Source organism: Pedobacter sp. NEAU-ZC8 (genome assembly GCF_059278965.1).
In genome coordinates this window covers 55,821-113,491 of the sequence record NZ_JCAJXC010000014.1, presented here as the reverse complement: position 1 = coordinate 113,491, position 57,671 = coordinate 55,821, and the positions used below count along the sequence as shown (strand labels likewise).

Annotated in this window: 39 protein-coding genes, 1 tRNA gene and 1 riboswitch (2 of these 41 cut by a window edge); of the genes, 30 read left to right on the top strand and 10 right to left on the bottom strand. The window is 45.9% G+C overall.

Going from position 1 to position 57,671, the window contains the following annotated elements:
- The 14 genes from AC5WJX_RS12565 to ltrA all read left to right on the top strand — a co-directional run.
- Positions 1-557: the 3' portion of a YpdA family putative bacillithiol disulfide reductase gene (locus AC5WJX_RS12565; protein ID WP_494484780.1), read on the top strand. Its footprint begins 415 nt before the window's first position; the window shows 557 of its 972 coding nt (coding positions 416-972); the start codon falls outside the window, past its left edge; it ends in the stop codon at positions 555-557.
- Positions 558-623: 66 nt separating this feature from the next.
- Positions 624-1,595 carry a polyprenyl synthetase family protein gene (locus AC5WJX_RS12560; protein ID WP_440428122.1) on the top strand — a complete coding sequence of 324 codons (972 nt, stop codon included), beginning with the start codon at positions 624-626 and terminating at the stop codon, positions 1,593-1,595.
- 15 nt (positions 1,596-1,610) lie between these two features.
- Complete coding sequence (locus AC5WJX_RS12555) at positions 1,611-2,621, top strand: LacI family DNA-binding transcriptional regulator (RefSeq protein WP_440428121.1); 1,011 nt, start codon at positions 1,611-1,613, stop codon at positions 2,619-2,621.
- Between the two features lie 432 nt (positions 2,622-3,053).
- Entirely contained in the window at positions 3,054-6,002 is a 2,949-nt protein-coding gene (locus AC5WJX_RS12550) for a SusC/RagA family TonB-linked outer membrane protein (RefSeq protein ID WP_494484779.1), read from the top strand.
- Positions 6,003-6,015: 13 nt separating this feature from the next.
- Positions 6,016-7,596, top strand: coding sequence for a RagB/SusD family nutrient uptake outer membrane protein (locus tag AC5WJX_RS12545; protein WP_494484778.1), 1,581 nt, complete (start codon positions 6,016-6,018; stop codon positions 7,594-7,596).
- A gap of 18 nt (positions 7,597-7,614) precedes the next feature.
- Positions 7,615-8,625 (top strand): SusE domain-containing protein, encoded by a 1,011-nt coding sequence (locus AC5WJX_RS12540; protein ID WP_494484777.1) that lies wholly within the window; start codon positions 7,615-7,617, stop codon positions 8,623-8,625.
- A 101-nt stretch (positions 8,626-8,726) separates the two neighbouring features.
- On the top strand, positions 8,727-10,577 hold the full coding sequence (locus tag AC5WJX_RS12535; RefSeq protein ID WP_494484776.1) for a glycoside hydrolase family 13 protein: 1,851 nt from the start codon (positions 8,727-8,729) through the stop codon (positions 10,575-10,577).
- Positions 10,577-11,251 (top strand): beta-phosphoglucomutase, encoded by a 675-nt coding sequence (pgmB, locus tag AC5WJX_RS12530; RefSeq protein WP_494484775.1) that lies wholly within the window; start codon positions 10,577-10,579, stop codon positions 11,249-11,251. The genes AC5WJX_RS12535 and pgmB overlap by 1 nt, the downstream gene beginning before the upstream one ends.
- Positions 11,252-11,253: 2 nt before the next feature.
- On the top strand, positions 11,254-13,572 hold the full coding sequence (locus tag AC5WJX_RS12525) for a glycoside hydrolase family 65 protein (protein ID WP_494484774.1): 2,319 nt from the start codon (positions 11,254-11,256) through the stop codon (positions 13,570-13,572).
- On the top strand, positions 13,569-15,311 hold the full coding sequence (locus AC5WJX_RS12520) for an alpha-amylase family glycosyl hydrolase (protein WP_494484773.1): 1,743 nt from the start codon (positions 13,569-13,571) through the stop codon (positions 15,309-15,311). Before AC5WJX_RS12525 ends, AC5WJX_RS12520 begins: the two co-directional genes overlap by 4 nt.
- Before the next feature lie 9 nt (positions 15,312-15,320).
- Positions 15,321-16,676, top strand: a complete 1,356-nt coding sequence (locus AC5WJX_RS12515; RefSeq protein WP_440428113.1) for an MFS transporter — start codon at positions 15,321-15,323, stop codon at positions 16,674-16,676.
- Positions 16,676-19,276 (top strand): alpha-amylase family glycosyl hydrolase, encoded by a 2,601-nt coding sequence (locus AC5WJX_RS12510; protein ID WP_494484772.1) that lies wholly within the window; start codon positions 16,676-16,678, stop codon positions 19,274-19,276. Before AC5WJX_RS12515 ends, AC5WJX_RS12510 begins: the two co-directional genes overlap by 1 nt.
- Before the next feature lie 64 nt (positions 19,277-19,340).
- Positions 19,341-20,306, top strand: coding sequence for an acetyl-CoA carboxylase carboxyltransferase subunit alpha (locus tag AC5WJX_RS12505; protein ID WP_494484771.1), 966 nt, complete (start codon positions 19,341-19,343; stop codon positions 20,304-20,306).
- 624 nt (positions 20,307-20,930) lie between these two features.
- Positions 20,931-22,193: a group II intron reverse transcriptase/maturase gene (gene ltrA / locus AC5WJX_RS12500; RefSeq protein ID WP_494484770.1), complete on the top strand. Its 1,263-nt coding sequence runs from the start codon at positions 20,931-20,933 to the stop codon at positions 22,191-22,193.
- 338 nt (positions 22,194-22,531) lie between these two features.
- Here the strand turns inward: ltrA and AC5WJX_RS12495 are convergent, their stop codons facing one another.
- Positions 22,532-25,558, bottom strand: coding sequence for a glycosyltransferase family 117 protein (locus tag AC5WJX_RS12495; protein WP_494484769.1), 3,027 nt, complete (start codon positions 25,556-25,558; stop codon positions 22,532-22,534).
- Between the two features lie 225 nt (positions 25,559-25,783).
- On the opposite strand from AC5WJX_RS12495, the gene AC5WJX_RS12490 reads away from it, so the two are divergent.
- The 4 genes from AC5WJX_RS12490 (at position 25,784) to pth (ending at position 28,164) form a co-directional block, all read left to right on the top strand.
- A tRNA-Gln gene (locus tag AC5WJX_RS12490) sits at positions 25,784-25,854 on the top strand.
- A 70-nt stretch (positions 25,855-25,924) separates the two neighbouring features.
- The gene (locus tag AC5WJX_RS12485) at positions 25,925-26,866 is read left to right on the top strand and encodes a ribose-phosphate pyrophosphokinase (RefSeq protein ID WP_494484768.1); all 942 of its coding nucleotides are present in this window, start codon (positions 25,925-25,927) and stop codon (positions 26,864-26,866) included.
- A gap of 64 nt (positions 26,867-26,930) precedes the next feature.
- Positions 26,931-27,509, top strand: coding sequence for a 50S ribosomal protein L25/general stress protein Ctc (locus tag AC5WJX_RS12480; RefSeq protein WP_494484767.1), 579 nt, complete (start codon positions 26,931-26,933; stop codon positions 27,507-27,509).
- Positions 27,510-27,603: 94 nt separating this feature from the next.
- Complete coding sequence (gene pth / locus AC5WJX_RS12475; protein ID WP_440428107.1) at positions 27,604-28,164, top strand: aminoacyl-tRNA hydrolase; 561 nt, start codon at positions 27,604-27,606, stop codon at positions 28,162-28,164.
- 2 nt (positions 28,165-28,166) lie between these two features.
- Here pth and AC5WJX_RS12470 read toward each other — a convergent pair whose 3' ends face one another.
- Genes AC5WJX_RS12470 through AC5WJX_RS12460 form a run of 3 tightly spaced genes read right to left on the bottom strand, consistent with a single transcriptional unit; the run spans position 28,167 to position 34,049 of the window.
- Entirely contained in the window at positions 28,167-29,759 is a 1,593-nt protein-coding gene (locus AC5WJX_RS12470; protein WP_494484766.1) for a response regulator, read from the bottom strand.
- A gap of 15 nt (positions 29,760-29,774) precedes the next feature.
- Positions 29,775-30,590: a CheR family methyltransferase gene (locus AC5WJX_RS12465; protein ID WP_494484765.1), complete on the bottom strand. Its 816-nt coding sequence runs from the start codon at positions 30,588-30,590 to the stop codon at positions 29,775-29,777.
- A gap of 12 nt (positions 30,591-30,602) precedes the next feature.
- Positions 30,603-34,049, bottom strand: a complete 3,447-nt coding sequence (locus tag AC5WJX_RS12460) for a response regulator (protein WP_494484764.1) — start codon at positions 34,047-34,049, stop codon at positions 30,603-30,605.
- Between the two features lie 157 nt (positions 34,050-34,206).
- Here AC5WJX_RS12460 and AC5WJX_RS12455 point away from each other — a divergent pair, with 157 nt between their 5' ends.
- From AC5WJX_RS12455 to AC5WJX_RS12440, 4 genes are all read left to right on the top strand, one after another.
- Entirely contained in the window at positions 34,207-36,660 is a 2,454-nt protein-coding gene (locus AC5WJX_RS12455) for an outer membrane beta-barrel family protein (RefSeq protein WP_494484763.1), read from the top strand.
- Positions 36,661-36,665: 5 nt separating this feature from the next.
- Complete coding sequence (locus tag AC5WJX_RS12450) at positions 36,666-37,016, top strand: ArsC family reductase (protein WP_494484762.1); 351 nt, start codon at positions 36,666-36,668, stop codon at positions 37,014-37,016.
- A gap of 66 nt (positions 37,017-37,082) precedes the next feature.
- Positions 37,083-37,808, top strand: a complete 726-nt coding sequence (locus AC5WJX_RS12445) for a peptidase associated/transthyretin-like domain-containing protein (protein ID WP_494484761.1) — start codon at positions 37,083-37,085, stop codon at positions 37,806-37,808.
- A 5-nt stretch (positions 37,809-37,813) separates the two neighbouring features.
- Positions 37,814-39,793 carry a M1 family metallopeptidase gene (locus tag AC5WJX_RS12440; protein WP_440428100.1) on the top strand — a complete coding sequence of 660 codons (1,980 nt, stop codon included), beginning with the start codon at positions 37,814-37,816 and terminating at the stop codon, positions 39,791-39,793.
- Between the two features lie 68 nt (positions 39,794-39,861).
- Here AC5WJX_RS12440 and AC5WJX_RS12435 read toward each other — a convergent pair whose 3' ends face one another.
- The 4 genes from AC5WJX_RS12435 to AC5WJX_RS12420 form a co-directional block, all read right to left on the bottom strand.
- Positions 39,862-40,704, bottom strand: a complete 843-nt coding sequence (locus tag AC5WJX_RS12435; protein WP_494484760.1) for an endonuclease/exonuclease/phosphatase family protein — start codon at positions 40,702-40,704, stop codon at positions 39,862-39,864.
- Positions 40,705-40,734: 30 nt separating this feature from the next.
- The gene (locus tag AC5WJX_RS12430) at positions 40,735-42,507 is read right to left on the bottom strand and encodes a RagB/SusD family nutrient uptake outer membrane protein (protein WP_494484759.1); all 1,773 of its coding nucleotides are present in this window, start codon (positions 42,505-42,507) and stop codon (positions 40,735-40,737) included.
- A 39-nt stretch (positions 42,508-42,546) separates the two neighbouring features.
- Entirely contained in the window at positions 42,547-45,822 is a 3,276-nt protein-coding gene (locus AC5WJX_RS12425) for a SusC/RagA family TonB-linked outer membrane protein (protein ID WP_494484758.1), read from the bottom strand.
- Positions 45,823-46,266: 444 nt separating this feature from the next.
- Entirely contained in the window at positions 46,267-46,488 is a 222-nt protein-coding gene (locus AC5WJX_RS12420; protein WP_440428096.1) for a VF530 family protein, read from the bottom strand.
- 35 nt (positions 46,489-46,523) lie between these two features.
- Between AC5WJX_RS12420 and AC5WJX_RS12415 the strand changes: the two genes are divergently transcribed.
- Positions 46,524-47,159, top strand: coding sequence for a DUF8465 domain-containing protein (locus tag AC5WJX_RS12415; protein ID WP_494484757.1), 636 nt, complete (start codon positions 46,524-46,526; stop codon positions 47,157-47,159).
- A 51-nt stretch (positions 47,160-47,210) separates the two neighbouring features.
- Here AC5WJX_RS12415 and AC5WJX_RS12410 read toward each other — a convergent pair whose 3' ends face one another.
- Positions 47,211-48,062 (bottom strand): alpha/beta hydrolase, encoded by an 852-nt coding sequence (locus tag AC5WJX_RS12410; RefSeq protein ID WP_494484756.1) that lies wholly within the window; start codon positions 48,060-48,062, stop codon positions 47,211-47,213.
- 16 nt (positions 48,063-48,078) lie between these two features.
- Between AC5WJX_RS12410 and AC5WJX_RS12405 the strand changes: the two genes are divergently transcribed.
- Positions 48,079-48,240 (top strand): hypothetical protein, encoded by a 162-nt coding sequence (locus AC5WJX_RS12405; protein ID WP_494484755.1) that lies wholly within the window; start codon positions 48,079-48,081, stop codon positions 48,238-48,240.
- 46 nt (positions 48,241-48,286) lie between these two features.
- Here AC5WJX_RS12405 and thiC read toward each other — a convergent pair whose 3' ends face one another.
- Complete coding sequence (gene thiC, locus AC5WJX_RS12400) at positions 48,287-50,170, bottom strand: phosphomethylpyrimidine synthase ThiC (protein ID WP_494484754.1); 1,884 nt, start codon at positions 50,168-50,170, stop codon at positions 48,287-48,289.
- A 57-nt stretch (positions 50,171-50,227) separates the two neighbouring features.
- Positions 50,228-50,315, bottom strand: a riboswitch (TPP riboswitch).
- A 112-nt stretch (positions 50,316-50,427) separates the two neighbouring features.
- Between thiC and AC5WJX_RS12395 the strand changes: the two genes are divergently transcribed.
- The 6 genes from AC5WJX_RS12395 to AC5WJX_RS12370 all read left to right on the top strand — a co-directional run.
- Positions 50,428-50,829, top strand: a complete 402-nt coding sequence (locus tag AC5WJX_RS12395; protein WP_494484753.1) for an HYC_CC_PP family protein — start codon at positions 50,428-50,430, stop codon at positions 50,827-50,829.
- A gap of 155 nt (positions 50,830-50,984) precedes the next feature.
- Positions 50,985-52,283: an efflux RND transporter permease subunit gene (locus AC5WJX_RS12390; protein WP_494484752.1), complete on the top strand. Its 1,299-nt coding sequence runs from the start codon at positions 50,985-50,987 to the stop codon at positions 52,281-52,283.
- Positions 52,280-54,217, top strand: coding sequence for an efflux RND transporter permease subunit (locus AC5WJX_RS12385; protein ID WP_494484751.1), 1,938 nt, complete (start codon positions 52,280-52,282; stop codon positions 54,215-54,217). The genes AC5WJX_RS12390 and AC5WJX_RS12385 overlap by 4 nt, the downstream gene beginning before the upstream one ends.
- Positions 54,204-55,448, top strand: a complete 1,245-nt coding sequence (locus AC5WJX_RS12380; protein WP_494484750.1) for a TolC family protein — start codon at positions 54,204-54,206, stop codon at positions 55,446-55,448. Before AC5WJX_RS12385 ends, AC5WJX_RS12380 begins: the two co-directional genes overlap by 14 nt.
- Positions 55,426-56,646 (top strand): efflux RND transporter periplasmic adaptor subunit, encoded by a 1,221-nt coding sequence (locus AC5WJX_RS12375; protein ID WP_494484749.1) that lies wholly within the window; start codon positions 55,426-55,428, stop codon positions 56,644-56,646. Before AC5WJX_RS12380 ends, AC5WJX_RS12375 begins: the two co-directional genes overlap by 23 nt.
- 2 nt (positions 56,647-56,648) lie before the next feature.
- Positions 56,649-57,671: the 5' portion of an efflux RND transporter periplasmic adaptor subunit gene (locus AC5WJX_RS12370; RefSeq protein WP_494484748.1), read on the top strand. It continues 183 nt past the right edge of the window; 1,023 of the gene's 1,206 nt are visible here — the first part of the coding sequence; its start codon is at positions 56,649-56,651; the stop codon falls past the right edge of the window.

The following is a 57,671-nucleotide window of genomic DNA, read 5'->3' as shown; positions in this document are numbered from 1 at the left end:
GTGAGGATCTGCCGAAGGTTACCCACTACTATAAAGATCCACACCAATACGCTTTTCAGCGCGTGGTGGTGGTTGGAGCCAACAACTCCGCCATAGATGCGGCACTGGAAACCTACCGGAAGGGCGCGCAGGTGACCTTGGTGATCCGTGGCCAGGAGATAGGTTCTTATGTGAAATACTGGGTACGCCCGGACATTGAGAACCGGATCAAGGAAGGTGCCATTAAGGTTTATTACGGCTCTACCCTGAGTTCCATTGAGCCCGATACCGTGCATATTCAAACGCCGGAGGGCGAAGTTGTGCTGGAGAATGACTTCGTGATTGCCACAACAGGCTACACGCCGGATTTCAAGTTGCTAAAGAACCTGGGGTTGGAGCTATCGGGCGATGTGGCAAACTGTCCAGTGTACAATCCGGAGACCATGGAGAGCAGTACGCCTGGGTTTTACCTGGCTGGGGTGGTCTGTGGCGGTATGGATACCCATAAGTGGTTTATAGAAAATTCGCGGGTACATGCGGTTCAGATATTTGACCACATCAAAAGCCTGCAATCCTGATATCTCTAATTAAAGCCGGCATATAAAGGATTTTAGTTAAGTTTGCACAAACATTTCAAAACCTGAATGCCAGGAATAAATCAAATTAAACAACCCATAGCTGCGGACATCAGTGCCTTTGAAGAGAAATTCAAGGCTTCAATGCACAGTGACGCCCCGCTTTTAGATCGGATTACCCATTACATTGTTAAGCGCAAAGGGAAGCAGATCAGGCCTATGTTTGTTTTTTTTGCTGCCAAACTCTGTGGTGGTATTCTGGAATCCACCCATCGCGGCGCTGCTCTGGTGGAGCTGCTGCACACCGCTACGCTGGTGCATGATGATGTGGTAGATAACGCCTATGAACGTAGAGGTTTCTTTTCGATCAATGCTTTATGGAAGAACAAGATTGCCGTACTGGTGGGTGATTACCTGCTGGCGAAGGGACTGTTGCTTTCGGTGAACAACAATGAATTCCGTTTACTTCAGATCGTTTCAGAAGCGGTAAAGCAAATGAGCGAGGGGGAGTTGCTGCAGATTGAGAAGGTCAGGAAAATGGATATCAGCGAAAGTTTGTACTTCGACGTGATCCGTCAGAAGACAGCATCGCTCATTGCCTCATGCTGTGCCTGTGGTGCAGCTTCAGCTGGTGCTGATGAGGCGACAATTGAAAAAATGCGGTTATTTGGTGAAAAAGTGGGTATTGCCTTTCAGATAAAAGATGATACTTTTGACTTCGGAACCGACGATGTAGGGAAACCTCTGGGCATTGACATCAAAGAAAAGAAAGTGACACTTCCGCTGATCTATGCTCTGAACCGTGCAGATCGTTCAGAAAAGAAAAGGATCATCAACCTGGTGAAAAACCATCAGGAAGATCCCAAGAAGATTGCGGAGATCATTGACTTTGTGAATGCCAAAGAAGGGGTGCATTATGCGAATCAGAAAATGCTGGAATACCAGCAGGAAGCCTTCGATATCTTATACACCTTTGAAGAAGGTGAGGCCCGTACCGGCCTGGAGCAGTTGGTTCGCTATACTACAGAGCGAAAAAAATAACAGCCTTTATGGACCATGCATAACATCAATATAAAAGAACTTGCTAAGTCGTTAAATCTTTCCACTTCTACAGTTTCAAGGGCGTTCAGAGATAACAGCGATATTAACAAGGCCACTAAAGAACGCATTCTGGCAAAGGCAAAAGAGTTGAACTATCAGCCCAACCACTATGCCAGCAATCTGCGGGAACAGCGCAGCAAGACCATCGCCGTAATTGTTCCGGAACTTGCCAACAACTTCTTCTCGCAGGCGATCCATGGCATTGAACGTATTGCAAGGGAAAAGGGCTACCATATCCTGATCTTCGCCACCGAAGACAACTATGAAAAAGAGGTTTCATTTATTCGTCACTTGCACAACGGCAGGGCAGATGGCATCATCATGTCGGTATCGGGCGAAGCAAATGATCATACCTATCTGGATGAGCTTGCAGAAAAACGCCTGCCCCTGGTTTTTTTCGATAGGGTGTATGAAGACATCATTACCCCAAGGGTAATTACCAATGATTACAACAGCAGCTTTACCGCTACACGGCACCTGATTAAACAGGGTTGTGAACGGATCGCGTACCTGGTAATCAACAAAAACCTATCTATCGGTAAAACCAGGATGCAAGGCTACCTGGATGCCCTGGAGGAATTTAACATCCCTTATGATGAAAAGCTGGTGATCGATTGTACGAACAGCTACCGGAAGAATAATACCATTCTGAAGAACATGCTCACCAAGATTAAACCTGATGGGGTATTTACCTCGGTGGAGCGTCTGGCCTTTGCAACCTACTACGCCTGTTACGACCTGAACATTTCCATTCCAAAGGATCTGAAAGTGATCGGCTTCTCCAGTCTGGAGATTGCGCCCCTGCTGAACCCGTCCCTTACCACCATTACCCAGCCTGCTACGAAGATCGGAATCGAAGCTGCAGCATTGCTGTTCAAAATGCTGGAAGCGCCAGAAACGGTAGACCTTAAATGCAAGGTTGTGCTCGACTCTAAACTCATGAAAAGAGCCTCTACAGCAAGTTAAATTTTCATTAAGAAATCAGACCTTTTTAGGTTAACAAAATTCAAAATCTTTCCGCTGAAATCTCCAAAACGCGCAGAATTCTGAGGCTTGATTTTGGAATTTGCAGCAGGTCCTTCATTTTCTTCGGGAACGATCCCGGTAACGTTCCCGAAATTTCACGCCTGTCTACCTTAGTGTATCTTTCACACCATGTTCTGTGGTTTTATTTAGTAAAATATTGATTTATAATATTTTGCAATATTGTTTGTACGATTTTAAAATTTGACAAAAAGTATATTTGATCAAAAATTCACGGTTTTAGCGTATAAAATATTGCTGAGAAATAAATAGTAGTATAAAATTTTGAATTATAAAGCTGGATTGTAAATTTACCCCGATTGTATACACACTAAGTGTTAACTAAATATATCACCATAAAAACGAGTTCGGAATATGAAAGTATTTTACGTAATGAAGTCTTGCTTACTGTTGCTGTTTCTTTTTGCAGCGGTTACAGTACAAGCACAAACCGGGGTCCTTTCCGGTAAAGTTTTAGATGAAACCGGTCAGGGTTTACCCGGTGCCTCGGTTCAGATCAAAAGTCTGAACAAAAGCACTTCGACCGATGTTGAAGGAAACTTCAGAATCACCGGCCTGGCAAATGGCGCGGTTACTGTAACGGTAAGCTACATCGGCTATACGCCGTATGATCAGGCAGTAACCATCTCCGGCAACACGACTACAAACATCAGCATGAAGCCAGATGCACAAAACCTTACCGAGGTTGTGGTAATCGGTTACGGTACTGCAGAAAAAAAGAACCTTACCGGTTCCATTACAACGGTAGGTGCAAAGGATTTCCAGAAAGGTACCGTTACTACACCTGAGCAATTGATCCAGGGTAAAGTAGCTGGTGTAAACATTGTGAATAACGGTGGTACTCCAGGTGGTGGTGGTGTGATCCGCATCCGTGGTGGTGCATCCTTAAATGCAAGCAACGATCCTTTGATCGTTATTGACGGGGTGCCATTGAGTGGTAACTCGATCGGTAATGCGGCAAACCCATTGGCCCTGATCAACCCGAACGACATTGAAACTTTCACCGTATTAAAAGATGCGAATGCAACTGCAATCTACGGCTCAAGAGCTTCAAACGGCGTAATCTTGATTACCACAAAAAAAGGTGGCGCAGGTACACCGGAGATCAATTTTGTAACTAACAACTCTATTGCAACCGTTGCGAAGAAAGTAGATGTTTTATCTGCTGCGCAGATTCGTGAATATGTTAATGCAAATGGAACTGCTTCTCGTCAGGCCTTATTGGGTGCTGAAAATACCGATTGGCAAGATGAAATATATCAAAATGCCTTTACTACAGATAATAACTTAAGTATTGCTGGTAAATTCCAAGGTGTGCCTTACCGCGTATCTGGTGGTTACCTGGATCAGCAAGGAACAATTATCACAGACCGTTTAAAACGTGCAACAGGTGCTATTACTGTTAGTCCCACTTTATTCGATAATCACTTAAAAATTGATTTGAATTTAAAAGGATCTTTAACGGATAGCCATTTTGCAAATGCAGGAGCTATTGCATCTGCAATTCAGTTTGATCCGACGCAGTCCGTCTATGCTGATAATGCATTTGGCAACTACTTCGAATGGACCCAAGGTGCCGTTCCTAACCCAAATGCTCCTAGAAACCCGGTTTCACTAATTAGGCTGAATAATAACAATGGAAAAACGGAAAGAAGCATCGGTAACATCCGCTTGGATTATTCTTTTCATTTTTTACCTGAATTACATGCCAACTTGAATTTAGCTTATGATGTATCTAAAGGTTATGGAAGAATCAGTATTCCAGCTTTTGCAGCACAATCATTCGCTACTGAAGGTTCAAGATCACAGTCATTAAATCAAGAAACGAATAAAATCTCTGAGTTCTATTTGAACTATGCAAAAAATATCGGGATTCACCGTGTTGATGCGACAGCTGGTTACGGGTATTATGATAATGCAGTTACTGGTTTCAACTTCCCGACTTACCGTGCAACCGGTGCGGTACAAACCACACCAACTTTTCCATTCGGCATAGAACAGAACAAACTACTTTCTTACTACGGAAGGTTAGTCTATACCCTAAATGATAAATATATTCTGTCGGGTACCATGAGGGCTGATGCTTCTTCGAAATTCGCAGAAGATAACCGCTGGGGATACTTCCCATCTGTAGGTTTAACCTGGAGAGTAATTGGTGAAGACTTCCTTAAAGACAGCAAAGTACTTTCTGACTTGAAATTGAGATTGAGTTATGGTGAAACTGGAAATAAGGACGGAATTGGTAACTACGATTATTTATCCAAGTATTATGCAAACAGTCCGACAGGCCAGTATCAGGTAGGTGACCAATTTTACGACTACTTTACTCCAGCAGCATATGATCCGGATTTGAGATGGGAATCGACCACGACGTATAACGCTGGTATTGACTACGGTTTCGCTGGCGGAAGAATTTCCGGTACTTTGGATGCGTACTACAAAAAAACGAAAGATTTGTTAAGTACCATTAACATTCCAGTTGGTACAAACTTTAACAACTTGTTAACGACCAACGTAGGTAATATGGAGGTTCGAGGATTTGAAGCTAGCATCAATTTCGCTGCCATTCAAAGTGATAATGTGAACTGGGATTTCGGTTTTAACTTGGCATACAACAAAAGAAAAGTAACCAATTTGACCTTAAACCCTGATCCAGCCTCTAAGGTTGGTGCTGGTAATATCACCGGTGCAACAGGAACGACTTTGAAATATAATGCTGTAAATCAAATTCCAGGTGCATTCTTTGTTTACCAACAAGTTTATAATTCTGATGGACTACCTTTAGAAGGTGTTTATGTAGACAGAAATGAAGACGGCATCATTAATACTAGCGATCAATATTTTTACAAATCACCTGATCCAAATATTACGGTTGGCTTTAATACTGCTTTTAGCTATAAGAAATGGACGCTAAGCACAGTGCTTAGAGCAAACTTTGGTAATTACGTGTATGACAACGTAAGCTCCAATTTCGGCATCAAAAGTAATATCTTAAGTCCGAACGGCCCAATCAACAACGCTGCCGTTGATTTCCTTAATACCAATTTTACCAATTATCAATACTTAAGTGATTACTACATTAAAAACGCTTCCTTCCTAAAAATGGATAATGTTGGTTTATCCTACAATCTAGGTAAGCTGTCTGCAAATGGAAATACGACAGTGAGAATTTCCGGAAACGTGCAAAATGTATTTGTAATCAGTGATTACAAAGGACTAGATCCTGAGTTGGCATCTGGTATCGATTACAATTTATATCCAAGACCAAGAACATACACACTAGGTCTAAATGTTGGGTTTTAATTCAAAAAGAAAAATGAAAAATTTACATAAAATAGCACTGGTATCTGGAATGTTCCTGATGTCTTTTAGTGCCTGCAAAAAGGAAGACTTAAATCTAAGGCCTACCAACGATGTAACAGCTACAGAGGTTTATGCCACACCAAAAGGATATTCTGATGCTTTGATTAAACTTTATGCGTCATTTGGATTAACAAGTGCTAGCGGTTCTAGCGCAAGTGAAATCGGTGGCATTGATCCAGGTTTTGCAGATTTTCTAAGGTTATTCTGGACCAGTCAGGAGTTAACAACTGATGAAGCAGTATGTGCCTGGAATGATATTGGTATTCCCGAGTTAAACAGGTCTACCTGGGCTACTGATAACGTATTTTTAAGAGGATTGTATTCTAGAAGTATGATTCAGATTACGTTCGTGAACGAATTCCTTCGTGAAAGTACTCCAGAGAAACTCGCTGAACGAGGGATCACTGGCAATGATGCCGCTGATATCCAGAAATACCGTGCTGAAGCACGTTTCCTACGAGCTTATCAATATTGGGTACTTATGGATGGATTTGGAAACCCACCTTTTGTTACAGAAGAGAATACTATTGGTAAAGTAGCGCCAAAGCAGATAACAAGAGCTGAGTTATTTAAATATGTTGAGTCTGAATTATTGGCAATTGAAGCAGATCTAGCGGAACCGCGTAGCGTGTATGGAAGAGCTGATAAAGGTGCAGACTGGGCATTGTTGGCTCGCCTTTACCTGAATGCAGAAGTGTACACCGGTACACCTAAGTACACCGAGGCTGTTACCTACTCCAGTAAAGTAATCAATGCTGGTTATGCTTTGAAATCAAATTACCAGGATTTGTTCAACACCTCTAATACGGAAAATAATCAAGAAGCCATTCTAACCATTAATTACGATGGTATGAAAGGGTCGAATTTTGGAGGAACCACTTTTTTAATCAATGCAGCATTAAATCCTGACATGAATCCAGCATCATATGGTGTACCAAATGGTGCATGGGTTGGAAACAGAACTCGTCAAAATCTTCCTGCGCTGTTTCCAGATACTAAAGGTAACCTAGACAAACGAGGTGTGTTTTTTGGGAACAAACCTACAGTAGATGATGTGAATACCTTCACGGATGGTTTGGCTGTGACTAAATTTAAAAATGTAAATGCTCAGGGTGTACCAGCACCATCATTAGACGGTACTTTGAGTTCGCTTGACTTTCCAATTTTCAGACTTGCTGAACAATATTTAATTTATGGTGAGGCTGTTACACGAGGTGGTGCAGGTGGTACTACGGCGCAAGCAATTGCATATGTAAATGCCTTACGTACCCGCGCCTATGGAAATGCCTCAGGCAATGTAAGTAGCATTTCTACCAACTTTTTTATAGACGAACGTGCGAGAGAACTATACTGGGAAGGTCATCGTCGTACCGATTTAATCCGTTATGGCAGATTTACCGGTGGCAATTACTTATGGCCATTTAAAGGTGGTGAACAAGCTGGAAAAGCAATTGACGAGACTCGCAACATCTTCCCGATCCCGGCAGCCGATTTAATTGCGAATCCAAATTTAGTTCAGAATCCAGGTTATTAATCATAAGATCTTAAAAACATGAAATCAAATATCTTAAAAACTGTAGCAATGGGCATGATGATGCTCTCGCTATGGTCTTGTAAAAAGGATGAAGATAAAGTTCTATCTGACGCCAGCCCTGCAGGTACGCTTGCTGCATCTGCGACAAGCGTAAACCTAAACATCGCAGCTGGTGATGCAACTGCAGTTACCTTTACCTTTCCTATAGCAACCGTTACCGGCTACCAGGTTCCTGTAACCAGTACTTTGCAGTTTGATCTTAAAGGAAATAACTTTAGAACTGCGAAAGAAACTGTAGTAACAACTACTACTTATAGTGCAACTGTTGCAGAATTAAACAAAATGATGTTAAGCCTAGGGGCAACAATTGGCGTACCTGCAGAAATGGAAGTTCGTTTGAAATCTGCACCAGCACCAAACGCGCCGACGTACTCTAATGTTATCACCATCAGCGGAACCCCTTACCTTGCATCTGCATGGGTTTATGTTCCAGGTGCATACCATGGCTGGGGCTTTGACACCGTAGACAGCTTGGTGTCCTTAACCGGAAATGGTGTTTATGAAGGTTTGATCAACATGCCAGCAGATAAGCTAACCTTCAAGATTACGCCTAAAAAGGCATGGGATCTTGCTTACGGTGACGGCGGTGGCGATGCCCTTAGCACTTCTGGAGGGGATATCAATGCTGGAACCCCAGGATTAAAGAAAATCACAGTAGACTTGAACAAAAGCACCTATAAAATTGCAACCGCAGATTCATGGGGTTTGATTGGTGATGCTACACCAGGTGGCTGGGATAAGGACACAGACTTGAAGCTCATCAATGATGGAAAAGGCATGTGGACAATGACCGTAGCGCTGACCGCGGGTGAAATCAAGTTCAGGATGAATGACGCCTGGGATGTTAACCTTGGTGGCTCAGATGGAAAGCTGACTGACGGTGGCGACAATATTAAAGTTGCTACAGCTGGAAACTATACCATCACCCTTGATCCGGTAGAAAAAACATACACCATCGTTAAAAACTAAAATAATACCTGCCCTGCAAATGAAACCATTTGCAGGGCTTCTTTTCATCAATGCTCTTCAACGCTCATTACACAAGAATTTACAACCAATAAAACTGCTAAATGAGAAATCTTTTTACCTCCTTACTTTTAGTCGCTTCGCTCCAGGTATTCTCCCAAATTCCTAAACTGGAAAGGGTAGAGCCAATGTCATGGTGGGTTGGCATGCACAATCCAAAACTACAACTGCTGGTACATGGCGATCAGATTGCCAATGCAACTGTGCAGCTTAACTATGGCGGTGTGTCGCTGGTTAAAGTAAACAAAGTAGAAAACCCGAATTACCTGTTCCTTGATCTGGAGATCAGCCCTGAAGCAAAAGCAGGAAAGTTCCCCATCACTTTTGTGCAAAAAGGAAAGAAAAACCTCAGCTATACCTACGAACTGAAAAACCGGGATAAGACCGCTGGAAGAATACAGCCAGTCACCTCCAAAGATGTTATTTACCTGCTTATGCCAGACCGTTTCGCCAATGGCGATCCATCTAATGATGTGGTTAAAGGCCTGGCAGAAACCGCACTGAACCGCGATTCCATGTACTACCGTCATGGGGGAGATATCCAGGGTGTGATGAATCACCTGGATTACTTCAAAGAACTTGGCGTAACTGCCATCTGGATGACTCCGGAAATTGAAAACAACATGAAGCAAGCCTCTTACCATGGCTATGCTGCTACCGATAACTACAAGATTGATCCGCGTTATGGTACAAACGAATTGTACAAAGCCTATGTGGAAAAAGCACATGCAAAGGGATTAAAAGTTATCAAAGATATCGTACACAACCACATTGGTACCGGTCATTATACCTATAAGGATATGCCGATGAAGGACTGGTTAAACCAATGGCCAACATATACTCAAACCAACTACCGCGATCAGCCGGTGATGGATATTCACGCTTCTGAAGCAGATAAAAAACGCATGCTGGACGGCTGGTTCGTGCCATCTATGCCCGACTTAAATCACAGAAATCCCTACGTACAGAACTACCTGACGCAAAATCACATCTGGTGGATCGAGTATGCTGGTATCGACGGACTACGATTAGATACCTATCCATACAACGAAGGCACCTACATGGCCGACTGGGCACTGAAGCTGAAAGCAGAGTTCCCGACGCTTTCAATTTTCGGTGAGACACTGGTAAACTCCGCAGCAGCACAATCTTACTTCACTGGTGGTAATACCACCAACAGGGGTATGGACACCAACCTTCCGGGTATTACAGACGCCGTATTAAAAGATGCGATCTATGAAGCTTTAAACGGCAAACCAGGGTGGACAGACGGCATCTTCCGCCTATATGCAACACTTGCGCAAGACTTCTTATATAAAGACCCAAGCAGCAATGTTGTCTTTATGGATAACCATGACATGAGCAGATTTTACTCTATGGTAAATGAAGACTTCAACAAATACAAAAGCGGTATGGCGATCCTGTTAACCGTACGTGGTATTCCACAAATCTATTACGGAACAGAGATCCTGATGAAGAACTACTCTAACCCGGATGGGCTGGTTAGATCTGATTTCCCGGGTGGCTGGAAAGGCGACAAGGTAAACAAGTTTAGCAAAGCTGGAAGAACCGATCAGGAGAACCAGGCTTTTGATTTTGTAAGTACACTGGCGAACTACCGTAAAAACAGTGCAGCGCTAACCAGCGGCAAGATGATGCAGTTTGTTCCCGAAGATGGCTTATTCGTTTATTTCAGATATGCCGAAGACAACAAGAAAACGGTCATGGTCATTGTGAATTCTGAAGACAAAGCGAAAGAGTTAAAGACCGCCCGCTTTGCAGAACGTATCCTGCAGGCAACAACAGCGACCAATATCATTACCGGAGCTAAAATCAATAACATTAACACCATAAATATTCCTGCCAGCACTACACTGGTATTAGAACTTAATTAATGAATATCAATACTGATAAAATAGGATGCCTGTTCGATCTTGACGGCGTCCTGGTAGATACCGCTGTATACCACTACAAAGCCTGGAAGGCACTTGCAAACCGCTTGGGATTTGACTTTACAGAAGCACAAAATGAACACCTGAAAGGTGTAAACCGGATGCGTTCACTCGAGATGATCCTGGACTGGGGCAAGGTTTCCAAGACTGAAGCTGAGATGCTGGAGCTGGCTGCAGGCAAAAATGCGGAATACGTGGAGATGATCAGCAAGATGACAGCTGAAGAGGTGCTGCCGGGAACCTTGCAACTGCTGGAACAACTGAAGGCTTCAGGTATTAAGATCGCCCTAGGTTCGGCAAGCAAGAACTCCGGAATGATCCTGGAAAGAACAAACCTTGCACACTACTTTGATGCCATCATTGATGGAAATCATGTAAATGCTTCCAAGCCTGACCCCGAAGTATTCCTGAAGGGTGCCGAAGCACTAGGCCTTGAGCCTGCAAACTGCATCGTGTTTGAAGATGCACAGGCCGGCGTACAGGCGGCCATCAATGGCGGAATGAAAGTGATCGGTGTCGGTCAGCAGAACAACCTTCAGGGTGCGAATATGGTGATCAAAGATCTTTCTGAAATCTCCGTATCTCAAATTATTGACCTGGTAAACGACAAAGCATAAGAATGAAAAACTATATCAAACCAAGCGAGTGGAACATCGTAGAGGAAGGTTTTGATCCTCATTTAAATAAAATCTCTGAAAGCTTATTCAGTATCGGAAACGGCCGGGTGGGCCAACGGGCGAATTTCGAAGAAGCCTATACTGGCGATACGCTGCAGGGCAATTATGTGGCAGGTGTATATTACCCGGACAAGACCCGCGTAGGCTGGTGGAAGAACGGCTATCCGGACTACTTCGCAAAAGTGCTGAATGCTGCGAACTGGATTGGTATCGACATCAAAGCTGATGGCGAAACACTAGACCTGAACACCGCCAAAGTAAGTGAGTTCCAGCGTGTGCTCAACATGAAAGAAGGTTATCTTCAACGTTCATTCTCTGCAGAACTACCCTCCGGGAAACTACTAAGTGTGGTAGCCAAAAGATTCTGCAGCATCGCTGATGATGAGCTTGCAGCGATCCAATACCAGGTTGTAGCAAAGAACTTCAGCGGTGTGCTGCGCATCACTTCATCCATTGATGGTGATGTGAAGAACCAGGATTCCAACTACGATGAAAAATTCTGGGAAGAGGTAAACAAAGGTTTTGAGGCAGATACTGCTTTCATCACCTTAAGAACCAAAAAGACAAACTTCGAAGTTTGTACTGCTACAAACACGCAGGTTTACCTGAACAACGAATTGGTAGCAACGAAAGCTACACCTCTGGAAAAAGAGAAATACATTGCTTCGAGTCTTGAAGTAAATGTTAAGGAAGGCGACAACGTCACCATTTATAAATATGCTGCTAACGTTTCTTCACAGAACTACGATAAAGCAGAACTACAAAAAGCAGCAACTGCTGCGGGAGATCGTGCAGTAGCGGCAGGTTTTGACAAGCTGTTCGAAGCACAAGTTGCGGCATGGGCTAACAAGTGGGAAGAAGGTGACATCCTGATTGAAGGTGATGTTGCTGCACAACAAGCTATCCGCTTTAATATTTTCCAACTGAACCAAACCTATACTGGTAAAGATGCAAGATTAAACATCGGTCCGAAAGGTTTCACCGGCGAGAAATACGGGGGTTCGACCTATTGGGATACCGAAGCATATTGCATCCCTTTCTACCTGGCAACAGCGCCACAGGAAGTTGCGAAAAACCTCTTGGTTTATCGCCACAATCAACTGCAGAAAGCAATCGAAAATGCAGAGAAGTTAGGCTTCAAAGATGGCGCGGCACTGTATCCAATGGTGACCATGAACGGTGAGGAGTGCCACAATGAGTGGGAGATCACTTTCGAGGAGATCCACCGGAACGGTGCGATTGCTTTCGCTATTTACAACTACATCCGCTATACCGGAGATGCAAGTTACCTGGCATCACACGGACTGGAAGTGCTGATCGGCATTGCGAGGTTCTGGAAACAACGGGTAAACTGGAGCACTGAAAAGAACAAGTATGTAATCCTTGGCGTAACCGGTCCGAATGAATACGAGAACAACATCAATAACAACTGGTACACCAATAAATTGGCTGCATGGTGCCTGCGTTACGCACAGGAAGCTGCTGAAGCAGTTAAAGAGCAGGATGCAGCAAAATATGAAGCTATCCTGTCAAAAGTAAACTTCAACACCAAAGAGTTCGAAGACTGGAGCAGCATCGCTGATCAGATGTACTATCCTTACGATGAGAAACAAGGTGTGTTCTTGCAGCAAGACGGTTATATGGACAAAGAGCAGATGCTTGTGGTTGACCTTCCGGCAGCGGAACGCCCCTTAAACCAGAAGTGGAGCTGGGACAGGATCCTTCGTTCATGTTTCATCAAACAGGCGGATGTGCTGCAAGGCATGTACTTCTTCGAAGATGAGTTTGACATCGAAACGCTGAAACGCAACTTCAAATTTTATGAGTCGCGCACGGTACACGAAAGTTCATTATCTCCATGTGTACACAGCATCCTTGCTGCACGTTTAAGCGATGAAGAAAAAGCATACGAGTTTTACCTGCGCACCGCACGCCTGGACCTGGATGATTATAACAACGATACCGAAGATGGATTACACATCACTTCAATGGCAGGTACCTGGATGAGTATTGTGGAAGGTTTTGCCGGCATGAAAGTTCGTGATAATAAGCTTCAGTTTAATCCATTCTTGCCTAGTCAGTGGAAATCCTTCTCCTTTAATATTGGTTTCAGAGGTACACAGTTGAAGATCAAGATCAGTGCAGATGAGCTTTCCATCGTAAACAACAGCGCGGAAACAATTGCAGTAAGCGTATTTAATAAGACATTTGACATCGCGCGGGGCGAGAAAAAGATATCTTTAAAAACATTGAGCCTGTGAGAAAACTAAAATATCTGGTACTTATGACAATGATGTCTGCAACTGGTCTGGAAAGTGCTGTAGCACAACAGAAGGACAAACTAATGATCTATCAGATGTTGCCGAGGTTATTCGGCAACACCAAATCGCAGAATATTCCTTTTGGCACCATTGAACAGAATGGCAGTGGGAAATTCAACGACATCAACCAGAAAGCGATCGATGGGATCAAGGAACTGGGTATCACCCACGTTTGGTACACTGGCGTGATTGCCCATGCAAGTCTTACGGACTACAGCAAGTATGGTATTCCAACGGCGGACGCTGATGTAGTAAAAGGTCGTGCGGGATCTCCATACGCCATCCGCGACTATTATGACGTGGATCCGGATCTTGCCGTAGATGTCAAAAACCGCATGAAGGAATTTGAGGCACTGCTGGAACGTACGCACAAGAACGGCTTGAAGGTGATCATCGACTTCGTGCCAAACCATGTTGCCAGAAGTTATGAATCGAAAGCGAAACCTGCAAAGGTGATCGACTTCGGTGCACAGGATGATAAAACCGTAGCTTACCACCCGCGTAATGACTATTACTATGTGCCCGGAAAAGATTTCGTAGCACCTGTAGATACCAACGTTAACGACGGATTAGCTTCCCTGAAAGACGGCAGGTTTTCTGAAAGCCCGGCGAAAGCTACCGGCAATAACGTTTTCTCTGAAGCACCAAGTAAAAACGACTGGTACGAAACGGTCAAGCTAAACTATGGTGTAGACTACCAGAACAATAACCAGACGCACTTCGATCCAATTCCACCGGTATGGACCAAAATGCGCGACATTCTGGTTTACTGGAGCAACAAAGGTGTTGACGGCTTCCGTTGTGATGTTGCAGAAATGGTGCCTGTAGAGTTTTGGAACTGGGTTATCCCAGAACTGAAGAAGGTTAAGCCTTCGCTGGTGTTTATTGGTGAAGCCTATGATCCCACCGCTTATGAAACCTATTTAACTAAAGGCAAGTTCGACTATCTGTACGACAAAGTGGGTCTTTATGATGGCTTAAAGCGTTTGATACGCAATGAAGAACATGCAAAAACCGCCGATATCGATCATGTATGGCAAGTGGAGAGTGCAACTTTTGGGAACAAGATGTTGCGTTTCCTGGAGAACCATGATGAAGAGCGTATTGCTTCAAAAGCTTTCGCTGCTAACCCCTGGTTAGCTGTGCCGGCGATGGTCGTTTCGGCTACACTCTCCGGCGGTCCGGTAATGTTATACTCCGGACAGGAAGTGGGTGAAAAAGCAGAAGGTGTTTCTGGCTTCAGCGGTGATGATGGCCGCAGCACGATCTTCGATTACTGGGGTGTCCCTGCTTTACAGCAATGGGTTAACAACGGTAAATATGATGGTGCACTACTTAGCGATGAGCAAAAGGCATTAAGGGCTTTCTATACTAAGCTATTCCATATCGCTGGTCAATCTGATGCCATCGTCAGTGGTAAACATTATAATTTGCCTTTAGAAAACAACAATCGCGCTTATGCCTACTTCAGGTACACGGCGAAAGAACGGATGCTTATCGTGGTAAACTTCAACCGCGAACAAACCTTCGAGGCTGCGCTTAACATCCCTGCCGAGGTATTATCCGGAGCAACAGCGGCTGCAGCAAAGGATCTACTAAATGATTCTGAAGTTCAAATTAACGGTCAATCTATTCGCGTGAAGGTAGCGCCTTCCGCGGCACAAATTATTAAATTCTAAATACACGATATGGAACAGGTCAGCCAAAAACAAGTAGCCTCCAAACCTCGCCTGAGTAAGCTTCAGATCTTTAACATGAGCATGGGTTTCTTTGGAATACAGTTCGGTTTTGCTTTGCAAAACGGAAACGCGTCCAGAATCCTGCAGACCTTCGGCGCAGATGTAGAGCATCTATCTTTGTTTTGGCTGGCCGCCCCATTAACGGGTATGATCGTGCAACCGATCATCGGACATTACAGCGACCGCACCTGGAACAGGTTCGGCAGAAGAAGACCTTATTTTATGATTGGTGCGTTGCTCACTGCCATGGCTTTGATTCTGATGCCGAATTCGGCAGTATTGGCCGGATTGTTACCACCCATTATCATTGGTGCAGGTATGCTGATGATCATGGATGCTTCCATAAACGTTGCGATGGAGCCTTTCCGTGCCTTAGTAGGTGATAAGCTGCCTGAAAGTCAGCGGAGCTTTGGTTTCTCCACGCAAACCTTCCTGATCGGTTCGGGTGCCATTGTCGGTTCCTGGCTGCCATACATCCTCTCCGAGTATGTTGGCGTGTCCAAAGTCGCAGTAGAAGGCCAGATTCCTAATAACGTGATTTATTCCTTTTACGTAGGTGCTGCGGTGCTTATCGCCACCATCTTGTGGACGGTCATCACCACTAAAGAATATTCACCGGAAGAAATGGAAAGCCATCATACTACGCCTATACAGGAAGAGCAACATGGCCTGATGACCATTTTTAAGGATTTCAAGAACATGCCATTAACCATGAAACAACTTGGTGTGGTGCAGTTCTTCTCCTGGTTCGCCTTATTCTCCATGTGGGTTTTTACTACACCGGCAGTGGCACAGCACATCTATAAAGTAACACCCGGAGATACCACGTCTGCGCAGTTTGCGGATGCGGCAAATTGGGTGGCATTCTTATTTGGGATCTACAATGGTATTTCAGCTGCATATGCGCTGATCTTACCCTGGATTGCCGACAAAACCAGTCGCAAGATTGCGCACGCTTTCTCTCTGGTTTGCGGCGGCGCCGGATTGCTTTCTATTTACTTCATCACCAATCCGGATTATCTAATCTTTTCCATGATCGGAATAGGACTTGCCTGGGGTAGTATCCTCTCCATGCCTTACGCGATCCTTTCCAGCTCCATCCCGGCGCGTAAAATGGGCGTTTACATGGGGATATTTAATTTCTTCATCACGATGCCGCAGATCGTTAATGGATTCTTCGGTGGCATGATCGTGAAGCAGTTCTACAATGGAGAGGCCATCTATGCAATTGTACTGGCCGGGATCTTCATGATCTTAGGCGCTATTTCTGTCTTGTACATCCAAAACAATAAAGAGAAAATTTAGTGAAAAAACTTTCCTGTCTGCTGCTTATCCTATGGGTAACGGCCTCCGCATGCCGTAAAAGTAATCCTGAAGAACAGGTTACCGGCCCTGAAACACTGCCAGTTAGCACGGCAACAGGTTTAATTTCTACTTCAAAAGAGTTTCCTACAGCTGATGATACCTTCGAGCTGGAATTTGATGCCGCTAAAGGTGATAAAGGCCTGCAAGGCATAAACAAGGATATCTACATCTATGCGGGCCTGATCACGGATAAGAGTACCGGCCCCAGCGATTGGAAATATGTTAAAAGTGCTTCCTTTAATACCGCAGATGCTGCGGCGAAAATGACGGCAAGCGGTCCGGATAAGTACAAGATCAGCATCAATCCAAGAACATTCTTCGGCGTTCCGGCTACGGAGCAAGTGCTGAAGCTGGTCATGCTTTTTAGAACCTCTGATGGGCAGGCCGTAGCCCGGAATACGGACGGATCCGATATCTACCTGCCGCTTTACGAAACGGGCAAGCTTGGCCTAAAGATCACCTCGCCGGAGTTAAACTTCAATTATCAACCTTCAGCAGTGGTTAACGTGGCTCTTGTTGGATCAGAGGTCTATATCTCGGCAGCGGCTTCTGTAGCGGCTGACCTGAAGTTAACACTTAACGGTGAAAGCTTTGCAACTGCTGCAAATGTCACAAGCATCGCTGGAAAAGTTAAAATTACTAAGCCTGGTCTGCAGCAGATTGTGGTTGAAGGCACTGCTGCAGGGCTGAAGACAACTGCTTCTATTCAGCTACTTGCAACAGCTGAAGCACAGGTTGCGGAACTGCCTGCACAGGCCAAAGAGGGTGTGGTATATATAAACGGTGGCAGCTCGGCAATCCTGACCTTAACTGCACCGGAAAAAAACAGTGTTTACCTGATTGGAAGTTTCAATAACTGGAGCGCTGATGCTGCGCAGCAGATGAAAAAGACGCCGGATGGGAAGAAATGGTGGATCCAGATCGATCAGCTGGATGCCAACAAGCCCTATACTTACCAGTATCTGTTTGATGGTACCCTGAAGGTAGCGGACCCATACGCAGAACTGGTACTGGATCCTGATAACGACCAATACCTGTCGGCTGGCCAGCTTGCCGCAGTGCCCGCTTATCCGGCAGGTCAGACTGGCGTTGTGAGTGTCATGCAAGCCAATAAACCGGCTTATACCTTTAAGAACAATACGTTTAGAAGACCGGAAAAGAACAAGCTGGTGATCTATGAGCTGCATCTTAGAGATTTCCTGAAGAGCAATAACTACAATACCCTAACAGATACCTTGAACTACCTCAGCCGCCTTGGCGTGAATGCCATAGAGCTGATGCCGGTAAATGAATTTGAAGGTAATTCCAGCTGGGGTTATAACCCTTCTTTTTATTTTGCCCCTGATAAATACTACGGCAGCAAGGTAATGTTGCAGCGATTTATAGATGAGTGCCACGGCAGAGGCATCGCAGTTATACTGGATATGGTGTTAAACCATTCTTTCGGGCAATCGCCGATGGTACAGCTATACTTCGACAAGTCTACCAATAAACCTGCGGCAAATAGCCCTTGGTTTAACCCAGATCCAACACATCCATACAACGTAGGTTACGATTTCAACCACGAAAGTGCGGCAACGAAAAGCTTTGTCAAAAACGTGCTGCGCTTCTGGATGGAAGAATATAAAATCGATGGCTACCGCTTTGACTTGTCTAAAGGATTTACCCAAAGGAACTCGGGAAGCTCAGATGCCGCGGTTAATGCCTGGAGCGACTATGATGCGGGCAGGATCGCGATCTGGAACGAATATAACAAATACATCAAGAGTGTCGATGCGAACAACTTCTACGTCATTCTGGAACATTTTGCTGCGGACAACGAGGAAAAAGAACTGGCGGATAAGGGCATGATGTTATGGAACAACCTCAATGGAAGTTTGAATGAGGCAACAATGGGTTATCTGGATAGATCTGATTTTTCAAGAGGTTTTTTTGGTACCCATGGCTTCAGCAAATCAGACAACCTGATCAGCTATATGCAGAGCCATGATGAAGAAAGGACCATGTTCAAGAACCTTTCCTATGGAAATGTTTCTGGTAGTTACTCGGTGAAAGACCTGAACACTGCTTTAAAACGGGAAGAGCTTGCTGCTGCATTTTTCTTCGCCATTCCAGGTCCGAAGATGCTCTGGCAGTTTCAGGAGCTCGGTTATGACGTTAGTATTGATGCAAACGGACGAACCGGGGAGAGGCCTGTTTACTGGAACTACTACCAGCAGCCGGCACGAAAATCTTTGTATAATGCCTACGCGAGATTCATCAATTTGAAAAAGAAGAATACGATATTTAATACCAGCAATGTGCAGTTTGGCGTAGCAGGTGGTGTTAAGTACATCAAACTTATGGATGCCGACAATGTTGTGGTTGTTGTCGGGAACTTCGATGTAAGCAGCAGGCAGGCTAATGTGGACTTTGGCGCATCAGGCTTGTGGTACGAAGCAGGTAGTACAGAAACCTTGAATTTAAGTGGCAGTAATTATACACAGACGCTTGCAGCGGGTGAGTACCATATTTATAGCAAACGTGCTTTAAGCAACTAAAAATTAGCTAATCAGCATGTCACTGTTATGTTTTAAATAAAATGTCTATTTTTACAGTCCGCTTATGGAACAGATAAAAACGTCATTTGATTTCGAAAAACCCATTGCTGAACTGGTTCAGCAAATCGAAAAAGTAAAACAGGTTTCTGAAAAAACGAAGGTAGACATGTCTGCTACGCTCAGAGAACTGGAGGAGAAGCTGGATGTTACCACAAAAGCTACCTACAGCAATCTATCCGGTTGGCAGAAAGTGCAGATGTCCCGCCATGCAGAACGGCCCCAAACCCTCGATTATATAAAAATGATCTGTGAAGATTTTATAGAACTTCATGGAGATCGTACCGTGAAAGATGATAAAGCCATCATTGGAGGCTTTGCTACCATCGCCGGACAAACGGTAATGGTCATCGGACACCAGAAGGGGAAGAACACCAAAGAGCGCCAGTACAGGAACTTCGGTATGGCCAACCCTGAAGGGTACCGCAAAGCGCTACGTTTGATGCGCCTCGCTGAAAAGTTCAACAAACCCGTAATTTCTTTTATTGATACCATGGGTGCTTACCCGGGCCTTGAAGCAGAAGAACGCGGACAAGGTGAAGCAATTGCGAGAAACTTACTTGAGATGTCAATCCTGAAAGTGCCGATCTTATGTTTCATCGTAGGAGAAGGTGCATCTGGTGGTGCATTGGGTATCGGTATCGGAGACCGCGTGTACATGTTGGAGCATACCTGGTATTCAGTGATCTCTCCGGAATCCTGCTCGTCCATCCTATGGAGAAGCTGGGATTACAAGGAACGTGCTGCAGAATGCTTAAAATTAACCTCAGAAGACATGTTCCAGAACAAGTTGATCGACGGGATTGTGCGGGAACCATTGGGTGGCGCACATCAGAACCCAGAGGCAATGGCACAAAATGTTAAAGAACAAATCTTAAAGGATCTGCAGGAGCTTATACCTGTACCTACAGACGAACTGATCGCTAAAAGGATCGACAAGTTCTGTGCGATGGGTGTTGTTGTGGAAGACTAAGAAAAAATATACGCTTATACGAAGGCTGTTCATGATCCATGAACAGCCTTTTTTTGTGTGCGCCCGGCACGGGCGCAAACTCTAGGGTGAAAGTCCCGAACGCGCCTTGATAGTGGGAAGCGTTAACCTATGGCAAGGGTGTCCTTCGCGAGGAGGAATCTGAAGGAAGCCGGCGGTAAATCTCTGGCCTGACGAACAGGAAGCGAATCAGGCAGTTGGATGTGGGTGAGTTTGCACAACAAAACAAAGCCCAAAACTATCCGAAACATCCCGCTGTACATTCGACAGGTATATGGAGAGAAAGTTTGCGTTCTTACCCGGGGAGATCTGATAAACTGCTGCCGGAGGGAGACGCGCTTCCTGAAGGAGCAAAGAGGCATAGTGATATACCTCCGGTTTTTCAGAAGTCAGCAGAGGCCATAGTACCTTTTTTTTTTAAGGGAAGGGCTGAACATTAAACGTCCGGGGAGTACTACTGGAAATGGGACTATCGTAAAGAAAGCAGAAAACTCTGAATTGAGAGCTGCCCTGTGAGAGATAATGCTGGAAGCAGAAAGGTAATAGGGAGCGCTGAACGAAGTCTTGAAAGAAAGCAAGGAAACAAGGAAACAGAGAAAAAAAAAAATGCAATTCGACAAGTTACTCGAAGAAATTACTAGTAAAAGCAACATGCGCTCGGCTTACGAGCAGGTAACGTCCAACAAAGGTGCCGCTGGCGTAGATGGTGTTGGAGTATCCGACTTCCATGAACAACTCAACAAAGAATGGCCATTGATCAAAACCCGGCTGGAGAAAGGCGAATATCGCCCTAAAGCAGTTAAACGGGTAAGGATACCCAAGGCAAACGGCGGCGTCCGTCTCTTAGGTATTCCCACCTATATGGACAGGCTGATCCAGCAGGCTATCTCACAGGTACTTGTTAAAATCTATGATCCCGAATTCTCAGAAAACAGTTATGGCTTTCGTGCGGAGAAGAATGCATACCAGGCTTTGGAAAAAGCAAAAGAGTACATCAATGCGGGTTACAGCCACGTTGTAGACCTCGATCTGGAGCAGTTCTTTGACCGGGTAAACCATGATTACCTGATGAACGAGCTGAGCAAGAAAATACAGGATAAGAAACTATTAAAGCTTATTCATAATATCTTGCGGGCAGAAATTCAGGATCAGGATAAACAAGAGCCGTGTAAACAAGGTGTGCCACAAGGAGGTCCGCTCAGTCCATTGCTTTCCAATATCATTCTGGATAAACTGGATAAAGAATTGGAGAAACGAGGTCACCGCTTTGTACGCTATGCTGATGATTGCAGTATCTATGTAAAGAGCAAACGAGCAGGAGAACGTGTAATGGAAAGTATCAGTACCTACATAGAAAAGGAACTGAAACTGAAAGTAAACGTGGAAAAGAGCGTGGTTACCCGTCCATGGCAAACCAGACTACTGGGCTTTACCTTTTATCACAAGAAAGGTAGCAAAGGCATTACGGTACACCGTAAAAGCATTAGCACTTACAAGGATAAAATCAGGGGGATTACCTGCCGCAGAAAACCTTACCCGATCGAGGATCGGATGATGCAAATCAGGCAGCTGAACCAGGGTTGGGGGAACTACTTCAAGCTGAGCGAAGCTCATACTGTATTCAGAGAACTTGATGAATGGGTCCGCAGTCGAGTTAGGCTATGTTATTGGATACAATGGAAGCAGGTAAAGACCCGCGTTAAGCAACTCGAGAAACTTGGGGTTCACCCTGATCAGGCTTATCAATGGGGAAATACCCGAAAAGGCCATTGGCGAGCCGTACACAGCCCGATACTGACCCGGACTCTTAACAATGCATTTCTAAAGAAACAGGGGCTACTATGTCTAAAAGAAATAGTAACCCCCTAAAGCTGTTTATGTTTAATGAACCGCCGTATGCCGAACGGCACGTACGGTGGTGTGAGGGGACAGGTATTCAAATAATGATTACCTTCCTACTCGATGCTGTGGCGCCCTAAACGGTTACCAGGTTCACAGCTGACCTAGGCTTAGCGCGCTGTTGACAAGGGGTTCACACGTCGCTGGCCAGGTCAAGGCCTTGTCAACCCCTTGTTAACCCCTTGTCAAGGCCCCGACAATCATAGCGACAATATCCGCTTGGGCGCATAATAAATCCGCCAAAACAAGGGACAAAAAAAAGTCCCGCCAGTAACACTGGCGGGACTGCATTTCTAAAATATGATCTATTATTCCTGACCGAGGTAAGGGCCGAAGCGTGCTTCAAGCGCTTTAAATTGATTGTTGATTTTCTCTGCCACTGGCATTTGTTTGTACTGTGCGGTGGTATTTGCCATCTGGTTCAGGAAGGACATGCCTAAGCGCACATTTTGCATCCCCACAAGCCTGTTTTTGCTTTCAGAAACATCTGCAAGGTAGGTTAGCTCTTTCTGGATATAATCCGCGCAGCGGGTTACAATTTCATTGGCTTTTGCGGTTTCACCCAGCATGTAGAAGTTCTCTGCCATGAAGTAAGTTCCCATCATTGAGCGCATGCCGTAGAACTTGTCTGGCATCACTTCCAGGTATTTGTTAGCGGCTTTTTTAGCTTCAGCAACTTTACCTTCTTTCAGCATACCAGTTACGGTGTTGTTCCAAACGTTCGCGAAGATCGAGATATCATCTGCGGACTGCGGATCAAGATATTTAGCGTGTTTGATGTTACCCCACTTAAATTTGTTCATCACGTTGTTGTACAATACCGGCGCATTCAGTTGCTCGGTTCTGCTGGCAGCTGTATCCGGTGTTAGTGGCAATAAACGTAATGCCAGGCCTTCGTTGTACAGGTAATTGTCCAGTCCGTTGTATTGTTCTGAAGGTACCGTGCTGGCGAAGTAAATAGGTCTTTTCCAGTTGTTGTGTGCCAGGATATCAAACATGGCCAGTGTACCCTTGGTTACGTAACCTTTGTTGAAGGTCCACTGCATGATTGGTGCAATTTTATTGGCATCCGCAGGACTCACGGTTCCGGTTTTCAGTACATCTTCCGGGTTGATGGTGATGTGGAAGTTCTTAGTCGGGATGAAGTTCTCCTTGGTGGTTTCAGTAACCTGGATCTTGTCCTCGTCGTTATCAGACAGCAATACTTCAAGGATGCTTTTCAGCTCCACAGAACCTGCAATCTTATAATCCTGGTAATACATCACATCACGAACACCTTGCACGTACTGAGACTCCTTCATGGTAATTGGCAGTGGCTCAGATTCGTTCATCTTACGCTTCATACCGTTGATGTACCAGTCGGTATCGAATAGACTCAGGTTCACCAGGCGGATATCCGGACGGATACCTTCCACTTCCTGTGCATACCACAGCGGATAAGTATCATTATCACCGTAGGTGAACAGGATGGCGTTCGGCGCACAGGATTCCAGGTAATCTACCGCGATATCGTGGGCAACCATTTTGGTTGAACGGTCATGGTCATCCCAGCCTTGCGCAGCCATAATGATCGGCGCTGCGAATAGTGATAATACCGTTGCACCAATAGCGGCATTCTTTGGGGTAACTTTTTTCGCCAGCCATTCGCGGATAGCAAGCACACCAAAGCCGATCCATATGGCGAAGGCATAGAAGGACCCTGCGTAGGCGTAATCACGCTCACGCGGCTCTAATGGCTTCTGATTTAGATATAATACGATGGCAAGACCCGTAAAGAAAAACAGCAAGGCAACAATACCTGCATCTTTCTGGTTGCGTTTGAAATGCCACACTGCACCCAGCACACCGATGATCAATGGTAAAAAGAAGAATCTGTTGTAAGATTTGCTGTCTACAATGCTCGGTGGCAGGTTGCTCTGGTTGCCCAGAAGGATGGCATCAACAGGTTTAATACCACTTAACCACTGACCTTCGTAAAGGCTACCCTGACCCTGGTCATCATTTTGGCGGCCGACAAAGTTCCACATGAAGTAACGCATATACATGTTCCCGATCTGGTACTTGAACAGGAAGCTGATGTTGTCGAACAGGGTAGGGAACTGGCTTTCATCCAGTCCGGTCATGTCTTTGTAGTACTCTACGTGACGTGGATCGTCACTGTACATACGAGGGAAAGGTGTAGTTCTGTCGTATTCGTAGTCGGTCTTTTTACCGGCAACTTCATACTTATCTGCGCCTTTGCGGTATAGGTTTTTACCTTCTTTTACCGCAACTCGTTGGGAGTTATAGTTAGGTCCGAAAAGCAATGGACGGTCGCCGTATTGCTCCCGGTTCAGGTATCCAAGTAGCGCAAAAGCATTGTCCGGGTCACTGTTGTTCAGGTTTGGATCTGCTTTGGCGCGAATCACGATCATGGCGTAAGAGCCATAACCAAAGATGATCAGCGCGGTAGAAAGCAGTGCAAGGTTCAGCACGCGTTTACGGTGTTTGATGGAGTAACGGATACCGTATACCAATCCTCCGATTAACAGCAATGCGAAGAAAAGCACGCCTGAACCGAAGCCAAGGCCGAGTGTATTTACAAAGAAAAGGTCGAAATAAGCACCGAAAGAGATCAGGTACTGGATAATGCCATACTGCACAACGGCAAGGATCAACACCCCAACAATGAAGGTCTTGAACACGCCACCAGTAGTTGGATTAGGTGTTTTCTTGAAGTAATATACGAAGGCGATTGCCGGGATAGTTAATAAGTTCAGTAAGTGAATACCAATGGAAAGTCCCATGATATAGGCGATGAACAGCAACCAGCGGTCTGATTGCGGCTCCTCTGCATGTGCTTCCCATTTAAGGATACCCCAGAATACAATAGCAGTAAACAAGGAGGATAGTGCATATACTTCAGCCTCTACTGCCGAGAACCAGAAGCTGTCGGAGAAGGTATAAGCTAGTGCACCCACAACGCCGGCACCCATGATGCTGATCATTTTGGAAGTGCTGATCTCCTCATCCGCCTTTACCAGCATTTTCTTGGCCAAAGCGGTGATGGTCCAGAACAGGAACAGGATGGTCGCTGCACTGGCAATGGCAGAACCCAGGTTCATGAAATACGCGACTTTAGTCACATCGCCGAAAGCGAATATGGAAAAGAAGCGTTCGATCATAAGGAATAGCGGGGCACCAGGCTGGTGTACGACTTGCATTTTGAATGCAGAAGCGATGAATTCGCCGCAATCCCAGAAGCTAACATTGGGTTCAAGCGTCAGGATGTAGGTTAAAGCAGCAACTAAAAAGCATATCCAGCCGGTTAAGTTGTTTATTTTATTATACTTCATTTTTAAATTGGGTATAGGTTTTGGGCATATAAATGCTGCCGAAATTAAAGATAAAGATTGAGAATAGGGTAGAAGAAAAAAACACTTTAACAATTTTTAACTCGCGCTCAGCACGTTACCTGGTAGGGGAGAAATTATTTTCAATTTTTTTAGAGGAAGATTTGCAGAATTAAAAAATGTGCGTAGATTTGCAATCCCAATTCAAAGCAACCCTTTGACGGAGATTGCCCGATAGTATAAAGGTAGTACGACGGTTTTTGGTACCGTTTGTCTAGGTTCGAATCCTGGTCGGGCAACAAAACATATTCGGATTGCGAATAAACCCGCAATCCGATTTTTTTTAACCAGCATTGATACCCGCCAATCATGCCATTGCAATTTAACCCAGTTAAACTCTTTGCCGGAACCGGCAGTAAAGCATTAGCTCACAAAATTGCCGCCAGTTACGGCAAACCTCTTGGTAACGTTACACTAAGCCGATTCAGTGACGGGGAATTCCAGCCTTCTTATGATGAAACTGTTCGTGGATGTGATGTATTTCTAATCCAGTCCACTTGTCAGCCAAACGATAACCTTATGGAACTGCTGTTAATGATCGATGCCGCTAAGCGTGCATCTGCGCATTATATAACCGCAATTGTTCCTTATTATGGTTTCTCTAGACAGGATCGTAAAGATAAACCACGGGTAGCCATTGGTGCTAAACTGGTTGCGAACCTGTTACAGGCAGCGGGCATCAGCAGGATCATGACCATGGACTTACACGCGGCCCAGATACAGGCGTTTTTTGACGTACCTGTAGATCACCTGGATGCCTCGGTAATTTTTGTGCCTTACATCAAAAGTTTAGGTCTTAGTGATTTGATCATTGCATCGCCAGATATGGGTGGTTCTTACCGTGCACGTACCTTCGCCAAGTTCTTTAATGCAGAGGTAGTGATTTGTGATAAGCGACGTAAACGTGCGAACGAGATCGAGTCCATGTCGATTATTGGTGATGTTAAAGGGATGGATGTGGTTTTGATTGATGATGTTTGTGATACCGCAGGCACGTTATCAAAAGCAGCCGGCTTGATCATGGAAAAAGGTGCTAAAAGTGTAAGAGCAGTATGTACCCATCCGGTTTTATCAGGCAAGGCATACGAAACGATTGAGCATTCGGCTTTGACGGAGCTGATCGTGACCGATACCATTCCTTTGAAAAGGGAAAGCGAAAAGATCAGGGTATTGAGTACTGCTGACTTATTTGCCAAGGCCATTGCGAATGTAAATGAGCATGGCTCTATCAGTGACTTATTTAAAGTATAACAATAATAAATAACCGAAGCCAGTACATTGGGTAGGACGCTTCAAATTAATCAAAATCAATAAAATGAAAACAATCGCAATTAGCGGTTCTCCAAGAGAGAACGTAGGGAAACGCGATGCTAAAGAGCTTCGCTATGAAGGCAAGGTTCCTGCAGTATTGTATGGTGGTCAAGAGCAAATCCATTTTGCTGTAGTTGCAACTGATTTAAAGGAAGCTATCTACACACCAGAAGCAAACTTCTTAGAAATTGACATTAATGGTACTAAAAATAAAGCGATCATTAAAGAGCTTCAATTTCACCCACTAACTGACCTTTTATTACACGTAGATTTTCTACAGTTGTTTGACGATAAAGAAATCCTTATGGAGATCCCTGTTAAATTAACCGGAACTTCTCCAGGTGTTAAAATGGGTGGTAAACTGGTTCAAAAATTACGTAAACTTCGTGTTAAAGCCTTGCCTGCAAACATGCCACAAGTGGTAGAAGTAAGCATTGCTAAATTAGAAGTTGGTAACTTGTTCCGTGTACGTGATATTGCTAAAGGCGATTACGTAATCACCAACACTCCTGAAGATACTATCGTATCTGTAGGTATGTCAAGAGCTTTAAAACAAGCTGAACAACAAGCTGGTAAAAAATAAGCTTTATGCTTTGCAAGGAAAAGGCCGCCATTGTGCGGCCTTTTTTTGTGCCCGCTTTCCCGCAGCTAAATCCTAAGCCCTATATTTGCGCTGCATGAAATACTTGATCGTAGGTTTAGGAAACATCGGGCCCGAATATGCCCACACCCGTCACAATATTGGTTTTGATATCGCAGATGAGCTGGTGAAGTCGCTGGAAGGCAGCTTTAAGAACATTCGCCTGGCCTACTACTCGGAGGTTTCCTTTAAAGGCCGTAAACTGCACGTGATAAAGCCTACCACCTATATGAACCTCAGCGGCAAAGCAGTGAACTACTACATGCAGGAACTAAAGATCCCTTTGGAAAACGTATTGGTGCTGGTGGATGATCTGGCTTTACCATTAGGGAAACTCCGCCTGAAGTTGCAGGGCAGCAGTGCAGGCCATAACGGACTGAAAAGCATCGAAGCACTTTGTGGTGGGCAGCAATACCCGCGGTTACGGTTCGGCATCAGCGATAATTATCCGAAAGGCCGGCAGGCAGATTATGTGCTGGCGCCCTTCGACAAGGATGAACAGCTGGAATTACCCGCGTTGATCGACAAGAGTGTCGAGTTGATCAAGAGCTTTGTAACGGTTGGCCCGGCAAAGACCATGACCGCTTTTAATTCCTGATCTTAATAGACCATACATAAACTGGCTATTTTGCTGTGCAGCAATTTAACATCGAAAGGCTTGCTCAGGATGTCGTTGGCACCCGCCTCAATCGCAATCTGGCGGTCGGTTTCCATTACCGCTGCAGAGAAGGTGATTATCGGTGTATTTTCCTTTCCCGGAACAGCGCCCTGGCGGATGAGCTTTATGGCTTCCAGACCATTCAGTACCGGCATAAAGGTGTCCATCAGGATCATATTGTAATCCTCAGCTGCCAGGCGATCTAAAGCCTCCTGTCCATTCTCTACGACATCGGCTTGTATTTTCCATGATTTCAGGATCCGCAGGATCAGGAACTGGTTAATGGCATTATCTTCTGCCACCAGGATCTTTAAGCCCTCTAATGCTTTTAAATCATTGGCTGCAGGCACAACGACCGGACTGATCTTAACTTCGGGCAGTTCATATCGGTTGCTGAAGCTGAAGGTACTACCTTTAAATTCTTCACTGGTTACTTCCAACACGCCATTTTTCAGTGCAGCAAGTTGTTTTACAATGGAGAGGCCTAAGCCCGTGCCACCGTACTTTAAGGTTGTAGAATCCTCTGCCTGTTCAAAAGTTTCGAAGATCTTGTCGATGTTCTCTTTCGCGATGCCGATGCCAGTATCTATCACGGAAAACTTTAAAAGGCACTCCGTCTCTGTCCGCTCTTCGCTGGTCACTTTCAAGGTTACGCTGCCTTCAATGGTGAATTTAATGGCATTGCTGACCAGGTTCATCAGAATTTGGTTTAGCCGCAAAGAATCCGCAATCACGGTATCAGGTACGTCATCGCCGATCTCCAGCAGGAGCGAAATGCCCTTGTCCTTCGCCTTAATCTTCAGGATATTCACCACGTCATTACAGATTGCACGCACCTGGGTGGCCACGCGGACGATCTTAAACTTGCCGGATTCAATCTTGGAGAGATCAAGGATGTCGTTGATCACACCCAGCAATGCATTTGAACTTACATCCAGCAGGCTGACCATTTCTTTCTGCTCCTGGTCCAGTTCCGTGAGCTGCAACAGCCTGGTGATGCCAATGATGCCGTTGATGGGGGTACGGATCTCGTGGCTCATGTTGGCAAGGAAGTTCTCCTTGATGCGCTTTCCTTGCTCAGCAAGTTCTTTGGCCTTGATCAGCTCGTCCTGGTACTCCAGCAGTTCCTGGTTCTTGTTCTTCAGGTCCCGCTGGGTCCGGGTAAAGCGGATGAAAGCATCCACTTTGGCAGCAGTTACAAAGGGGTTAAGGGGTTTGAACAGGTAATCTACGGCACCTGATTGATAACCCTGAAGGGCAAACTCGGTATCTGTGGAAATGGCAGTGACGAAGATGACCAGGATGTCTTTCGTTTTAGGATTGCTCTTGAGGAGCTTTACCAGTTCGAAGCCATCCATTTCCGGCATTTGCACGTCTACAAGTGCTATAGCAATATCGTTTTCCCAGGCAATGCGTAGTGCATCGTTAGGACGTGTTGTTGTTAGTATGTTGATATCATCGCGCTCTAGGAGCGCTTCAAGTGCGATGATATTTTCTGGCCTGTCATCAACAATTAATATGTTAATCTTCTCCATGTTCCATCTGGTCCCTTATGTGATTTTCTGATAGATGTTGTTTTTTCTGTCAATGACCTTAAAGCGCCTGGCCACATTACCTTTCAGACTTTCCTTACTTCCTAAGCAAAGAAAGCCAAAATTAGCCAAACTGTCGTAAAATAACTGAAGGACTTTTTCCTGCAGCACCGGATTGAAGTAGATCAAAACGTTACGGCAGGAGATGAGATGGAACTCATTGAATACACCGTCGGACACCAGGTTATGAATGGAAAATAAGGTTCTTTGTTTTAGCGCAGGGATGATACAGGCCGTTCCATGGCTGCTCTGATAGTAGTCTTCGAGGGTTCTTATACCAGCAGCCTGCTGATAATTTTCGGCGTAGAGCTTCATCAGCTTCAGCGGGTATTGACCGTTCCTTGCCTGGTCTATGACGAGGGCATTGATGTCTGTGCCATACATGAAGGAGCGTTGATACAGCCCTTCTTCCTCGAAGGTGATGGCAAATGAATACAGCTCTTCGCCGCTGGAGCAGCCGGCATTCCATACTTTGATGTGCTGGTAAGACCTGAGGTAGGGGATGACATGACTTTTGAGTGCCTGAAAGAATTCGGGGTCTCTGAACATCTCGGTAACGTTCACGGTAATTTCCGTGAGGAAATGTTCAAAATAATCCGCGTTATTGGTAAGCAGGTTTTTAAGCTCAAAAAGGCTTAGGTTCTGCAGCTGGGCAATACGTGCTACCCGTCTTTTTAGGGAGGCAGATGAATAGTTGCTAAAATCAAAACCATGTACATTTCTGATCAGCTGAACCAGATGGTCCATTTCTTCAAAGGAGATGTTTGTAGGCATATAATGTATTCTTTAGCTAAGCCAAACCCTCATCAATGACAGCAACTTATCAATATCCACAGGTTTGGAGATGTAATCGCTTGCACCTGCATCCAGACATTTCTGCCTGTCGTTTTTCATCGCCTTAGCCGTTAGCGCAATGATCGGCGTTTTACCGTAATGCTCATCTTTCCGGATCCTGCCTATGGCTTCATAGCCGTCCATCTCCGGCATCATAATATCCATTAGGATCAGGTCAATATGCGGTGTGGAGGACAGCTTTTCAATGGCTTCTCGACCATTGTTGGCGATCACGATTTCCATGTCATACTCGTGCAGGGCTGTTGACAGTGCAAAGATATTGCGCATGTCATCATCTGTGATGAGAATGGTTTTTCCTTTTAATACTTTTTCCTGGTTTGTAGGCTTCGGTTTGCGTGGGGGCTCTGCAGGGGCCGTGGCTTTGCTTTGCTGCTGCAATTTGTTGATGAACAAACTTACTTCATCCATCAGTCGTTCGTTAGACTTATTAGACTTCAGTACCATCGCTTCCGAATACCTCATGATCTTTGTCATCTTGTCCTGATCCAACTCCATAGCAGTGTTGATGACCACTGGGATGTGTGCCAGCTCGGGGATGTTTTTGATCTTGTCCAGCAGCTCCATACCCGAGATATCCGGCAGGTTAAGGTCGAGGATGATGCAGTCGAAACTTTGCTGCTGCAGCAGGGCCATGGCCTGCTGACCATCGAAAGCCTGACTTACTTCAATACCTCTGGAAGTTAATTGTGCCTTCACGATCTCGCTTTGCAGTTCCTGGTCCTCAATGATGAGCACGGACTTGAAGTTATTGAGCTGTGCATGTTCCAGCAGTTCAAAGGCCTCATTGAGGGCGGTACGTTCAATAGGCTTTTTCAAGAATCCAATAGCACCTTCCTTTTGAGCGCGATCGGGATTGTTTTCGCCGGAAGACATCATGTGTACCGGGATGTCGCGCGTAACCGAATCCGCTTTCAAGGTTTTCAGAATTGCCCAGCCATCGGTGTCGGGAAGAAAGATATCGAGTATGATGGCATGTGGAAGTTCGGCTCTGGCAATGCTTAAGGCTGTTTTTCCATCATGTGCGAGCAAGGGTTGATAACCTTTCTGGATGGCATATTGCTCCAGCAGTTTTGCAAACATCAGGTCGTCTTCAACAATCAGCAGGGTATGGGCGCTACTATGCATTGGTGCGGGCTGTGTGCCCTGTATTTGCGTGATGTTTACAGCTGCGTTATTTGAGCTGCTAACCGCGGTTGCATGCGCTGGAAGGTAAAGGGTAAAGCGGCTTCCTTTACCGGCTTCGCTCGACAGCTGAATTTCGCCACCCAACAAGGCGGCAAGCTCCTTGCTGATGGATAAACCCAGGCCGGTGCCGCCGTACTTGCGGCTTGTAGAGCCGTCGGCCTGCTGGAAAGCTTCAAAGATCAACTTCTGTTTTTCATCGGGAATACCAATGCCTGTGTCGGAGATGGAGAAAGCCAATATCGGTGACTCGCTGCCGCTCAGTTTGGCCGAGTAAAAGCCCTGTGCAGCTGAAGCTAGTTCTACCTGCAGGTTTATGCTGCCATCTTCGGGTGTAAATTTAAAGGCATTTGAGAGTAGGTTTTTGATGATCTGTTCAACCCTTCCAGCATCTGATTGAAAGGCTTCGGGAACATCAGGACCTATCGTGGTGTTGAAGTGGATGTGTTTAGAGTTTGCAATTTCCGAAAATAACAGTTCCATGTTCCGGCAAACCGAGGCAGGGCTTACGTTTTCCTGGATCAGCTCAACCTTACCCGATTCTATTTTGGATAGATCCAGGATGTCGTTGATGAGGTTTAGCAGATCTGCACCTGCATTGTGGATGACGCCGGCATATTTGATCTGATCCTCAGTAAGGTTTGATGGTTTATTCTCCTTCAGAATTCTTGCCAGGATCAAGATGCTGTTTAGTGGTGTACGCAGTTCATGGCTCATGTTGGCCAGGAATTCTGATTTATACCTGCTGGATGCTTCCAGTTCCTCGGCTTTCATGCTCACCGCTTCCTTGGCCTGGTTGATGGCCAGGTTCTTTTCTTCCAGCTGCTGGGCCTTTTCTTCCAGTTCAGCATTTGTCTGTTGCAGTTCTTCCTGTTGGATCTTCAGCTCTTCCTCGGAGGCCTGTAGCTGTTCAGATTTGTAAACCAACTCTTCATTAGTGGTAAGCAGTTCTTCCTGTTGACTCTCCAGTTCTTCCCTTTGGGCCTGCAGTCTGTCATACAGCTGACGTAACATCACTTGAGACATGGCACTGTTTAGGCCTACGCCGATGCTCGCTGCCAGGCTTTCCAGAAACAACATGCTGTCTTCATCAGGCTCATTGATAAAACCTAACTCGAATATGGCAATGGTATCCTGATTGTGTCGAACCGGAATCAGGTACAGCTGGGTAGGTTTGCTTTCGCCAATTCCAGAGCGAACCTTCAGATAGTGGTCTGGCAGGTTCCGTATAATGCTCAGCTGACCATCCTTTGCTGCCTGGCCCACCAACCCTTCACCCAACTTTATCTTAGGGTTGCTGTGGTTATTTGGGGCTGCGAAACTTGCTTTAATCGACAGTTCATGGTTCTCATCGCTGAAATACATCAAACCTACGGTTGCTTTCGTGTACCTGCATACCTCTTGCAGGATATTACTCGCCAGATTGTCCAGCTCCTGAGTGCCAAACATCAGCTCGTTAACCTTTCGCAAGGCTTGCATAAGCTTGTTCTTCTGTTCGTTGTCGAAAGATAGCTGCGCAAGCCGTTCATTACGTTCTTTTACCTGCTCTTCAACACGCTTCTGGAAGTCGAAGGTCTTGCGGATGAGCGTTAATAAATAGAGTACCAGTCCGAAGATGGTCAAAGAACTCACGATTACAATGGCAATCGTTCGTTTGGAATTCATCTCAGATGCCTGAGCACGCTCCTGCAATAAACGGCGCTCTTCAGCAACAAGCCTTTCGATATCTGCCAGAATCTTTTCCTTGTAGATCCTGCCTTTTTCGGCGGTGCCTAAAAGTTCGGGTGTGATCTTTTGCTTTTCCCGGTATAGATCAAGATTGGCTTGCATTGCACCGACTTTCAGCCTTACAGTTGCTGCAAGTGTGTCCATGCTGCGGGACTGCTTCAGGTTGTCTGACACCAGGTCACGCAGGCTGTCGACTGCCGGAATGATCTTCGAGGCATGCTGATGATAAGGATTCAGAAATTTTTCGGACCCCGTAAGCATGTAACCGCGCATGGCCGTTTCGGCGGTTACGATCCTCAGGTCAAGTGCCTGTATTTTGTTGATGACTTCATAGGTATGACTCTCCCAGGCATCGCTTTTTCTGGTAGACAAAACACTAAGACAGGAGGTAATAGCTGAGATGAGTGCAAAGATCAGGGTAATGGTGAAGCCCACCAGCACCTGCCTTTTGAATGCAGTATTAAGCATATTATAGGAATGTAAACGAATTTTTACGCAATAGTAACTAATATAAAGAGGAGAACAAAAATTTAACAGTATTTAACAGATAGTTGAAATAAAATTTCCTTAGACTTGTAACTAACAAATTAGTTTTACGTCTTATCATCCACTTAAACCATTTTAAATGAGAGCGCTCTCTATCATGCTATTCCTAACATGTGTCTGTTTCTACAATGTTAAAGCCCAGGTTTCACCGGAAACCTCCTCCATCAAAGGTATTGTCATCGACTCGGCTTCCAATAAAGGCCAGGATTACATTACCGCCGCATTAAAAAAAGATAATGCGACAATTAAAACTGCTTTGTCGAAGAGCGATGGTTCTTTTCAGATCGACAAGGTTGCACCGGGAAATTATACCCTCGTTATTGTTGCCATGGGTTTTAACCCCAGGTCAATTCCTGTGGTAGTAAAAGATGTGAAAACCTACGACCTGGGTAAGATCAAGATCTCCGGTACGGCCAAGAACCTTGCGGAGGTCAATGTTACCGCTGCCCGACCGATCATCAAACAGGATATCGATAGGATTACCTACGACATTCAGGCGGATCCAGAGAGTAAGGTGAATACTGTGTTGGACATGATGCGGAAAATTCCTTTACTTTCTGTGGATGCGGAGGATAACATTCAGCTTAAGGGAAGTGGCAGTTACAAGATCCTGATCAATGGAAAGCCTTCCTCATTGGTGGCACGTAATCCCTCTGATGTGTTCAAGAGTATGCCTGCGGCAAACATTGAAAAAATTGAGGTGATCACTACACCACCGGCTAAGTATGACAGTGAGGGTTTGGCGGGTATCATCAACATCATTACGAAGAAGAATATTGACGCGGGTTATAATGGTAACCTGAACATCAGACATTCCTTTCCGGCAGGTGGACCTGGTGGATCTGGCTCCTTAACAGTTAAGCAAGGTAAACTGGGTATTTCTGGTTTTGGTATGCTCAACCAGTTTGAGAATCCGGGAACGATGTTCCGCAGTGAAAGAACAACCACAGGCAATCCCTTACTGGGTATTCCCGCAACTGCTTTGAACCAGAACGGGACAAACGGTAACGATGGTAATTCGGGGTACATGAGTGTTGAGCTTAGCTATGAGATCGACACCTTGAATCTGCTTTCCGGTGATCTGTCGTTCAATAGATATACTTATGATGGAACATCAAATCTTACCTCAGCCTTGCTGCAGGCCAACAATCCTTACCAGTCATACCGTTCTGTCAGCAACTCGGGTAATCTAGGTGATGGTTACGACTTCAGTGTGAATTATCAAAAGGGTTTTAGAAGCAACAAGAACCGCTTGCTTACTTTGTCCTACCGCTCCAGCACTTACGGTGGCAACACGGAATCCGCTTACAACATATTTGACCGGATCAACTACGATGCGCAGACCTTTCCCAACTATAGTCAGTTTAATGATGAAGAACAAAAGGAGCAAACCATTCAGGCCGATTACGTGCATCCTGTAGGTAAGTGGAACATAGAAGGAGGGCTAAAGGCAATTCTTCGTGATAACAACAGTATGTTCGAGTACCAGGGCCAAAATGCAAGTGGCGATTACGTCGTTGATTCAACGAGAACCAACAACTTTAATAACAATCAGAATGTGTATGGTATCTACAACTCTTACCAGTATAATCTGAGCAACTGGGGCTTCAAAGCTGGCTTGAGGGTGGAGTTGACGACGATAGACGCAGATTTCATTTCTCAGTCTTCTAATCTGGATGAGAGCTTTTTTAACATCATCCCCTCGGTTTCGGTAAACAGGAAGTTTAAAAATATGAGTAGCCTGAATTTCGGCTATACACAGCGTATCGAGCGTCCAGGTATCTGGCAGCTGAACCCTTTTGTACAGCGTCAGCCGAACTTCGAGTCTAGTGGAAATCCGGATCTTGAACCAGTTTTAAATAACAGCTTTGAGTTAAACTACAGTAAATTTAAAAAGGGTTCGATCAATATAGGCCTAAACTATTCGTTTGCGAATAACACCATCCAGCGTGTGAGTAGCTATATTCCTGAAACGGAGATTACCAGATCTACTTTTGTAAATACCGGTAAGGACCGGAAGCTAGGTACGAACTTTAACATCAACTATCCAATATTACCGACCCTAAATCTTTCATTGGGGGGTAATATGAATTACATCTGGTTGGAAGGCTTTGTAAATGATGAGACCGTTAGCAATGATGGTTTAACGGGATACATGTATGGGTACCTGAACTACAGGCTCAAATCAGGATGGCGATTGGGTGGTAATTTCTCTTACAGCAGTGCATGGATCACCCTGCAAGGCAGCTCCAGGTCAAGATGGAATACTGCTCTTTCTTTAGGCAAGGACATTATTAAAGACAAATTAACCTTCTCGGGCAGTGTAAGTAATCCTTTCCAGAAATTCCAGCCCTTTGAAAATGAGGTGGAAGGTCCTAACTTTAGCCAGCGTACCTACAGCGAAAACTATTACAGACGTTTCAACATGAGTTTGAACTGGCGTTTTGGTAAGCTAAAAGAATCTATTAAAAAGAACAAAAGAGGAATCAGCAACGACGATGTTAAATCGGGTGGCGGTTCAGGATCAAATTAAAAGAAATGATTAAAGTATACGGAATCCCGAATTGTAATTCAGTAAAGAAAGCCATCACCTGGCTTAAGGATCATAATTTGGAATATGAATTCCACGACTTCAAGAAAGAAGGCGTAAACGCAGACCAGCTGAAAAGCTGGTCTGCTGTGTTTGGTTGGGAGCAGGTGCTGAATAAAAAAGGCACTACCTGGCGTAAGTTGGATCCTGCGCAGCAGCAGGCAGTCAAAGATGAAAACTCCGCCATTAAAGTAATGCTGGCTACACCAAGTGCCATCAAACGCCCGGTTATTTTACTGGATGAACAGCCGGTACTGCTTGGCTTCAACGAAGATTTGTACCCCCAAAAACTTAAATAATAAACCCTCGCTGTTGTTTGTTGTTATGCTAAAACCAATGCAGACTAAGCTGTGTTGGAACACACTATGATTAGAAAGCTTCTGTTATTATCACTATTTGTGCTTCCACTTAAGCTGGCTGCACAAACCTCCATAAGCGGCCGTGTTTATGATTTTGAGAATAAATTGCCGCTGGCACAAGTTGAAGTGCAGAACCTGAACAACAAGCAAGTGGTGAAAACGGCTGCGGCGGGTCAGTTTTCCTTAAGTGCCAAGCAGGGTGATGTGCTCACCTTTACGCTCAAAGGTTATCATGCAGATACGCTGTATTTAACCAGTATGCGTCCGGTGGCCGTCTATCTTCCAAATTCTTCCATCAATCTGAATGAGGTAAGGATTCAAAGTGCCAAGTTATCACCCTACCTGGAACTGGAGACTATTAATGCCGGTATTAAGCCAACCAAACGTATCGAAGGTGATGATCTGGCTGGTAAGAAGAACAACGACCGTGCAGGAGGAGTAATCCTTAATCTTGGCTTTGATAAAATGAAAGCCCAGCGGGAGAAAGAACAACGTCTGACAGAAAATGAGGGGGTGGAAAATGAGATCCGTCTTAACTTCAATGAAACCACCGTTGGTAATGTGACTAAGCTTAAGGGTGATGAACTTAAGGCCTTTCTTTCCATTTATCAGCCCAGTGTAGACCGTGTAAAAAGTGAAGCACCTTTCAATTACACTTTGTACATTGCACAAGCATACCAGGCATGGCTTAAATTGCCGCCTGCACAACGAAAAGTACCTAAATTTAAATAACGATTATGATTAAAAACTGCAGTAAATCACTTCTGCTTTTTCTTGGTCTCCTCGCTGCTGGAAGTACCCTCCAGGCGCAGGAAAGTGCTAGTCCACAGACCAGCAAATACAATTCACATGAGGCATTCAGCCCATTGTTCTACACTTCAAACGGCAATGAGTACCGCTCTGCAAGTGGCTATCCAGGACCTAAATATTGGCAAAACCGTGCGGATTACAACATTACCGCAAATCTGGATGAACAGACGCACAACATCACCGGTACGGTAACGATCACCTATAAAAACAACAGCCCGGATCAGCTGCCTTTCCTTTGGCTGCAGCTGGATCAAAACCTTTTTTCCAAACAGTCGCGCGGTAACGCCTTAATCCCGAAAGGTAGCCGTTATGGTGCCCGTGGCGAGCAGATTGATGGTGGTTACAAGATCACTAACCTGAGTGTGACGCAGAAAGCGAAAGCGGTTAAGTTTAACTCGCTGATCGAAGACACCAGAATGCAGATCCAACTGGATCAGCCAATGGCTGCAAATGGTGATCTGATCACCATTAAAATGGATTATTCCTTTCCGATTCCGGTGAATGGATCTGACCGTTTGGGTCACCTGACCACTAAAAACGGAGAGATCTACAGTATTGCGCAGTGGTTTCCAAGGATGAGCGTTTATGATGACGTGACTGGGTGGAACACGTTACCTTACTGGGGTGCAGGAGAGTTTTACCTGGAATATGGCGACATTACCTATTCCATTACGGCAGCAGCTAATCAGGTGGTTTTAGGCTCTGGTGAGCTGTTAAATCCACAGGAAGTATTTACGGCAGAAGAGCTTAAGCGCTGGAATGCAGCAAAGAACAGCGACAAAACGGTAATCATCCGTTCCGAAGCTGATGTGCTAAACCCGGCTTCAAGACCTTCCAAATCTAAGCTGACCTGGAAATACAGGATGAATAATACCAGGGATGCTGCATGGGCATCTTCCAAAGCTTTTGTGGTTTCCGGTGCAAGGATCAATTTGCCAAGTGGTAAGAAGTCCTTCGCTGTAGAAGCACATCCTGTAGAAAGTAATACCCCTGATGGGTATGCACGCGGCGCAGAATACGTGAAAGGCAGTATTGAGCACTATTCAGAGAAGTGGTTTGAATATCCATATCCGATGGCGGTAAACATTGCATCCAACATCAGTGGTATGGAATATCCTGGTATCGTTTTTTGCGGCTGGGAAGCCAAAGGTGAAGACGCATGGGGTGTAATTGACCATGAGTTCGGACACACCTGGTTCCCGATGATTGTGGGTAGCAATGAGCGTAAATATGGCTGGATGGATGAAGGATTCAATACTTTTATCAATAACATTTCCAAGACCGTGTTTAACAATGGTGAGTTCAACAAAGGCCGCATGGATTACCAGGGTATAGCTAAGTATATGGCCAGACCAACCAATGAGATTGTGATGCTTGAACCAGATGCCATGCGCGAAGCAAACATTGGTATCAACCTTTACTACAAGCCGGCAATTGGACTAGAGATCCTGCGTAAGCAGATCCTTGGTGAGCAACGCTTTGATTATGCTTTCCGCAACTACATCAAACACTGGGCTTATAAACATCCGACACCTACAGACTTCTTCCGTTCTATGGAAAATGCTGCGGGTGAAGATCTGTCCTGGTTCTGGAGAGGCTGGTTTATGGAAGACTGGACCATGGATCAGGCGATCAGCGGCGTAAAAGAAGCGAAGAATAAAGCTGGTGCGCGTGAAGGTTACGACATTGTTGTTGATAACCTTGGCAAATTACCGATGCCAATTATTCTTGGCGTAGAAACAGCAAGCGGTAAAAAAGATATCGTTAGAATCCCAGTGGATGTCTGGATGCGTAATAGCAGCTGGACGGTTCGTTTCCCGACAACGGAAGAAGTTGTTGCGGTTACCATTGATCCGGATCATGAATTGCCGGAGGTTAACGCGGCAAACAATACCTGGAAAAAGTAAGGGGTATTTATAATGCAAAAAGGGCTGCTATAAACCATATAGCAGCCTTTTTGCATTATTGTGTTTACTTATTTCATCGTAACTTCCGCCAGAATAGGGAAGTGGTCTGATACAAATTTACCCCGGTAGGTATCCGTAAGAATTCCCCAGCGTTTAGCGGTAAAATGTTTAGTTACAAAGATGTGGTCAATAACGCCAGTATTATCCAGCTGTTTGCCCCAGCCATTAAAAGAGGCGTTGTTTACATAAGGTTTTTCTACCTGGTTGTAAGTGTCATTTAAAAAACCCGAGTTTTTCAGCTCCAGGTACCATTCACTCTGGTGGTCACCGTTTAAGTCGCCAGTAAATACGGCCGGTGCATTACCTGCAATTTCCTTGATCTTTTTGATCATCAGCTTGCTGCTTTCCACGCGGGCAATCTTGCCCTGGTGGTCGAAGTGTGCATTGAAGAAAAAGAACTTTTTACCGGTTTTAACATCCTGCAGCTGCACCCAGCTCGCGATACGATTACAGCAGGTGGCATCCCAGCCAAGCCCTGGTTTGTCGGGAGTTTCAGATAACCAGAAATCACCTTTGCTCAAAAGCTTAAACTTGTCTTTTTTGTAAAAGATGGAAGAGTGTTCGCCACCGGATTTACCGTCATCGCGGCCTGCACCATGATTTGCATATTCCGGCAGTGAATTGCTGAGGTCATCAATTTGGTTTTTCTTGCCCTCCTGGGTTCCAAAAACGTCAAACTGGTGGAAGCGCATTACGTTCGCCGCAAATTCCCTGCGGTCCTCCCAAAGGTTGCCCACGTCACCACGGTTGTCATTGCGTACGTTGAAGCTTCCGAAGATGTAAGTCTGGGCATAAGCACCGCAGCTGATGCAAATGAGCAAGGCTGCGGTTAATAAGTGTTTAATTTTCATTATTTATAATTCAGGTTTATGATTAATGATTTACCATCCCGGGTTTTGACCCAATGCCGGATTGAACAATCGGTCGGTTTCCGGGATAGGATAAAGGTAGTTTTTATCTGTGAACACACGTGGTGTTGTGGTTAACCAGGTTAATTCACCGGAGGTGTTGTTAGACAAACGCTGTGGATTTGGTCCGCCATTCAGCGTTGGCGCAACGTTGATGTAGTTAACACCCGGTACCCGGTTCGCAGGCATCACCTGGTAGAAGGCAACATCCATGATACCATCTTCGTTAAGATCCATTGGTACATCCAATGCAGGCACGTAGAAGCCATTCCAAACCTTGGTCATCAGATCGCCCTTTTTCCATCTCACAATATCGTCAAAGCGTAAGCCTTCAAAAGAAAGTTCAATGCCGCGCTCTCTTCTGATTTCCAGCAAAGCTGGGTCTGAGATTTCAGGGAAGTAATTTGCCTGCAGGTAAGGATCTGCAACCGTTGGTTTGGTGCTCAAGCCACCGGTGATACCCGCACGCTGGCGTAACGCACCAATGGTTCTGGTCCAGTCCGCATCGCTGAAGGTGCCCAGCTCGGCTTTCGCTTCTGCATAGTTTAACAGGATCTCCGCATAACGCATCAAAGGAATGGAGTTGATGTTTTGTCCACCGCCATCATAGCGCACATCGTCCAGCACAAATTTGATCGGCTGGTAACCGGTGTAGGTGTAGGAGAAAACCGGCGGTGCAGGCTCAGGCGTTCCGCCGTTGATCCGTTTGTAGTCGCCCATTCTGATGGTTTGCTGTAGACGTTTGTCCCTGTTCTTTACCTCATCTTTGAATTCCAGGGTTTGATATCCAAGCCTGCTGGTGAATGGTGTACCATCGATATTCAGGTAGGTGTTTACGAAGGTACGCACCAAACTTACCCGGGAACCGTAGGTCGCGCTGGTCCACCACCAGTTCGCATCATTGTAAACAGCAAGGTTAGCATCGGTAACTGCCGCAAGCATCACTTCTGTGGCAACAGGAGCCGTGCTGATAAACAGGTTCCGATAGGCAAGATCTGTGCCCCCAGCAGTATTCAACGTAAATCCGCCGTCTGACATCACCTGCTCCGCGGCATTTGCCGCTTCCTGTAGCCACTGATCTGCGGAACCCGCAAGCCCTGCTTCTGTGTGGTATTTGCGGTAGGTGCCTTCGTATAATGCTATTCTCGATTTGAGTCCAAAAGCGACATATTTGGTGATCAGCGAGCGGCTATTATCGTTCGTTCTGCTGATGTTTTCACAAGCGTAATTGATGTCCGCCAGTACCGAATCCATAACCAGGGAACGTTTGTCGCGGCCGTTGAAAAGTGTTGGATCATCAACGGTGAAGGTTTTGTTGATCCATGGCACATCACCAAAGCGGCGAACCTTATCGTAATAGAAATAGGCCCTGAAGAACCTTGCAAGTGCAGTATATTGCTGCCTTACTGCTGGTGCTACTTTAGGGTCGTTATTGTTCTCCAGGAAGTAGTTGATGTTCCTAAGGTTGGTCCAGGTCCATCCGCTACTTTGACGGGGCCCATAAGCACCTTCAACAAGAAACTCCGGCGCCTGACTTCTGGCAGAGTAATCAGCCATGGCATCACCTTTATGGGCGTCAGAAGCATTAGGCAGGATGTTATAAAAGGAATTGGTGTAAAGCTCAAGACCTTTTTCATTGCTGAACACTGCCTCTCTGGTTGCGGTATCTTCTGGTGTCTGATCTAGTTTCTTACACCCGGCAAAGCCAATCACTACGGGTATAAGACAAAATAAGAACTTCTTCATATTAATATTTTTTATATGCTTGTTGTTAGATTTAGATTCTTAAAACGTTGCCGATAAACCTAAGCTGAAGGTCTTAAGAATAGGGTAATTATTTCCGTTTCCACTGTTGCTGTCGCCGGTTAAGATGGCGTCAGATTTTCCGATGTTCTCCACGTCCAGGTCTCTGGTCACTTTGTATAGTGGTGATGATGACCATAGGTTTTCTCCGGAAAGGAATACCCGTACATTGCTTAACCCTGCTTTTTTAACAAAGCTTTGTGATAGGGTATAGCCCAGTTGAAGGTTTTTCAGCCTGATGTAGGATACATCCTGCAGGTATTTCGTTTGTGCCTGGGCCAGTGTGCCTGATCCATTCTGTGCAATATAACCTCTATACCTAGGGAAGTAAGCGTTCGGGTTTTCAGGGCTCCAGATGTTGCCGATGTGTGATGTCGGGATCTTATTATAAGGGCGGTTGTACTGACCCCAGAAAGTTCCATTCTCCGTACCTGGATACCAGTCCATCGAACCAACACCCTGGAAGAAGGTGCTGAAGAAGAATCCCTTCCAGTCTGCACCAAGGGCAATACCATAAGTGTAACGCGGGGTAGAGTTACCGATAACCTGACGATCACCCGGATTGCCGACCGTGTTGTCACCATTGTTGATTACCCCATCGCCATTGATATCCCGGAACTTGATATCACCCGGAAGGCTTTTGCTGGTGTTGGATGATTTGTATAGAATCTGACTAGGTGAGTTGGCTACATCGGCCTCCGAAAGGAAGTACCCATCAGTTACGAAGCCCCAGATTTCACCCACGGTTTGCCCTGCATAGTAGTCCGTTAAGCGCTGATCCGGGTTGTTGTACTTCAGGATCTTTGATTTGTAATCCGCCAGGGTAAGTCTTACGGAGTAGCTCAACGGTGAGCCACCCACTTCCACCCGGTCATTCCAGCTTAGGTTTGCTTCCCAGCCTGTTGTCCTTAGGTCTGCATAATTTCCTTTAGGTACACCCGTTCCAAATACAGCAGGCAGGGTCATACCTACAGTAAACATGTCTGTCGTTTTACGGGTATAAGCATCTCCGCTGAAGTTTAAGCGGTTGTTCAGGAATGCGATATCCAAACCGATGTTTTGCGTGGTTGATGTTTCCCAGGTTAAGCCATTCGGGATAACACCCGGCTGACTGGTTTGTTGCGGGCGTACACCGTTCAGCACACGACCAGATTGCTCGATCTTGAATTTTTCCTGGAAGGCATAGGAAGCGATATTACCGTTACCCAATGATCCGTAAGAGGCACGGATCTTCAAATCCGTAATTACATTCGGGTTAATTTTCCAGAAAGGCTCCTTACTCACGCGCCATCCTGCAGAGAATGAAGGGAAGAAGGCATAACGTTGATTGTCAGGGAACTTCGAAGAACCGTCATAGCGACCGTTCAACTCTACCAGATAACGGTCTTTGAAAGCATAGTTCAAACGGTAGAATCCACCAAGAATGGCCCATTGTTCATAGCCGCCCGAGGTTTGTATGGACTGCCCAAGCGCCAGATTGATGTCGTTCGCATCTTCAAAGATCAACCCGTTACGTAAAGCTTCCAATCCTTTATAGGTTGATTGCTCATAGTTGTAACCTGCAAGCACCTTGATGTAGTGATTTTCGCTGATCTTTGGTTCATATTCCGCGTAGATGTTCGTTACCATATATTGCGTGCTGCGGTTAAGGTTCTGCAGGTCATTATAGTTCAGACCAACATATTCAATAACCCCGGGTTTGCGGCTGTAAGGTACTGGGACGCGTTTCCGGCTTTGATCGTTATCGGTGTTCTGGAAGGTGAAATCACCTTTAACCCTGAATTTATCATCAAAAAAGCTGGTGCTGAAACCAGTTGTGTTACGGAATACCTTGTTGTCCATGTCGATACCATTCTTACCATACCAAAGGTCTCCCACCGTGTAAGCAGAGGAGAAGGTGAGGGTACCATCGGGATTAAACATTGGGGCTACGGTATGCCCTTCATCTGCGATGTTTCGCCAGATACCACCACCTTCGCCAACGTTTAAAGGCGTGTGGTATTTGGAAGCGGAGTAATCAGCGTTGTTGTAAACCTTCAACCAGGGATAAAGCTGAATGGATCCCTTAGCCCTAAGGTTTAACATTTCATAATCATCCGAATTGTAACGGAAAAGACCATTTTGTTTAAAGGATCTTCCGGAAATGTAGAAATCCGTTTTCCCGCTACCTCCAGAGAGGGTAATGTTCTGATCGGTAGCACTTGTGTTGTCCTTGTACAGTTCATCGTACCAGTCGGTATTACCATAGTACACATATTCACCTGCTTCATTCACCTCCGTTTTCGGTAGACCAGGGTTCTCTGAGCGGCGTTTTAGTTCTTCCAGATAGGCAGGGGAGAACTTCACGGTCTTATTGATGTTCTGAGGTGTTTGAGAGTAGTCATTCCAGGCCGACCAACCTTCGTTGAACATGCTGGCAAAGGTATAGCCGTCGCTTACATAGTCCGGAACCGTTGTTGGTGTTTTAATAGACTGTGTAATGCTATAACTGATGGAGGTGCGCTCTTTTGCAGGATTTTTCGTGGTGATCAAAACCACACCAAAAGCTGCTCGTGCACCATAGATGGCAGCGGATGCCGCATCCTTTAACACGGTTACGCTGGCGATATCATTGGGGTTAATACGACCTGGATCACCCTCAATACCGTCAATCAATACCAGCGCATTTCCACCCTGGCCGATGGAGGTCGTTCCGCGAACGTTGAAAGCTGGTGATTGCGTCGGGCGACCATCGGCGATGTTCAGATTCAGGTTGGGGATTACACCCTGAAGTCCTTGTGCCAGATTGGCTACCGAACGATTTTCCAATACTTTCGAAGTCACCTGCGTTACAGCACCGGTGAGGTTTTCCCTTTTCTGCGTACCGTAGCCGACTACAAGCACCTCGTTAAGCGTACCGGTTTCCGCCGTGAGCGTAATGTTCAATGCCGTCGTTTGCCCTGATTTTACCGCAACCTTGGTCTGGGTTGCAGTGGTATAAGAAATAAAGCTGGCCGTCAGCGTGTAAGAGCCTGCTGCAACATCAAAGGTGTAGATACCATCTGAATTACTTTGCACCACGAGGTTGAGCTCCGCGATACGGACACTGGCACCTGGAAGTGGTGCTCCTTTCTCGTCGACGATTTTACCGCTGATTTTTCCGCGGTCCTGATTCTGGAAGCCTGCAGTGTTCCCGATGGCATTTGCCCCTAAGGTGAGGAGCAGAAATGCCATAAACAACACGACTTCCTTTTTAAAATTAAGTACAGTTTTAAGCATGATTGTTTAAGAGTTTATTGTGTACATTTTGATTGGTGGCAAAGGTGTAATGGCTATGTTAGTCCAGCGTTAAGCACAGATTATATAACCATGGGCAAGCCGATGCAGCAGGATATTATCCTGTGCAGCAAGCAGGAGCGCGATGCCCTGAATTACAAAATGGATTTGTTACAGCCTGGTGGACCGGGCTGCAGGTAGAAAAGCAATCGTGTATGTTGCTGGATGCTGAAGTTGGAACAAGCCTAGTATGCTACACGCAAGGCTTGCAGTTACGAGAATGATCATACAGTATTTGGTTTTGGTTGCTCGAAGTTAATTAATGCATGTGCATAGCCTATGCCTGAGTTGTAAATTTAATGTTACCTCTAAAGGAGAGGCAAGCATCTGTTAACATAGAATAAACATCGAAGCTGCCCGGTACGATCTCTCAACCGAAAGACTGGTTTAATGAAAAGTATTCAGGTAAAGTTTTTCCACCTTCTTACGCGCCCAGTCTGTCTTACGTAAAAACTTTAGGCTGGAGCTCATGGTCGGGTTGTTTTTGAAGCAGTCAATTTTAACGTAGGTTGACAGTTCTTCCCAACCGTAGTGCCATACAAGCTGTTTCAGGATAAACTCCAGCGTTTTACCATGCAGGGGGTTGTTTACTTGTTCTTTAATGGCCATGCTGCAAAATTAGGAAGATTAAGTAAATTTGAGCTATGCAAATAAACTTAGGCGATTTTGTCCGTTTTGTAGACGAAAACATAGAGGGTTACGTAACCCGCATCATAGATAATGACACCATAGGGGTAACCGATGCCAACGACTTCGAAATCCCGGTACTCGCTTCTAAGGTCACCCTTGTGCACGGTAGTATCCCTGAGGATGATACGGTAGTTGGGAACCGCCCTGCTGCGGCAGTTGCAGCTGCGGAATTTATCAAAGATGGTGTTTTCTTGGCGCTTGTCAGTGATCAGCACAGCAATTCCGTGGCGCACTTTCATGTGGTGAATAATACTTCGTACGACCTGCTGGTTGCTTTCACAACAGAAAAGAATGATCAATTCAAAGCTGAATTTGCAGGATCATTGTCCGGCAATTCCAGTAAACGTATTTACTCCGCAAACATGAGCGATATCCAGATCTGGCCGAAGTTTAGATTAGAGGTTTTGTTCCATACCGCATCCAGCTTTGAGCCGAAACCGGCGATATTGTTTCACCAGCACCTCAAAGGCAAAGATCTTTCCGTTGCAAAACAGGAGATACCGATGCTTAAAACAAAAGGTTGGTTAATCCAGCTGGATCAAAAGGAAGAGGCTTTGGATCTGGACAAGCTAAAAGCGCGATTTAAATAAGAAAACATAGCTGAGGCGAAGGTCTCAGCTATTCAAGCCATGCTGTTCCGGCTATTTTAAGATCCCTTTTTTAAGTACTTCAACTTCTTTCAGCAGCAGCGGAAATGCAGGTACTGCCATTCCACCGTGATCAAATCCCTGAAGTTCGTACAATCTTGTTGTTTTATGCCCCGCAAGTTTCATCATTCGGTTTAAGTATGCATTCTCCTCATACCTGCCTAACAGTTCCATTTCACGGTCGCCGGTGATGAGCAACATGGGTGGGGCATCCGCCCTGACATGATACAATGGCGCGTACTTATCAATTGTTGGTTGCGTGTCTTTAATGCCCATTTCCTGCCGTACCGTAAAGTGTGTGATCGCCTGACCACTAAATGGAATCAAGCCGGCGATGGCATCTGCATCTAGTTTGTATTTAGCCAGGTATTGTTTATCAAGCGTGATCATTGTTCCAAGATAACCTCCGGCAGAATGCCCGGAAACAAAGATCAATTTATTGTTGCCGCCGTAGTTGGCGATATGCTTAAATGCCCAGGCCACTGCTGCGGCAGCATCCTCAATGTACGCTGGTGCTTTTGCTTTAGGCGACAAGCGATAACCCACTCCGATTACAGCCACACCTTTATCCAGAAGTGCTGCAGGAATCTCCCGGCGCCCGCCAGTGATGCCACCTCCGTGAAACCAAACGATCGTTGCAAAATTCTTAACGTTTTTCGGGTAATAAATGTCAAGCCTGCACTGCGATCTAATGTAGCTATCTGAGATGGAACTTGAATCGGGATAGTAGAAGATATTGTCGACCCGAGTGCCTGATTGCTGGCTAAAGGCCACTGAGCTTGTAAAAACAAGAGTAATAATAATCAGGAGTCGATGGATGAGTTTTGCGTTCGTTCTAGGCGTCATATAAGCTGCTTTGGTTATGATGCAAGTTAAACAGTATCACTTCAGCTACCATATCAATGAAGTAACAATTTTGCAGGAGAAACTAAAGCAAGAAAATCGATTATATCTTTTTAATGAAAATGTCTCTTTCGCGGTTCCATTGAAGCTCATCAGCTTGAATGTAGGCCGTACCTTCTAGAAAGAATATCAGCGAAACCGTTCTGTTCCGCTGATATAGAACCAACCTAAAAATATAGCGCGCTCCCTTTCTCTAAAAACTCTTTGGATTTCTCCTCCATCCCCTTGCTCAACACTTCGTCTTCCTGCACGCCTTTTTCTTTGGCATAGTCCCGTACATCCTGAGTGATCTTCATGGAACAGAAGTTCGGGCCACACATGGAACAGAAGTGGGCGATTTTGGCACCTTCTGCCGGTAAGGTTTCATCGTGAAATTCCTTTGCGGTATCCGGATCAAGTGACAAGTTAAACTGGTCTTCCCAGCGGAACTCGAACCTGGCTTTACTTAGCGCATTATCGCGGTATTGTGCACCAGGGTGCCCCTTTGCCAAATCTGCGGCATGGGCGGCGATCTTATAGGTAATCACACCATCCTTAACGTCTTTCTTGTTTGGTAAGCCCAGATGTTCTTTGGGCGTTACATAGCAAAGCATTGCAGTACCGAACCAACCGATCATTGCAGCACCAATGGCCGAGGTAATATGGTCATAACCCGGAGCAATGTCGGTCGTCAAGGGTCCAAGGGTGTAAAACGGTGCTTCCCCACAGTGGGCGAGTTGTTTGTCCATATTCTCTTTGATCATATGCATGGGAATATGGCCCGGTCCTTCAATGATCGTTTGTACATCATGTTTCCAGGCGATTTTGGTGAGCTCTCCAAGGGTCTCCAGCTCGCCAAACTGCGCCGCATCATTGGCATCAGCGATACAGCCTGGCCTTAAGCCATCACCCAGGGAGAAAGCAACATCATACGCTTTCATGATCTCACATATTTCCTCAAAATGTGTGTACAAGAAGTTCTCCTTATGATGTGCAAGGCACCACTTTGCCATAATGGAACCACCGCGGGAGACAATACCGGTAATTCGCTTTGCGGTAAGCGGCACATAGCGTAAAAGCACGCCTGCATGAATGGTAAAGTAATCTACCCCTTGTTCTGCCTGTTCAATCAGCGTGTCGCGGAACAGTTCCCAGGTCAGGTCTTCGGCTTTACCGTTTACCTTTTCCAAAGCCTGATAGATAGGTACGGTACCAATCGGAACAGGGGAGTTGCGGATGATCCATTCCCTGGTTTCATGAATATTCTTGCCAGTGGATAGATCCATGATGGTATCCGCGCCCCAGCGGCATGCCCATACTGCCTTTTCCACTTCTTCTTCGATACTCGAGGTTACAGCAGAGTTCCCGATGTTGGCGTTGATCTTCACCAGGAAGTTCCTGCCAATGATCATGGGTTCAAGTTCCGGGTGATTGATGTTGCAGGGGATCACGGCACGACCCGCCGCTACTTCAGCGCGGACAAACTCAGGGGTAATATACCCTTTAGGGGTATTCGCACCGAAACTTTGTCCGGCATGCTGCTGACTCATCAGCTCGAAGTCGCCATTGAGCTGTTCCTTCAGCTGGTCTATTCGCTGGTTCTCGCGAATAGCGATGTACTCCATCTCCGGAGTGATGATCCCTTTTCTCGCATAATGCATCTGGCTGACGTTTTTGCCGGCTTGTGCCCGGTATGGTTTGCTGATGTGCGCAAAACGTAAGCTGTTCAGGCTCTCGTCTGCAGCGCGCTGTTGACCATAGCTCGAAGAGATATGATCCAGCTGTTCCACGTCGGCACGGTCCAGGATCCAGGATTCGCGCAGTTTAGGAAGGCCTTTCTTCACATCAATTTCGACACTCGGATCGGTGTAAGGACCGCTGGTGTCGTAGATCGTGACCGCGGCATTAGGGCTGGTTTCGCCAAATCTGCCGTGTAGCTTGGTGTCGCTGACGCTAACTTCGCGCATGGCGACATGAATGTCGTGCAGCTGACCTTTAACAAATACTTTTCTGGATGCCGGGAAAGGGGTTCGGCTAATGACTTCTGCTCCTGGTGTTTTTTCAGTTTTCATGTTGATTGTTTTTACACCTCAGGGAAGCACCTGTATAAGGAATGGCAAACAACATGGATATGTCATTTCACTTTTCCCTTCGGCAGTACTAACTGCATCAGGTTCAAAGGGTATTTCTCAGCACAAGGCACCCCTAAAGTTTTTTATAAAGCTATGAAATCAATTTTATTACCAATGCATTTTGACGTTAAACTGTAAAAATTTATCAAGATTCTATAAGCAAATACCCACCTTAAGCTTTAGATTTGTCTCATCGCATGAAAAGGATACTCTTGATCATACTCGCCTTTGTTTACCTGGGACTTTCTCAGGGGCCAACGGTGTATCTTCATTATTGCATGGGTGAACTGGTCCAGATGGGCATGGAACGCCCAGGTGAATCCAGTGCCTGCGACTTCTGTGGTATGACCCAGACCGCTTCTGACAAGGAAGCTTGCTGCCAGCAGGATGTTAAAAGCATTAAGATCGACAACGTTCAAAAGATCGTTAAAAGCGAGTTCCAGTTTGAACAGGCAGCTCTGCTGTTGCCTAAAACACTCCTGGAAAGATTTCTAAAATCAGTACCCGACCAAGGCATACAGACCTATTTTCCTGATCAGGAAACCCCTCCGCTGCAGGATATTCCCGTCTTCATACGGAATTGCAGCTATCGTATATAATACCATTTCCCTTCTTACACCTTCGTGTAGGGCATCAGGATCATCCTGCTTTGCCCGCCTAAGCTATTAAGTTTTTCATTTCTCCTGTTAAAGCGCTATAAAGCTTTACAGCTGATCGTTTTGCATGCGGTAGCAAGCATCACAAATAAGCATAAATGGTACATAGAATAATAGAATGGTCGCTTCATAACCGTTGGATCGTGCTCCTGCTGGCCACTGGCCTGTTTGTCTGGGGTATATTCGCGGTCAAGAAGAATCCGATTGACGCAATACCTGATCTGTCGGAAAATCAGGTAATCGTTTACACCGAGTGGATGGGCAGGTCCCCACAGCTCATTGAAGATCAGGTTACCTATCCTTTGGTAACCAATTTACAAGGGCTGCCGAAGATCAAATACGTACGTGGTAGCTCCATGTTCGGCATGAGTTTCATCTATGTGATCTTTGAAGATGACGTGGACGTGTACTGGGCCAGAGAAAGGGTGCTGGAGCGTTTAAGCACCATAGGTAACACCTTACCAGATGGTGCGACGCCACAGCTCGGGCCCGATGGTACCGGTGTAGGTCATGTGCTCTGGTACACCTTGGACGCGCCAGACACAGATCTTGGAGAACAACGGGCCATACAGGATTGGTATGTAAAATTCGCCCTGCAAAACGTACCTGGCGTGAGCGAGATTGCCTCCTTTGGCGGCTTCCAGAAGCAATACCAAATCGCGGTTGATCCCATTAAACTGCTGTATTACAAGTTGAGTATCCCCGAAGTTATTGCTGCCGTCCGCTCCAATAATAACGAATCCGGCGGACGCAAATTTGAGATGAGCGACATCGGTTACATCATCAAAACATCAGGTTACCTCAAATCCCTGGAAGAGATTGCCGCCATCCCGGTGAAGAACCAGAATGGAACGGCTATCAAAGTCTCCGACGTCGCAACGGTACAGATGACTGGTGAAACCAGGCTCGGCATCTTTGACCAGGACGGCGAGGGAGAACGGGTGGGTGGCATCGTTGTCATGCGTTATGGCGAGAATGCTGCGGAAGTGATTGATCGGGTAAAGACTAAAATGAAGGAAGTTTCCAAAGGTCTGCCGTCAGGGGTCAAGTTTGATATTGTATATGATCGCGGTGAACTGATCCAGGAGTCTGTAGACTCCATCACAACAACACTGATCGAAGAAATGATCGTTGTGTCGCTGGTGGTCATTGTTTTCCTGTTCCATTGGAGAAGCGCCATCAGCATCATCATACAGATACCAATCACCATTGCAACGAGTTTTATTCTGCTCAATGCTTTCGACATATCCTCCAACATTATGTCCTTGACCGGTATTGCACTGGCCATTGGTGTCATCGTAGACAATGGTATCGTCATGAGTGAAAATGCCTATAAACATCTTTCAGAAAAATATGAAAGCTGGCAGGCTGAACAACAAAATATAAACAAGCTATGAGGAATTGGTTCAAAAGAAAAATAGATGCCGATAAGGATTGGATCTCGGAAGAAGATAGGCTTAAGGTTATCGAGAAATCGAGCAAACAAGTCTCGCGTGGGGTCTTCTTTGCAACGATCATCATCATCACTTCTTTCCTGCCTGTATTTATGCTGACTGGCCAAGAGGGAAAAATGTTTCATCCCCTGGCTTTCACCAAGACCTTCATCATGATTGTGGATGCGGTACTGGTACTTACGCTTGCACCCGTGCTGATATCCTTTTTTATGAAAGGTAAGTTCCGGCCGGATCATGCCAATCCGGTAAACCGGTTTTTAGAACGTTATTACGAACCGCTGATCCGCGGGGTATTAAACTGGCGGAAAACAACCATTGCCATCAATATCATCGCCTTGCTGATTACGATTCCGCTGCTTAGGAATCTGGGTACAGAGTTTATGCCAGCTCTGGATGAGCAGAGCATCTTATTTATGCCCGTTACCCTGCCTGATGTGTCTAACAATGAGGCTAAGCGGATTTTGCAGGTGCAGGATAAGATCATTAAATCGGTGCCCGAGGTAGATAAAGTCTTGGGTAAGGCAGGCCGTGCAAGCACCGCAACCGACAACTCCCCAATCAGCATGATTGAAACCATCATTATGCTTAAACCTAAGTCGGCCTGGCGCGAGGGCTTAACGAAGAAGGATATCATTGATGAACTTGATAAAAAGCTCCAGATTCCAGGTGTGGTAAATGGCTGGACACAACCGATCATCAACCGCATCAATATGTTGGCAACAGGAATACGAACCGATGTGGGGGTAAAAATCTATGGTCAGAACCTGGACACCATTGCTGCAGTTTCCGAACGCGTTAGAAAAGCGCTAGAAGGTACCAGCGGGGTTACTGATCTCTATGTAGATCCAATTACTGGGGGTAAGTATCTCGCTATTGACGTAAAACGAAACGAGCTTGGCCGGTATGGGTTAACGGTAGATGATGTTAACCAGGTCGTGGAATCTGCGCTTGGTGGTGCAGCTGTTGGGAATACCATTGAAGGCAGACAGCGCTTTTCGATTAGCGTACGTTTGGGGCAGGAATTCAGGAGCAGCCTGGAAAGCATCAAACGCATTCCCATAAGCTCGGCAGCCATGGGTGAAGTTCCACTCTCTGCAGTCGCTGAGGTTCGTTTTGAAGATGGTCCACCGATGATCAATTCCGAGAATGCCATGTTACGTGGCGCGGTGATGTTCAATGTGCGCGACCGTGATCTGGGTAGTACTGTAGAGGCAGCCATGGAGAAGCTTAACGCTAGCCGCGGCTTACTTCCACAGGGTTATTTCATGGAATGGAGCGGTCAGTATGAGAATATGATCCGGGGGCAGAAGACCTTAACCTGGATTGCGCCGATTGTACTTGCCGTGATCTTCTTTTCGCTGTATTTCGCTTTTCGCTCCTTACGAGAAGCCTTCCTGAGTTTGATCACGGTGCCCTTTGCGCTCATTGGTGGTGCTTACCTCATCTACTTTTTCGATGTGAGTTTATCCGTTGGCGTGGCGGTGGGCTTCATTGCGCTCTTCGGTATCGCTGTAGAAACCGGAATTGTAATGGTGATCTACCTAAATGACGCGATGAACCAGCTGGTGCAGCTAAAAGGGAACTCCAGTGCAACGATCAGCAGGGAGGACTTGCGGGAGTACGTGGTGAAAGGTGCCGCCAAACGGCTCAGACCTAAGCTCATGACCGTTTGTGTGTCTCTATTTGGCTTAATACCGGTTTTGTGGGCTACTGGTGTAGGTACTGATGTAATGCAGCCCATTGTGTTGCCGATGATTGGTGGTGTACTTACCTCATCAACACACATCTTGCTGGTCACACCGCTGATCTTCCTGATGAGCAAAGAATATGAACTGAAAAAATATGGAAAACTGGAGGTGAGTAATGCGAATCATTAGAATATTAGCGCTTTTGCTCGGATTGATGCCCATGCAGCTAATTGCGCAACAACATACGGTATCCCTGGATACCATTCTGAAACGGATTGATGAAAACAATCCGATGCTGCAAACCTATGCTTTAAGAGCAGAAAGCTACAAACATAGGGCTGAAGCGGGCAGTGCCTGGATGGCACCTATGGTCGGCGCGGGTACCTTCATGACGCCCTATCCCGGACAGGAGGTGATGGATGGCGACAAAGGTTCGCTGATGCTACAATTGGAGCAGGAGATTCCAAATCCTTCAAAGCTACGGGCGCAGAAAGTATATGAAGCTTCGAAAGCGGATGTTGAATTCGCAGGACGTGCTATCGCTTCCAACACGCTGAAAGCCCGTGCTAAAAACCTTTATTATGCTTGGATCATCGCTGGTCAACGCATTAAAGTACTGCGGGAAAACGAGAAAATCATGCAGATGATGCAGAAGATCGAAGAGATCAGATACCCTTATAATCAATCGCAACTTTCTGGTGTTTACCGATCCAGGGCTAAGATCGAGGAGAATCAAAACATGATCCGCATGCAGCAAGGGGAGATCGCCAAGGCAAAAGCCTGGTTGAACAGCCTCATGAACTTGCCCGCAACGCAGCCTTTAGCAATCGACAGCTCAACATTACCAGCCTTTACACCAGAAGCCCGGTTAGACACAGTCCTGCTTGCAGGCCAGCGTAAAGATATCCTGCAAATGGAGCAGAACATCAGATCCATGCAGCTTGGGGTAAAGGCGATGAAAAACCAGTCAAAACCAGATTTTAAATTACGGGTGGACCACATGTCGCCCCTGGGCAGCATGATGCCAAAACAGTATAGTGTGATGGGGATGGTCAGCATTCCCCTGGCGCCATGGTCCTCCAAGATGTATAAGTCGGAAGTAAAAGCCATGAACTATGAAATACAGGCGATGGAAAAGGAACGTGTAGGTATGCTGCAGGAAAGTCATGGGATGCTTACCGGAATGCAGTATGAAATCCAATCCATGCAAAAACGTATCGCTGCAATGGAAGAAAAGATCATTCCTTCCCTGCGGAAAACTATGGAAGCCGATTTTGTGAACTATCAGGAAAATAAGCTGGAAGTGGTGGCGGTGATCAACAGCTGGGAGGCTTTAACCATGATGCAGCTCAATGTGCTGGATGAGAAAATGAAATTATATCAAATGATTGTTGATTATGAAAAGGAACTATATCGTTAAGCTATTGCTGCTCTTCCTGTTTGCTGTAACGGTAACTGCATGTAAGCGCAAGAGCGGGCAGCACGATGCAGCTGTAGCTACAAACACAGAAGATACCTCCCTGACGAGCCTGCTGAAGCCTGCAAACGCGCAGGTGCTTGCACGTAGCCCCTTGATCCAGGCGAAAAGGGGTTCCAGGCTTTATGTGCGGGAAGTGCAGGGGCGGATCAGCTATGATACCCGCAACCAGGTTGTTCTTGCAAGCCGTGTTGCTGGCCGGATCGAAAAGTTGTACATCAAATACAATTATCAAAGGGTTAAAAAGGGACAGCTGATTATGGAGCTCTATGCTCCTGACCTCGCTGCAGCACAGCGGGAACTCCTGTTGATTCAGCAACATGGTGATGAGGCAGGTATGTTGGAGCCGGCAAAACGCAGACTACAGCTGCTGGGCATGGACATGGCGCAGATCGATAGGGTATTACGTACCGGACAAGTTTCTTACCGCATCCCAGTGTATAGTAACGCTACAGGTTTTATCCTGGAAAAGGGCCTGAGCCTGCCGGATGTTTCAGCTAGCGAAACTGTCGCAACTGCAGGGAATACTGGCGGTAGCGGCATGTCAGGCATGGATAATAGTGCCGCAGCAAGGCCTATGCCCGCGGCCTCAGGGGAGTCTGCACCACAAAATACGCCGGTACTGCTGCGTGAAGGGCAGTACCTGAATGCCGGGCAGCAGGTGTTTAGCATTTACCAGACCGGTGACCTGTTGGCTGAGTTTTCCTTAACGCCTGATGTCGCCTCGAAGATTAATAAAAAGGAGAAAGTACTCATTCAACGCCTTGCAGATGCATCCTCATCTATCTCCGGCCGGATTGGCATGATCCAACCTGTACTGAATGCGGGGGAGAATTTTGTGTTGGCAAGGGTATATCTGCAAAAAAGTGGATTGAAACCCGGAGAGTTGGTAACCGGAAAGTTCCCTTTCCTCGCGCGGGATAGCTATTGGCTTCCACAAGCTGCGGTATTGTCGCTGGGCAATGAAAGTGTAGTGTTTAAAAAAGAAGGGAAGGTCTTTATTCCGACCAAAGTGAAAACCGGAGTGCTGCAAAACAAGGAAGTGCAGGTGCTTGATGAAATTGGCGACTGGCAACTGGCTGCGAATGCACAATACCTGGTGGATAGTGAGAGCTTTATTAGAACCGCTAAAAATAAATGACCATGAAAAGAATATATCTCATCATAATTTTACTGCTGCCGCTGATGATGACTGTTGGCTGCAGGGAGGAAAAAAGCAAGAACAAGGTTGTGGCCAGTAAAGAAACCTACACCTGTCCGATGCACCCGCAAGTCATGCAGCATGAAATGGGTACCTGCCCGGTTTGCGGGATGGACCTGGTACGTTTTGAAAAAGGGGATGCTGCCGGAGGACTGCAGCTTAACCAGCGGCAAATGACATTGGCTAACGTAAGAACCATCACCATCGGCGACGCCGGGGATGGCGGCGGTAAGCAGTTAAATGGCCGGCTGGTTGTCAATCCGGAACAAACATCCTTTATTTCCAGCAGGGTTGCCGGGCGGCTCGACAGGCTTTTTGTGCGCCAGACCGGAGAACAGATTAAAAAGGGACAGCCACTCTACCAGATCTATTCTGAGCAGTTGGCCACTTTGCAACAGGAGTTCCTGCTGGCACTGGAACAATCCGCGCAGTTTCCGGATGATAAAACCTTCACACAGATCCTTAGTGCTGCAAGACAAAAGCTCCGGTTGTACGGACAGTCGGAAGGCCAGATCAGATCGCTGCAACACAGTAGGAAAGCTAGTCCGAACATCACCTTTTTCGCGCCTGAAAGTGGAACCGTTGCAGAACTTTCTGTCACCGAGGGTCAGTATGTTGCCGAAGGTAGTCCGCTGTTACGACTGGAAGGCTATCAGTCGCTCTGGGTTGAGGCGGATATCTATGCTTCAGAAATTAGCCAGATCAAAGCAGGGCAGCAACTGCGCGTGGTCATTCCTGGTTGGGAGGATGAGCCGCAGATGCTGAAAGTATCTTTTATCAATCCATCGCTGCAGCAGGGGGCTCAGTTGCTGCAGATGCGTGCTGAACTGCCAAATCCTGATAACCAATGGCAACCCGGCCTGCAGGCAAAGGTGTTTGTGGCTCAAAAAAGTACAGCTAAAGGCCTTTCGCTTCCACCCGATGCCTTGATCCGCAATGGAAAGGGTGCACATGTATGGGTAGAA

Coding starts and splice junctions, on each gene's coding strand:
- AC5WJX_RS12560 (WP_440428122.1), top strand. CDS start 624: ATGCCAGGAATAAATCAAATTAAACAACCCATAGCTGCGGACATCAGT.
- AC5WJX_RS12555 (WP_440428121.1), top strand. CDS start 1,611: ATGCATAACATCAATATAAAAGAACTTGCTAAGTCGTTAAATCTTTCC.
- AC5WJX_RS12550 (WP_494484779.1), top strand. CDS start 3,054: ATGAAAGTATTTTACGTAATGAAGTCTTGCTTACTGTTGCTGTTTCTT.
- AC5WJX_RS12545 (WP_494484778.1), top strand. CDS start 6,016: ATGAAAAATTTACATAAAATAGCACTGGTATCTGGAATGTTCCTGATG.
- AC5WJX_RS12540 (WP_494484777.1), top strand. CDS start 7,615: ATGAAATCAAATATCTTAAAAACTGTAGCAATGGGCATGATGATGCTC.
- AC5WJX_RS12535 (WP_494484776.1), top strand. CDS start 8,727: ATGAGAAATCTTTTTACCTCCTTACTTTTAGTCGCTTCGCTCCAGGTA.
- pgmB (WP_494484775.1), top strand. CDS start 10,577: ATGAATATCAATACTGATAAAATAGGATGCCTGTTCGATCTTGACGGC.
- AC5WJX_RS12525 (WP_494484774.1), top strand. CDS start 11,254: ATGAAAAACTATATCAAACCAAGCGAGTGGAACATCGTAGAGGAAGGT.
- AC5WJX_RS12515 (WP_440428113.1), top strand. CDS start 15,321: ATGGAACAGGTCAGCCAAAAACAAGTAGCCTCCAAACCTCGCCTGAGT.
- AC5WJX_RS12505 (WP_494484771.1), top strand. CDS start 19,341: ATGGAACAGATAAAAACGTCATTTGATTTCGAAAAACCCATTGCTGAA.
- ltrA (WP_494484770.1), top strand. CDS start 20,931: ATGCAATTCGACAAGTTACTCGAAGAAATTACTAGTAAAAGCAACATG.
- AC5WJX_RS12495 (WP_494484769.1), bottom strand. CDS start 25,558: ATGAAGTATAATAAAATAAACAACTTAACCGGCTGGATATGCTTTTTA.
- AC5WJX_RS12485 (WP_494484768.1), top strand. CDS start 25,925: ATGCCATTGCAATTTAACCCAGTTAAACTCTTTGCCGGAACCGGCAGT.
- AC5WJX_RS12480 (WP_494484767.1), top strand. CDS start 26,931: ATGAAAACAATCGCAATTAGCGGTTCTCCAAGAGAGAACGTAGGGAAA.
- pth (WP_440428107.1), top strand. CDS start 27,604: ATGAAATACTTGATCGTAGGTTTAGGAAACATCGGGCCCGAATATGCC.
- AC5WJX_RS12470 (WP_494484766.1), bottom strand. CDS start 29,759: ATGGAGAAGATTAACATATTAATTGTTGATGACAGGCCAGAAAATATC.
- AC5WJX_RS12465 (WP_494484765.1), bottom strand. CDS start 30,590: ATGCCTACAAACATCTCCTTTGAAGAAATGGACCATCTGGTTCAGCTG.
- AC5WJX_RS12460 (WP_494484764.1), bottom strand. CDS start 34,049: ATGCTTAATACTGCATTCAAAAGGCAGGTGCTGGTGGGCTTCACCATT.
- AC5WJX_RS12455 (WP_494484763.1), top strand. CDS start 34,207: ATGAGAGCGCTCTCTATCATGCTATTCCTAACATGTGTCTGTTTCTAC.
- AC5WJX_RS12450 (WP_494484762.1), top strand. CDS start 36,666: ATGATTAAAGTATACGGAATCCCGAATTGTAATTCAGTAAAGAAAGCC.
- AC5WJX_RS12445 (WP_494484761.1), top strand. CDS start 37,083: ATGATTAGAAAGCTTCTGTTATTATCACTATTTGTGCTTCCACTTAAG.
- AC5WJX_RS12440 (WP_440428100.1), top strand. CDS start 37,814: ATGATTAAAAACTGCAGTAAATCACTTCTGCTTTTTCTTGGTCTCCTC.
- AC5WJX_RS12435 (WP_494484760.1), bottom strand. CDS start 40,704: ATGAAAATTAAACACTTATTAACCGCAGCCTTGCTCATTTGCATCAGC.
- AC5WJX_RS12430 (WP_494484759.1), bottom strand. CDS start 42,507: ATGAAGAAGTTCTTATTTTGTCTTATACCCGTAGTGATTGGCTTTGCC.
- AC5WJX_RS12425 (WP_494484758.1), bottom strand. CDS start 45,822: ATGCTTAAAACTGTACTTAATTTTAAAAAGGAAGTCGTGTTGTTTATG.
- AC5WJX_RS12420 (WP_440428096.1), bottom strand. CDS start 46,488: ATGGCCATTAAAGAACAAGTAAACAACCCCCTGCATGGTAAAACGCTG.
- AC5WJX_RS12415 (WP_494484757.1), top strand. CDS start 46,524: ATGCAAATAAACTTAGGCGATTTTGTCCGTTTTGTAGACGAAAACATA.
- AC5WJX_RS12410 (WP_494484756.1), bottom strand. CDS start 48,062: ATGACGCCTAGAACGAACGCAAAACTCATCCATCGACTCCTGATTATT.
- AC5WJX_RS12405 (WP_494484755.1), top strand. CDS start 48,079: ATGATGCAAGTTAAACAGTATCACTTCAGCTACCATATCAATGAAGTA.
- thiC (WP_494484754.1), bottom strand. CDS start 50,170: ATGAAAACTGAAAAAACACCAGGAGCAGAAGTCATTAGCCGAACCCCT.
- AC5WJX_RS12395 (WP_494484753.1), top strand. CDS start 50,428: ATGAAAAGGATACTCTTGATCATACTCGCCTTTGTTTACCTGGGACTT.
- AC5WJX_RS12390 (WP_494484752.1), top strand. CDS start 50,985: ATGGTACATAGAATAATAGAATGGTCGCTTCATAACCGTTGGATCGTG.
- AC5WJX_RS12385 (WP_494484751.1), top strand. CDS start 52,280: ATGAGGAATTGGTTCAAAAGAAAAATAGATGCCGATAAGGATTGGATC.
- AC5WJX_RS12380 (WP_494484750.1), top strand. CDS start 54,204: ATGCGAATCATTAGAATATTAGCGCTTTTGCTCGGATTGATGCCCATG.
- AC5WJX_RS12375 (WP_494484749.1), top strand. CDS start 55,426: ATGAAAAGGAACTATATCGTTAAGCTATTGCTGCTCTTCCTGTTTGCT.